This is a genomic window from Serratia sp. MF1(2023) (assembly GCF_030954545.1).
In the GTDB taxonomy this organism is placed as follows: Bacteria; Pseudomonadota; Gammaproteobacteria; order Enterobacterales; family Enterobacteriaceae; genus Serratia; species Serratia sarumanii.
Genome location: NZ_JAVHUX010000020.1, coordinates 1 through 55245, shown reverse-complemented (window position 1 = coordinate 55245; position 55245 = coordinate 1). Strand labels below are relative to the sequence as shown.

Annotated in this window: 68 protein-coding genes and 2 pseudogenes (1 of these 70 only partly in view); 17 read left to right on the top strand and 53 right to left on the bottom strand. The window is 47.8% G+C overall.

The window, feature by feature from the left end; translation table 11 throughout:
• The 4 genes in view from REA38_RS11905 to lhgO are tightly spaced (at most 13 nt apart) and all read left to right on the top strand, a layout consistent with a single transcriptional unit that may run on beyond the window.
• Window positions 1–764, top strand: partial view of a TAXI family TRAP transporter solute-binding subunit gene (locus REA38_RS11905; RefSeq protein ID WP_033638131.1) — the 3' portion only. The gene continues 271 nt to the left of window position 1, outside the view; 764 of the gene's 1035 nt are visible here — the last part of the coding sequence; its start codon lies off the left edge, out of view; it ends in the stop codon at window positions 762–764.
• Window positions 765–777: 13 nt separating this feature from the next.
• Window positions 778–2733, top strand: a complete 1956-nt coding sequence (locus tag REA38_RS11900; protein WP_308885931.1) for a TRAP transporter permease — start codon at window positions 778–780, stop codon at window positions 2731–2733.
• A complete protein-coding gene (locus REA38_RS11895) occupies window positions 2730–3449 on the top strand; it encodes a FadR/GntR family transcriptional regulator (RefSeq protein ID WP_033653838.1) in 720 nt (239 codons plus the stop codon). Before REA38_RS11900 ends, REA38_RS11895 begins: the two co-directional genes overlap by 4 nt.
• Complete coding sequence (lhgO, locus tag REA38_RS11890) at window positions 3449–4639, top strand: L-2-hydroxyglutarate oxidase (RefSeq protein WP_308885980.1); 1191 nt, start codon at window positions 3449–3451, stop codon at window positions 4637–4639. The genes REA38_RS11895 and lhgO overlap by 1 nt, the downstream gene beginning before the upstream one ends.
• A 29-nt stretch (window positions 4640–4668) precedes the next feature.
• Here lhgO and REA38_RS11885 read toward each other — a convergent pair whose 3' ends face one another.
• From REA38_RS11885 to REA38_RS11865, 5 genes are all read right to left on the bottom strand, one after another.
• Window positions 4669–5433 (bottom strand): SDR family oxidoreductase, encoded by a 765-nt coding sequence (locus REA38_RS11885; protein WP_047568012.1) that lies wholly within the window; start codon window positions 5431–5433, stop codon window positions 4669–4671.
• Between the two features lie 139 nt (window positions 5434–5572).
• Window positions 5573–6493 carry a sugar ABC transporter substrate-binding protein gene (locus tag REA38_RS11880; RefSeq protein ID WP_033653836.1) on the bottom strand — a complete coding sequence of 307 codons (921 nt, stop codon included), beginning with the start codon at window positions 6491–6493 and terminating at the stop codon, window positions 5573–5575.
• Window positions 6494–6557: 64 nt separating this feature from the next.
• Window positions 6558–7598, bottom strand: coding sequence for an ABC transporter permease (locus REA38_RS11875; protein ID WP_025160279.1), 1041 nt, complete (start codon window positions 7596–7598; stop codon window positions 6558–6560).
• Window positions 7599–7613: 15 nt separating this feature from the next.
• Window positions 7614–9098, bottom strand: a complete 1485-nt coding sequence (locus tag REA38_RS11870; protein WP_103772735.1) for a sugar ABC transporter ATP-binding protein — start codon at window positions 9096–9098, stop codon at window positions 7614–7616.
• 75 nt (window positions 9099–9173) lie between these two features.
• Window positions 9174–10103, bottom strand: coding sequence for a sugar ABC transporter substrate-binding protein (locus REA38_RS11865; RefSeq protein ID WP_033638124.1), 930 nt, complete (start codon window positions 10101–10103; stop codon window positions 9174–9176).
• Window positions 10104–10587: 484 nt separating this feature from the next.
• Between REA38_RS11865 and REA38_RS11860 the strand changes: the two genes are divergently transcribed.
• The 3 genes from REA38_RS11860 (at window position 10588) to dcuR (ending at window position 13881) form a co-directional block, all read left to right on the top strand.
• Window positions 10588–11430 (top strand): aldolase, encoded by an 843-nt coding sequence (locus REA38_RS11860; protein WP_308885930.1) that lies wholly within the window; start codon window positions 10588–10590, stop codon window positions 11428–11430.
• Window positions 11431–11555: 125 nt separating this feature from the next.
• The gene (locus REA38_RS11855) at window positions 11556–13169 is read left to right on the top strand and encodes a sensor histidine kinase (protein WP_049235096.1); all 1614 of its coding nucleotides are present in this window, start codon (window positions 11556–11558) and stop codon (window positions 13167–13169) included.
• Window positions 13162–13881 (top strand): two-component system response regulator DcuR, encoded by a 720-nt coding sequence (gene dcuR / locus REA38_RS11850; RefSeq protein WP_033638121.1) that lies wholly within the window; start codon window positions 13162–13164, stop codon window positions 13879–13881. The genes REA38_RS11855 and dcuR overlap by 8 nt, the downstream gene beginning before the upstream one ends.
• Before the next feature lie 37 nt (window positions 13882–13918).
• Here dcuR and REA38_RS11845 read toward each other — a convergent pair whose 3' ends face one another.
• The 5 genes from REA38_RS11845 to REA38_RS11825 form a co-directional block, all read right to left on the bottom strand.
• A complete protein-coding gene (locus REA38_RS11845; RefSeq protein WP_060387588.1) occupies window positions 13919–14254 on the bottom strand; it encodes a hypothetical protein in 336 nt (111 codons plus the stop codon).
• Window positions 14255–14297: 43 nt separating this feature from the next.
• Window positions 14298–14603, bottom strand: coding sequence for a hypothetical protein (locus tag REA38_RS11840; RefSeq protein ID WP_308885929.1), 306 nt, complete (start codon window positions 14601–14603; stop codon window positions 14298–14300).
• Between the two features lie 171 nt (window positions 14604–14774).
• Complete coding sequence (locus REA38_RS11835) at window positions 14775–14993, bottom strand: hypothetical protein (protein ID WP_033646423.1); 219 nt, start codon at window positions 14991–14993, stop codon at window positions 14775–14777.
• A gap of 227 nt (window positions 14994–15220) precedes the next feature.
• Window positions 15221–16420 carry an enoyl-ACP reductase FabV gene (gene fabV / locus REA38_RS11830; protein ID WP_033638117.1) on the bottom strand — a complete coding sequence of 400 codons (1200 nt, stop codon included), beginning with the start codon at window positions 16418–16420 and terminating at the stop codon, window positions 15221–15223.
• Between the two features lie 183 nt (window positions 16421–16603).
• Entirely contained in the window at window positions 16604–16954 is a 351-nt protein-coding gene (locus tag REA38_RS11825) for a DUF4377 domain-containing protein (RefSeq protein WP_060438790.1), read from the bottom strand.
• 292 nt (window positions 16955–17246) lie between these two features.
• On the opposite strand from REA38_RS11825, the gene REA38_RS11820 reads away from it, so the two are divergent.
• Together REA38_RS11820 and REA38_RS11815 are read left to right on the top strand one after the other, a co-directional pair.
• Complete coding sequence (locus REA38_RS11820; RefSeq protein WP_308885928.1) at window positions 17247–17426, top strand: hypothetical protein; 180 nt, start codon at window positions 17247–17249, stop codon at window positions 17424–17426.
• A gap of 43 nt (window positions 17427–17469) precedes the next feature.
• Window positions 17470–17688, top strand: coding sequence for a hypothetical protein (locus REA38_RS11815; RefSeq protein WP_101426799.1), 219 nt, complete (start codon window positions 17470–17472; stop codon window positions 17686–17688).
• On the opposite strand, the gene REA38_RS11810 is transcribed toward REA38_RS11815, so the two are convergent.
• The 5 genes from REA38_RS11810 to ftnA form a co-directional block, all read right to left on the bottom strand.
• Window positions 17685–18089 carry a hypothetical protein gene (locus tag REA38_RS11810; protein ID WP_308885927.1) on the bottom strand — a complete coding sequence of 135 codons (405 nt, stop codon included), beginning with the start codon at window positions 18087–18089 and terminating at the stop codon, window positions 17685–17687. The two genes, REA38_RS11815 and REA38_RS11810, sit on opposite strands and share 4 nt — an antisense overlap.
• A 479-nt stretch (window positions 18090–18568) precedes the next feature.
• Window positions 18569–18910 carry a YebY family protein gene (locus tag REA38_RS11805; protein ID WP_025302452.1) on the bottom strand — a complete coding sequence of 114 codons (342 nt, stop codon included), beginning with the start codon at window positions 18908–18910 and terminating at the stop codon, window positions 18569–18571.
• Window positions 18911–18979: 69 nt separating this feature from the next.
• Window positions 18980–19861, bottom strand: coding sequence for a copper homeostasis membrane protein CopD (gene copD / locus REA38_RS11800; protein ID WP_049196534.1), 882 nt, complete (start codon window positions 19859–19861; stop codon window positions 18980–18982).
• A 2-nt stretch (window positions 19862–19863) separates the two neighbouring features.
• Window positions 19864–20280 (bottom strand): CopC domain-containing protein YobA, encoded by a 417-nt coding sequence (yobA, locus tag REA38_RS11795; protein WP_046686875.1) that lies wholly within the window; start codon window positions 20278–20280, stop codon window positions 19864–19866.
• A 292-nt stretch (window positions 20281–20572) separates the two neighbouring features.
• The gene (ftnA, locus tag REA38_RS11790) at window positions 20573–21091 is read right to left on the bottom strand and encodes a non-heme ferritin (RefSeq protein ID WP_025302449.1); all 519 of its coding nucleotides are present in this window, start codon (window positions 21089–21091) and stop codon (window positions 20573–20575) included.
• 345 nt (window positions 21092–21436) lie between these two features.
• Between ftnA and REA38_RS11785 the strand changes: the two genes are divergently transcribed.
• On the top strand, window positions 21437–21667 hold the full coding sequence (locus REA38_RS11785) for a DNA polymerase III subunit theta (RefSeq protein WP_033642715.1): 231 nt from the start codon (window positions 21437–21439) through the stop codon (window positions 21665–21667).
• Window positions 21668–21698: 31 nt separating this feature from the next.
• Here the strand turns inward: REA38_RS11785 and pip are convergent, their stop codons facing one another.
• Together pip and dksA are read right to left on the bottom strand one after the other, a co-directional pair.
• Complete coding sequence (gene pip / locus REA38_RS11780; protein ID WP_033646426.1) at window positions 21699–22652, bottom strand: prolyl aminopeptidase; 954 nt, start codon at window positions 22650–22652, stop codon at window positions 21699–21701.
• Between the two features lie 192 nt (window positions 22653–22844).
• Window positions 22845–23270, bottom strand: a complete 426-nt coding sequence (gene dksA, locus REA38_RS11775; RefSeq protein ID WP_033653830.1) for an RNA polymerase-binding protein DksA — start codon at window positions 23268–23270, stop codon at window positions 22845–22847.
• 369 nt (window positions 23271–23639) lie between these two features.
• Here dksA and REA38_RS11770 point away from each other — a divergent pair, with 369 nt between their 5' ends.
• From REA38_RS11770 to REA38_RS11760, 3 genes and pseudogenes are all read left to right on the top strand, one after another.
• The gene (locus tag REA38_RS11770) at window positions 23640–24386 is read left to right on the top strand and encodes a carbon-nitrogen hydrolase family protein (RefSeq protein ID WP_161764299.1); all 747 of its coding nucleotides are present in this window, start codon (window positions 23640–23642) and stop codon (window positions 24384–24386) included.
• 26 nt (window positions 24387–24412) lie between these two features.
• Window positions 24413–24526: pseudogene (locus REA38_RS11765) on the top strand (exodeoxyribonuclease X); the annotation flags it as partial.
• 156 nt (window positions 24527–24682) lie between these two features.
• The gene (locus tag REA38_RS11760) at window positions 24683–25774 is read left to right on the top strand and encodes a site-specific integrase (RefSeq protein WP_308885926.1); all 1092 of its coding nucleotides are present in this window, start codon (window positions 24683–24685) and stop codon (window positions 25772–25774) included.
• Window positions 25775–25791: 17 nt separating this feature from the next.
• Here the strand turns inward: REA38_RS11760 and REA38_RS11755 are convergent, their stop codons facing one another.
• From REA38_RS11755 to REA38_RS11595, 33 genes are all read right to left on the bottom strand, one after another.
• Window positions 25792–26289: a lysis system i-spanin subunit Rz gene (locus REA38_RS11755; protein WP_308885925.1), complete on the bottom strand. Its 498-nt coding sequence runs from the start codon at window positions 26287–26289 to the stop codon at window positions 25792–25794.
• The gene (locus tag REA38_RS11750) at window positions 26274–26810 is read right to left on the bottom strand and encodes a lysozyme (protein ID WP_308885924.1); all 537 of its coding nucleotides are present in this window, start codon (window positions 26808–26810) and stop codon (window positions 26274–26276) included. Before REA38_RS11750 ends, REA38_RS11755 begins: the two co-directional genes overlap by 16 nt.
• Window positions 26803–27051 carry an HP1 family phage holin gene (locus tag REA38_RS11745; RefSeq protein ID WP_308885923.1) on the bottom strand — a complete coding sequence of 83 codons (249 nt, stop codon included), beginning with the start codon at window positions 27049–27051 and terminating at the stop codon, window positions 26803–26805. The genes REA38_RS11750 and REA38_RS11745 overlap by 8 nt, the downstream gene beginning before the upstream one ends.
• A gap of 151 nt (window positions 27052–27202) precedes the next feature.
• The gene (locus REA38_RS11740; RefSeq protein WP_308885922.1) at window positions 27203–29848 is read right to left on the bottom strand and encodes a hypothetical protein; all 2646 of its coding nucleotides are present in this window, start codon (window positions 29846–29848) and stop codon (window positions 27203–27205) included.
• Window positions 29826–30410: a phage tail protein I gene (locus tag REA38_RS11735; protein ID WP_308885921.1), complete on the bottom strand. Its 585-nt coding sequence runs from the start codon at window positions 30408–30410 to the stop codon at window positions 29826–29828. The genes REA38_RS11740 and REA38_RS11735 overlap by 23 nt, the downstream gene beginning before the upstream one ends.
• 2 nt (window positions 30411–30412) lie before the next feature.
• Window positions 30413–31558: a baseplate J/gp47 family protein gene (locus tag REA38_RS11730; protein WP_308885920.1), complete on the bottom strand. Its 1146-nt coding sequence runs from the start codon at window positions 31556–31558 to the stop codon at window positions 30413–30415.
• The gene (locus REA38_RS11725) at window positions 31555–31884 is read right to left on the bottom strand and encodes a GPW/gp25 family protein (protein WP_308885919.1); all 330 of its coding nucleotides are present in this window, start codon (window positions 31882–31884) and stop codon (window positions 31555–31557) included. The genes REA38_RS11730 and REA38_RS11725 overlap by 4 nt, the downstream gene beginning before the upstream one ends.
• A gap of 17 nt (window positions 31885–31901) precedes the next feature.
• Window positions 31902–32492: a phage tail protein gene (locus tag REA38_RS11720; protein WP_308885918.1), complete on the bottom strand. Its 591-nt coding sequence runs from the start codon at window positions 32490–32492 to the stop codon at window positions 31902–31904.
• An 11-nt stretch (window positions 32493–32503) separates the two neighbouring features.
• Window positions 32504–33079: a phage baseplate assembly protein V gene (locus REA38_RS11715; protein WP_308885917.1), complete on the bottom strand. Its 576-nt coding sequence runs from the start codon at window positions 33077–33079 to the stop codon at window positions 32504–32506.
• Window position 33080: 1 nt separating this feature from the next.
• The gene (locus tag REA38_RS11710) at window positions 33081–34223 is read right to left on the bottom strand and encodes a contractile injection system protein, VgrG/Pvc8 family (RefSeq protein WP_308885916.1); all 1143 of its coding nucleotides are present in this window, start codon (window positions 34221–34223) and stop codon (window positions 33081–33083) included.
• Window positions 34224–34433 (bottom strand): tail protein X, encoded by a 210-nt coding sequence (locus REA38_RS11705; protein WP_308885915.1) that lies wholly within the window; start codon window positions 34431–34433, stop codon window positions 34224–34226.
• The gene (locus REA38_RS11700) at window positions 34433–36643 is read right to left on the bottom strand and encodes a hypothetical protein (protein ID WP_308885914.1); all 2211 of its coding nucleotides are present in this window, start codon (window positions 36641–36643) and stop codon (window positions 34433–34435) included. The genes REA38_RS11705 and REA38_RS11700 overlap by 1 nt, the downstream gene beginning before the upstream one ends.
• Before the next feature lie 18 nt (window positions 36644–36661).
• Entirely contained in the window at window positions 36662–36793 is a 132-nt protein-coding gene (locus tag REA38_RS11695; RefSeq protein ID WP_308885913.1) for a hypothetical protein, read from the bottom strand.
• A 29-nt stretch (window positions 36794–36822) separates the two neighbouring features.
• On the bottom strand, window positions 36823–37143 hold the full coding sequence (locus REA38_RS11690; RefSeq protein ID WP_308885912.1) for a phage tail assembly protein: 321 nt from the start codon (window positions 37141–37143) through the stop codon (window positions 36823–36825).
• A 23-nt stretch (window positions 37144–37166) separates the two neighbouring features.
• The gene (locus tag REA38_RS11685) at window positions 37167–37688 is read right to left on the bottom strand and encodes a phage major tail tube protein (protein WP_308885911.1); all 522 of its coding nucleotides are present in this window, start codon (window positions 37686–37688) and stop codon (window positions 37167–37169) included.
• 12 nt (window positions 37689–37700) lie between these two features.
• The gene (locus tag REA38_RS11680; protein WP_308885909.1) at window positions 37701–39143 is read right to left on the bottom strand and encodes a phage tail sheath family protein; all 1443 of its coding nucleotides are present in this window, start codon (window positions 39141–39143) and stop codon (window positions 37701–37703) included.
• 3 nt (window positions 39144–39146) lie between these two features.
• Window positions 39147–39398, bottom strand: coding sequence for a hypothetical protein (locus tag REA38_RS11675; protein WP_308885908.1), 252 nt, complete (start codon window positions 39396–39398; stop codon window positions 39147–39149).
• On the bottom strand, window positions 39395–39994 hold the full coding sequence (locus REA38_RS11670) for a hypothetical protein (RefSeq protein WP_308885906.1): 600 nt from the start codon (window positions 39992–39994) through the stop codon (window positions 39395–39397). Before REA38_RS11670 ends, REA38_RS11675 begins: the two co-directional genes overlap by 4 nt.
• Window positions 39994–40584 carry a phage tail protein gene (locus REA38_RS11665; RefSeq protein WP_308885905.1) on the bottom strand — a complete coding sequence of 197 codons (591 nt, stop codon included), beginning with the start codon at window positions 40582–40584 and terminating at the stop codon, window positions 39994–39996. Before REA38_RS11665 ends, REA38_RS11670 begins: the two co-directional genes overlap by 1 nt.
• Window positions 40585–40590: 6 nt before the next feature.
• Complete coding sequence (locus REA38_RS11660) at window positions 40591–40902, bottom strand: hypothetical protein (RefSeq protein WP_308885904.1); 312 nt, start codon at window positions 40900–40902, stop codon at window positions 40591–40593.
• A gap of 2 nt (window positions 40903–40904) precedes the next feature.
• A complete protein-coding gene (locus REA38_RS11655) occupies window positions 40905–41336 on the bottom strand; it encodes a hypothetical protein (protein WP_308885903.1) in 432 nt (143 codons plus the stop codon).
• Between the two features lie 17 nt (window positions 41337–41353).
• Complete coding sequence (locus REA38_RS11650) at window positions 41354–42409, bottom strand: major capsid protein (RefSeq protein WP_308885902.1); 1056 nt, start codon at window positions 42407–42409, stop codon at window positions 41354–41356.
• Window positions 42410–42422: 13 nt separating this feature from the next.
• Window positions 42423–42788 (bottom strand): head decoration protein, encoded by a 366-nt coding sequence (locus REA38_RS11645; RefSeq protein ID WP_308885901.1) that lies wholly within the window; start codon window positions 42786–42788, stop codon window positions 42423–42425.
• Window positions 42785–44293 (bottom strand): S49 family peptidase, encoded by a 1509-nt coding sequence (locus REA38_RS11640; protein WP_308885900.1) that lies wholly within the window; start codon window positions 44291–44293, stop codon window positions 42785–42787. Before REA38_RS11640 ends, REA38_RS11645 begins: the two co-directional genes overlap by 4 nt.
• A 1-nt stretch (window position 44294) precedes the next feature.
• Entirely contained in the window at window positions 44295–45887 is a 1593-nt protein-coding gene (locus REA38_RS11635; protein WP_308885899.1) for a phage portal protein, read from the bottom strand.
• Between the two features lie 9 nt (window positions 45888–45896).
• Window positions 45897–46160, bottom strand: coding sequence for a hypothetical protein (locus tag REA38_RS11630; protein WP_308885898.1), 264 nt, complete (start codon window positions 46158–46160; stop codon window positions 45897–45899).
• Between the two features lie 17 nt (window positions 46161–46177).
• A complete protein-coding gene (locus REA38_RS11625) occupies window positions 46178–48010 on the bottom strand; it encodes a phage terminase large subunit family protein (RefSeq protein WP_308885897.1) in 1833 nt (610 codons plus the stop codon).
• Window position 48011: 1 nt separating this feature from the next.
• Window positions 48012–48644, bottom strand: a complete 633-nt coding sequence (locus REA38_RS11620; protein ID WP_308885896.1) for a hypothetical protein — start codon at window positions 48642–48644, stop codon at window positions 48012–48014.
• 998 nt (window positions 48645–49642) lie between these two features.
• Window positions 49643–49861, bottom strand: coding sequence for a hypothetical protein (locus REA38_RS11615; RefSeq protein WP_308885895.1), 219 nt, complete (start codon window positions 49859–49861; stop codon window positions 49643–49645).
• Between the two features lie 18 nt (window positions 49862–49879).
• The gene (locus tag REA38_RS11610) at window positions 49880–50257 is read right to left on the bottom strand and encodes a hypothetical protein (protein ID WP_308885894.1); all 378 of its coding nucleotides are present in this window, start codon (window positions 50255–50257) and stop codon (window positions 49880–49882) included.
• 28 nt (window positions 50258–50285) lie between these two features.
• Window positions 50286–50510, bottom strand: a complete 225-nt coding sequence (locus REA38_RS11605) for a hypothetical protein (protein ID WP_308885893.1) — start codon at window positions 50508–50510, stop codon at window positions 50286–50288.
• Window positions 50511–50512: 2 nt separating this feature from the next.
• A complete protein-coding gene (locus REA38_RS11600) occupies window positions 50513–50866 on the bottom strand; it encodes a hypothetical protein (protein WP_308885892.1) in 354 nt (117 codons plus the stop codon).
• 56 nt (window positions 50867–50922) lie between these two features.
• On the bottom strand, window positions 50923–51069 hold the full coding sequence (locus REA38_RS11595; protein ID WP_308885891.1) for a hypothetical protein: 147 nt from the start codon (window positions 51067–51069) through the stop codon (window positions 50923–50925).
• 239 nt (window positions 51070–51308) lie between these two features.
• Between REA38_RS11595 and REA38_RS11590 the strand changes: the two genes are divergently transcribed.
• From REA38_RS11590 to REA38_RS11575, 4 genes are all read left to right on the top strand, one after another.
• A complete protein-coding gene (locus tag REA38_RS11590) occupies window positions 51309–52289 on the top strand; it encodes a hypothetical protein (RefSeq protein ID WP_308885890.1) in 981 nt (326 codons plus the stop codon).
• Window positions 52290–52408: 119 nt separating this feature from the next.
• Window positions 52409–52897, top strand: coding sequence for a hypothetical protein (locus REA38_RS11585; protein ID WP_308885889.1), 489 nt, complete (start codon window positions 52409–52411; stop codon window positions 52895–52897).
• Complete coding sequence (locus REA38_RS11580) at window positions 52890–53123, top strand: hypothetical protein (protein WP_308885888.1); 234 nt, start codon at window positions 52890–52892, stop codon at window positions 53121–53123. The genes REA38_RS11585 and REA38_RS11580 overlap by 8 nt, the downstream gene beginning before the upstream one ends.
• Window positions 53124–53227: 104 nt before the next feature.
• On the top strand, window positions 53228–53455 hold the full coding sequence (locus REA38_RS11575; RefSeq protein WP_308885887.1) for a hypothetical protein: 228 nt from the start codon (window positions 53228–53230) through the stop codon (window positions 53453–53455).
• A gap of 41 nt (window positions 53456–53496) precedes the next feature.
• On the opposite strand, the gene REA38_RS11570 is transcribed toward REA38_RS11575, so the two are convergent.
• The 3 genes and pseudogenes from REA38_RS11570 to REA38_RS11560 all read right to left on the bottom strand — a co-directional run.
• Window positions 53497–53718 (bottom strand): hypothetical protein, encoded by a 222-nt coding sequence (locus REA38_RS11570; RefSeq protein ID WP_308885886.1) that lies wholly within the window; start codon window positions 53716–53718, stop codon window positions 53497–53499.
• A 417-nt stretch (window positions 53719–54135) separates the two neighbouring features.
• Complete coding sequence (locus REA38_RS11565) at window positions 54136–54588, bottom strand: DUF4236 domain-containing protein (RefSeq protein WP_308885885.1); 453 nt, start codon at window positions 54586–54588, stop codon at window positions 54136–54138.
• A 385-nt stretch (window positions 54589–54973) separates the two neighbouring features.
• A pseudogene (locus REA38_RS11560) lies at window positions 54974–55245 on the bottom strand (hypothetical protein); the annotation flags it as partial.

The following is a 55245-nucleotide window of genomic DNA, read 5'->3' as shown; positions in this document are numbered from 1 at the left end:
CGATTTTGCAGAGCCTGATCGCCGTCGAAGCCTATCAGGGCGTGCGCAACTTCGACGGCCGCGCCTACGGCGATCTGCGCTCCATCTCCATGCTGTGGCCCAACGTCGAACACTTCGTGATGCTGGAAAGCCGGGTGAAAGACGGCACGCTGAACGATATCGCCGGCACGCGCTTTTCCGTCGGGCCGCAGGCCAGCGGCACCGAACAGTCGACGATGATCATCCTGCAAGGCGTCAACCTGACCAAAAAGTCGCTGTCGGCGGAATACCTCGGCTACGGCGACACGGTTTCCGCGATGCGCGACGGGCGCCTGGACGGCGGCGCCCTGCCCGCCGGGGTGCCGGCCGCCGCCGTCACCGACATGTATGCCAGCGGCGTGCCGGCACGCATCCTGGAAGTCACCGACGAACAGCTGGCCAGCATCAACGCCATCGCCAACTCCTGGTTCCGCTTCGACATCAAGGCAGAGACCTACCCGCGCCAGCCCAAGGCGGTCGCCACCATCGCGCAGCCCAATATTCTGGTGGCCCTCAGCCGGCTCGATGAAAAGCTGGTGTACGACCTGACCAAAACGATGTTCGAGAACCTGCCGGAAGTGCACCAGGTGCACAGCTCGGCCAAATACATCTCGCTGGAGAATGCGCTGAAAGGCGTTTCCGTGCCGCTGCACCTCGGCGCCTATCGCTACTACCGCGAAGCCGGCGTCGAGATACCCGATTATCTGATCCCGCCGGAAGCCGCCGCGCTGGCCGCCAACCCCTAACCCAGGAGGACGTATGAGCACTCACCCTTCTTCACCGCAGCCCGCCGTCGATCTGGACAAGGAAGCCGGCGCCGGCAACCGCCCGCTGAGCGGCGTCTATTTGCAGCTGGCGACCGTCCTGGCGATCGCCATTTCCGCCTATGCCATCTACGCCAACGCGCTGTCCAACACGCAGGAGTTCTACCGCAACACCACGTTCCTGAGCGGCATTCTGATCCTGGGCTTTATCCTGTTCCCTTTCTCGGCCCGGCACGCCACCCGCAGTTTCAACCGCTGGGACTATCTGTTCATCATCCTGACGCTGGTCAGCTACGGCTATTTCTACGTTAACTACGTCGATCTGCACGTGGTGCGCAAGAGCATCCCCAACGCCACCGACTATGTGATGGCGGCGATCGGTATCGGCGTGCTGTTCGAAGCCGCGCGGCGCACCACCGGCTATTTCATCCCCGGCCTGGCGAGCTTCGCCATCCTCTATGCGCTGTTCGGGCAGTACTTCATGGGCATTTTCGGCCACGGGGGCTTCTCGGTGGAACGCCTGCTGTATCGGCTGTTCATGACCAGCGAGGGGATTTTCGGCATCACCCTGTCCACCGCCTCCACCGCCATCGTGGTGTTTATTCTGTTCGGTGCCTTTCTCAGCGTCAGCGGCGCAACCGCGCTGTTCAACGATCTGGCGCTGGCCGCCGCCGGACGCCGCCGCGGCGGCCCGGCCCAGGTGGCGGTGATCTCGTCGGCACTGACCGGCTCATTGAGCGGCAGCGCGGTGGCCAACGTCGCCACCACCGGCACCTTCACCATTCCGCTGATGAAAAGCATCGGGCTGTCGTCCCGCTTCGCCGGCGCCGTGGAAGCCACCGCCTCCACCGGCGGCATGATCATGCCCCCCATCATGGGCGCGGCGGCGTTTATCATGGCCGGCTTCCTCGGCATCTCATACACCACCATCGTCATCGCCGCCATCGTGCCGGCGCTGCTCTATTACGCCGCGCTGATCATGGCTATCGACCTGGAGGCCAAGAAACAGGGCCTGAAGGGCATCAACAAGGAGAACATCCCTCAGGTGCGCGCGGTGCTGAAGGCGCGCGGGCTGCTGCTGCTGCCGCTCGTCATCGTCATCGGCACGCTGCTGCTGGGCAAAACGCCGATCTATGCCGGCTTCCTCGGCATCATTTCTATCATCGTCGCCAGCTGGCTCACCCCCGACAGTTCGGTGCGCATGACGCCGAAAAAAATCGCGCTGGCCTTGAACGACGCGGCGCGCGGCTCGATCCAGGTCACCATCGCCTGCGCCGCCATCGGCGTGATCATCTGCGTGGTGACCATGACCGGCATCGGCTCCACGCTGGCGTTCAACATCGTCGCCATGACCGACAACACCCTGTGGATGATCCTGCTGGTGGTGATGCTGGTGTGCATCGTGCTCAGCATGGGGCTACCCTCGACCGCGCTCTACATCGTGGTGGCGGTGACCGTGTCGCCGATCCTGATCAAAGCCGGCGTGCTGCCGCTGGCGGCGCATTTCTTCGTGTTCTGGTTCGGCGCGTTGTCCAACATCACGCCGCCGGTGGCGCTGGCCAGCTACACCGCCGCCAGCATCGCCCGCGCCGATCCGATGCAAACCTCGTGGGACGCGGTGCGCCTGGCGCTGCCGGGCTTTATCATCCCGTTCATTCTGGTCTACAACCCGATGCTGTTGATGCAGGGCGACGATCTCAACCCGCTGTCGGTGCTGCATATGGTGATCAGCGCGCTGGTGGGGATCTACGCCCTGTCGATCGCCAGCGCCAATTTCTGGCTGATGAAGACCCACTGGCTGGAGCGGGTGCTGTTTACCGCGGCGGCGATTTTACTGATCAAACCGGGCCTGATGACCGATCTGGGCGGCGCGGCCCTGATCGCCGCCGCCGCCGCCATGCACCTACTGCGCTATAAACAGCGCGCCGCGCTGCCGGGAGGCGCGTCATGATCCGCAAGGTCACGCGCCAGAAAGCCTCTCATCAGGTGCTGGCGCAGCTGAAAGCCGGCATCAACGACGGCACCTTTCCGGTCGGCGAGAAGCTGCCGTCGGAAAACGTGTTGGCGGACGCGTTCGGCGTCAGCCGGGTGCCGGTGCGCGAGGCGCTCGGCGTGCTGGAGGTCAGCGGCATCATCTCCTCACGCCAGGGCGGCGGCCACCGGGTGGAACAGCATTCGCTGCTGAGCAAATACGAACCGCTGGTGATGGAGGTAGCCGACCGCTGCGAGGTGGAAGCGCTGCTGGAAATGCGCGAAGTCATGGAACAGCAGGCGGCGCGCATGGCCGCCGAGCGCCGCACCGAACAGGAGTTGCAGGCGATCGAACAGGCGCACCTCGCCTTTCGTGACTGTACGCTCAACGACGGCCAGATCGGCTATCGGCAGGACTACCTGTTCCACCGCGCCATCATGCAGGCTTCGCATAACCCGTTTTTCGTGCAGATCCTCGATAACATGCACGAGCTGTATCTGGGGGTGCTGGTGTACTCGCTCAGCAAAAACCTAGGGCGGCAGGCCGAGCGCCAGCGGGTGATCGACGAACATGAGCGGGTATTTATCGCCATTCGCGACGGCGATGCGGCGGCGGCCACCGCCGCCATGCAAAGCCATCTGAACAACGTACGCGGCAAATTACGCCGCCTGGAAAACGAGGAGCAAGAGCCGTGATGTACGACGCGATCGTTATCGGTGCCGGCCTGGTGGGGCTCGGCGTGGTGAATGCGCTGCAGGAAGCGGATCCGCAGCGGCGCATTCTGATCCTGGAAAAAGAGCGCGGCCCGGCGGCGCACCAAAGCGGCCACAACAGCAACGTGGTGCATTCCGGCATCTACTACACGCCCGGCAGCCTGAAAGCGCAGTTGGCAAAACAGGGCAACCGCAGCATGTTCGCCTTCTGCCGCGAACACGACCTGTATCACGACCAATGCGGCAAGGTGATTGTCGCCACCCAGCTAAACGAACTGGATCAGCTGGAGAACATCTATCAGCGCGGCCTGCAAAACGGCCTGCAGGTCACCCGGCTGTCGCAGGCGCAGCTGCGGGAGCGCGAACCGCACGTCAATGGCCTTGAAGCGCTGCTGGTGCCCGATGCCGGTATCGTCAACTACGCGGAGGTGGCCGCCAAGCTGGCGGAGATCATCGTGCGGCGCGGCGGCGAGATCGCCTACGGCCATCAGGTTGAGGCCATCCGCGAACACGCCGGCGGCGTCACCGTCACCGCCGCCGGCGATACCTTCGAGGGAAAACTGCTGATCAACTGCGCGGGGCTGTTCAGCGATCGCATCGCCAAACTGGCCGGTTACGAAACCGGCATGAAGATCGTGCCGTTCCGCGGTGAATACTATGTGTTGGACGACGCGAAAAACCACCTGGTCAACCATCTGATCTACCCGGTGCCCAACCCGGATTTCCCTTTCCTCGGCGTGCATTTTACCCGTATGTATAACGGCAAGCGCGACGTCGGCCCCAATGCGGTGCTGGCCTTCAAACGCGAAGGCTACCGCAAATGCGACTTCAGCCTGCGCGATCTGAGCGAGGTGCTCGGCTATCGCGGCTTTTGGAAAATCGCCGGCAACTACCTCGGCGAAGGGCTGGCGGAAATGCGCCGTTCGCTGTCGCGCCGCCGCTTTGCCGAGAACGCCCGTCGGCTGATCCCGGCGCTGCAGGAGCAGGATATTCGCCCCGGCCCGGCCGGCGTGCGCGCCCAGGCGCTGACCGCCGACGGCAAGCTGGTGGACGACTTCCACTTCGTGCAGGGCCAACGCTCGCTGCACGTATGCAATGCCCCCTCTCCGGCAGCGACCGCCTCGCTGGAGATCGGCCGCGAGATCGTGCGCCGCCACCTGTCCGCTTTCTGACGCCCACTGAGGCCACGGCGCCCGTGGCCTCAGCCGCGCTGGATGGACACCCCGCCATCCACCAGCATCGCGGTGCCGGTGACGAATGAAGCTGCGTCAGACGCCAGATACAGCGCCGCCTGCGCGATCTCCTCCGGCACCGCCAGCCGCTTCAGCGCGTGCAGTTCGGCCACCTGCGCCAATGCCTCCGGGGTATGGCTCATCTGCCGACCCATCGCCGTATCGGTGCCGCCCGGCAGCAGCGCGTTCACCCGAATGCCGCGCCCGCCGAATTCCACCGCCAGCGCCTGCGTCAGGCCGATCAGCCCCGACTTGCCGGCCGCATAGGCCGCCGTGCCGGGAAACGCCGCGGTGTGGCCGACGAAGGTGGAGGTGAAAATCACCGAGCCCGCGCCGCGCGCCAGCATGGCGGGGATTTGATATTTGGCGCCGTAGTAGGCGCTGGACAGGTTGGTTTCCAACACCTCGCGCCACTCTGAGGCACTCAACGCCAGCGACGGCCCCAGCGGCCCCAAGGTGCCGGCGTTGTTGAAGGCGATATCCAGCCCGCCGAATTCGTCGACCGCCGTCGCCGTCAGCCGTTCGGCGAAGGCTTCGTCACGCACGTCGCCCGCCACCGCAAGCGCCCGGCCGCCCTCGCGCCGAATGTCCTCCACCAGCTCCGCCAACAGCGGCTCGCGCCGCGCGCCCAACACCAGCGCAGCCCCCTGGCGGGCGAACAGCAGCGCCGCCGCTTTGCCGATCCCCGAACTGGCGCCGCCGATCACCGCCACCTTGCCGTTTAATGCGTTCATCGCTCATCCTCACACGGTTTATAGATCCTCAGTGTGAAGCAAGATCCGGCGCCGCGCTGGCCGCAAGCGGACATGTAACTGACGCCAATAAAAAAGGCGCTGCAAGCAGCGCCCCGGCAACGCGAATCTGACGGTTAACTCACGGCCTGGCCGCATACTTCTGCATCGTGGCCGGCGTCACCAGCTCGAACGGGATCCAGTAATACGGTTCGAGCTTTTCACCGTTGATCATGCGCTGCGCCACATCGACCGAGGCTTTGCCCTGGCCGACCGCGTCCTGGAACACCGTGACCTGCATCTTGCCGGAGGCTAGCGCCTTGAGGCCGTCCGGCGTGGCGTCGATGCCGCCGATCAGCACTTTCCTGTCCGCCTTGCCCGCCTGCTGCAGCGCCATGATTGCGCCGATCGCCATCTCGTCGTTGTTGGCGGCGACGATGTCGATCGCTTCGCCGTTGGTCAGCCAGTTCATCATCAGATCCATGCCTTCACTGCGTGAATAGTTGGCGCTCTGCTTCTGCACCACCTTCATTTTCGGGTACTTGCTCACCACCTGCTCCACGTCTTTGGTGCGCTGCAGCGCGCCGGCGTCGGTCAGGTTGCCGATCATCACCGCCACGTTGCCCTGATAGCCGGCCAGCCGCGCCAGCTCTTCCATCTGCAGCGTGCCGGATTCCCGCTCGTCGGAGCCGACGAACACCACGCCCTGCGGCAGTTTGGCATCGCCCGGCGTGCGGTTCACGTACACCAGCGGCACGCCGGCGGCCTGCACCATTTTGGTCATCACCGGCGTGCTGGCCGAGTTGACCGGATCGACGATAATCGCGTCCACCCCGGCGCTGATAAAGCTCTGCACCTGATCGGTCTGGCGGCCGACGTCGCCGCGCGCGTCCTCGAACTGCACGGTGATGCCGCGCGCCTTGGCCTCCTTGTCGATCGCCTGGCGGATGATGGTGAGGAAATTCTGGTCGAAATAGGCCATCGACACGCCGATGGTTTGCGCCCATGCCGGGGTAGACGCGCACAGCGCCACCGCCAGCCACAGCCCTTTCAGGTAGTTCATGATGTGCCCCCCAAGTAAAAAAAAGCCGCCGGCCAACCCTGGCGCCGGCGGCAATTCACGGCAATCAGTGTTTTTTGCGGTTGCGCCGCATGTCGATCGACACGGCGGCGACGATAATCACGCCCTTGATGATGTCCTGAATGTAAGAGTCGACGCCGATAAAGGTGAAGCCGCTTTTGATAAGGCCCAGGATCACCGCGCCGATCAGCGTGCCGGTGATGCGCCCGACGCCGCCCATCAGGCTGCTGCCGCCGATCACCGCCGCGGCGATGGCGTCCAGCTCATACGACATCCCCATGCTCGACTGGCCGCTGCTGACGCGCGCCGCCAGCACCACGCCCGCCAACCCCGCCAGGCCGCCGGCGATGGTGTAAACCGTCACCAGGTACTTGTTGACGTTGATGCCGGAGACCCGCGCCGAGGTCATGTTGCCGCCGATGGCGTAGATGTATTTGCCGTAGCGGGTGTGCTTGAGCGCGATATGGAAGATCACCGCAATCACCAGGAAGATGATCACCGGCATCGCGCCCTGGCCGATCGACGTGAAGCCGTCCGACAGGAAGCTGACCGGGTTGCCCTTGGTGTAGTACTGCGCCAGGCCGCGCGCCGACACCATCATCCCCAGCGTGGCGATGAACGGCGGAATGCCGGTGCGGGTGATCAGGAAGCCGTTGATAAAGCCGCAGACGATGCCCACCCCGATCCCCGCGCCGATCGGGATCGCCGCCGGCAGATCGAGCAGCCCCGGATACATCGGCGAGATGCTGTCCGAGGTCTGCGCCAGGCTGGCCGCCACCACCGCGGTCAGCGCAATCAGCGAGCCGGAGGAGAGATCGATGCCGGTGGTGATGATCACCTGGGTGACGCCCACCGCAATGATGCCGATGATCGCCACCTGCAGCACGATCAGCAGCAGGCGGTTCGGATTCAGCAGGAACGACTGATCGCGCATGTACCAGCCGAGGATTTCGAAGATCAGCGCGATGCCGATCATCACGATGAAGATGCCGGTATCCTTCGGCATTTTGCCGCTCAGCCCGGAGAACAGCGTTCCCTTGCCCGTTGAATCGGCGGAGAGCGGCTTCTCAATCTTTACGTTACTCATGATGTTCACCCTTCGTTATTCTGAGGCCAGCGCCAGGATCTTCTCCTGGTCCGCGTCGTCTTTGTCCAAAATGCCGGTGATGCGGCCGCCGTGCATCACCATTACCCGGTCGCTCATGCCGAGGATCTCCGGCAGCTCGGAGGAGACCAGAATGATGGCGACGCCGCGGTTGGCCAGCTCGCTGATCAGGCGGTAGATTTCCGCTTTCGCCCCCACGTCGATGCCGCGCGTCGGTTCGTCGAGGATCAGGATTTTCGGCTGCGCCAGCAGCCAGCGCGCGATCAGCACCTTCTGCTGGTTGCCGCCGCTGAGGTTATTGATGATCTGATCCATGGTCGGCGTTTTGATGTTGAGCTTTTTAATCTGATCCATGCAGTCTTTGGCCATCTGCACATGGCTGACGAAACCGTTCTTGCCGATGTATTCCGACAGGTTGACGATGCTCATGTTCTCGACCACCGACAGCACCAGAAACAGGCCGGATTTCTTGCGGTCTTCGGTGAGGAACGCCAGCCCGCTCTCGATCGCCTTCGCCGGGGAATCCACCTTCACCGTCTGGCCTTCGATAAAGATCTCGCCGCCGTCCGCCGGGTGCATGCCGAACAGGCTTTCCATCACTTCGCTGCGCCCGGCGCCCACCAGCCCGGCGACGCCGAGGATCTCGCCGCGCTTGACGCTGAACGACACGTCATGGAACCAGCCGCTGCGGCGCAGCCCCGCCACCCGCAGCACTTCCTCGCCGATATTGTTGTTGAATTTGGGGAACATCTGCGTCAGTTCGCGCCCCACCATCATGGTGATCAGCGACTGTTTGGTCAGGTTTTCGGTTTTGTCGCAGGCGATGAAGGTGCCGTCGCGGAAAATGCTCACTTCGTCGGTAATGGCGAAGATCTCGTCCATCTTGTGGCTGATATAGATGATGCCTTTGCCCTGCTCGCGCAGCTCGCGGATGATGGCGAACAGGTGCACCACTTCGCCTTCGGTCAGCGCCGAGGTCGGTTCGTCCATGATCAGCACGTCGGCGTTGTAGGACACCGCCTTGGCGATCTCCACCATCTGCTGATTGGCGATGCTCAGCTCGCCCACCAGCGTGTCCGGCTGCAGTTTGATGTTCAGCCGCGCCAGCAGCTCGCGGGTTTGTTCGTTCAGCTGTTCGTGGTTGACGAACCCCAGCCGCGCCGGCTCACGCCCCAGCCAGATGTTTTCCGCCACCGTCATGTAAGGCACCAGGTTCAGCTCCTGGTGGATCATGGAAATGCCCGAATGCAGCGCCTGCAGCGTGTCGCTGAAGGTGACCGGCCGGCCTTTGATTTTTATCGAGCCTTCGTCCGGGTGGTAGATGCCGATCAGGCATTTCATCAGCGTCGATTTGCCCGCGCCGTTTTCCCCCATCAGCGCGTGCACGCTGCCGGGTTTGATTTTAATCGAGACCTTATCCAGCGCTTTGACGCCGGGGAACTGCTTGCTGATGCCTTCGGCCTCAAGAACATAAGGGTACATACCGCTTACCTCCGCACTGACCCACGTTTTCCGCCGCACGCGCCCCACACCGGCGCCCGCGGCGGGCTTCAAGGCTTATTTCTTGTTTTTATCGGCGAATTGCTGGTAATTGGCCTGGGTGATCAGTTGGTAAGGGATCAGCACGTTGCTCTCCACTTTCTCGCCTTTCACCAGTTGAACGGCGGTCTGCACCGCGCCTTCGCCCTGGCCTTTGGCGTCCTGGAACACGCTCAGCGCCAGATCGCCCTTCTTGATGAACTCCAGCGCGTCCGGCGTGCCGTCAACGCCGGCCACCAGCACGCCGGATTTCTTGGCTTGCTTCAGCGCCAAAATAGCGCCGATGGCCATTTCGTCGTTGTTGGAGGCGATGGCGTCGATCTGCTGGCCGGACAAAATCCAGTCGGTGGTGACGTCTACCGCCTCTTTGCGGAAGAACTTGGCGGTTTGCTTATCGATAATCTTGATGCCGGGGTAGTTGGCCGCCACTTCTTCCACCCCGCGGGTGCGGTCGCGCGTGGCTTCGCTCGACAGCTCGCCCATCAGGATCATCACGTTGCCCTTGCCGTTCATCAGCTTGGCCAGTTCCTCCATCTGCAGCTTGCCGGCCAGCTTGGAGTCGGAGCCGACGTAGGCCATGCCGGCCGGCAGCGCCACTTCCGGCTTGCGGTTGACGAACACCAGCGGGATCTTGGCCTTCTCGGCCAGCTTGATCATCGGCTTGACGCCCTGGGTATCCACCGGGTTGAGGATGATGGCGTCGACGCCCTGGCTGACGAAGTTTTCGATTTGTTGAATTTGCTGCGCGATGTCGCCCTTGGCGTCTTCGAACTGGCCGCTGACGTTGCCGTCGGCCTTCATTTTGTTTTGCATCGACTGGCGCAGAATGGTGAGGAAGTTGTCATCGAAGTAAGCCATGGAAACGCCGATCTTGATGTCTTTCGCCAGCACGCTGGCCGGCAGCATGCACATCAGTACCGAGGCGGCGATCAGTTTCTTCAGCTTCATGTTCGTTACCCTTTAATCGTTAGAATGAAGAGGTCTGTTGGTTGACAGATAATGAAAAATATTTTTTACATTCAAACAACAATACGGTCGGTGTTATCCCTTTGATACGGCGAATTTACCGTGTTATCGCCGTATCAAGGCCGTTGTAAAAATGGTGATCGATGTATAAAAATAGATTAAAAACAACCAATTGAAATAAACCCCTGGCACAACAAACGGCGTCCTTACCGCTTTTTTAAATGTTTATTTCATAATTTAGATTATTGAAACTTTTTAACTCAAACAAGCGAAACATGCATTTTGGAATGGCTTATTAACAAAAACATGACACGGATCTAACAAATGAAGTGCAAGCCGCTGGCGAGCGTTCCCCTTTCGTGCGCCGGCAAAAACTGCGAGCGGCCGCGCAGTTTGCGGTTTCCGCGTTTCCCGACCATCCTTACTCGGCAATAATGGACATATCCCTATCTCAGGAGGACCTGACATGCAGCTCAGCAGCAAGGTGCGGATGAACCGCCTGTTCAACAACGGCAAGTGCCTGGACGTGGCGATCGATCACGGCATCGCCAACGAACCGGATTTCTTGATCGGCCTGGAAGATATCGAACGGGTGATGGGCAACCTGATCGCCGCGCGCCCCGACGCCATTCAGGTCAACTACGGCCAGGCGGATCTGCTGCAGCGCGCGCCGCAGCGCGAAAAACCGGCGCTGGTGATGCGCACCGACGTCGGCAACGCCTATAACGCCGCCCGCCACCGCGAGATGTGGGCAGTGCTGCACAATCCGGAGGCGCCAATCCTGGCGGCGCTGCAAATGGACGCCGCCGCGGTGGTGGTCAATCTGTATATGATCCCGGATGAGCCCGGCATTTTCCGCCAGTGCGTGGAGAACATCGGCCGCCTGCGCCACGCCTGCAATCGCTACGCCATGCCGCTGATGATCGAACCGCTGGTGATGGCGCCGGCCGGCCAGGGCGCCGCCTACGGCTCGCTCGGCGACGTGGAGAAGATCGTGCCGCTGGTGCGGTTGGCGCGCGAACTGGGTGCCGACATCATCAAGGCCGACCCGACCGATCGGGTGGACGATTTCCACCGCGTGGTGGAAGCGGCGCGCTGCCCGACGCTGGTGCGCGGCGGCGGCAAGGGGGAGCTGGGGCCGGTGCTGGAGAAATCCGCCGCGCTGATGGCCCAGGGTGCCTCCGGCATGGTTTACGGCCGCAACGTCTATCAACACAGCAATCCGTCGCAGGTGGTGCGCGCGTTGATGGCAATCATCCATCAGGGCGCCAGCGGCCAACAGGCGCTGGAGATCTACCGCCAGCAGTGACCCGCTTTTGTAACTAAAATAAGCCCCCCGCTCCCCGGCAGCATGCTATAACCTGCTGCCGGTAACTGCAGCTTGCCTCATTCCTCGCTAGAATACGCCGTGATATCGCCATTCGGAGAACCGCCATGCCAAAACAACGGGTGCCGCTCAAGCTGAGCACCTCCATCACGCTTATGGTGTCCGCCATCATCGCTTCGGTGCTGCTGGTGGTGTTCGCGCTGTTTTTCGTGCAGATGAGCCGCGAGGGGCAAGATCAGCTGCAGCAGAAAGCCATCGCCGTCGCCAATACGCTGGCGCTCTCCAGCACCGTGGTCGACGGCCTGCAGCAGCGTGACCAAAGCGGCGCCATTCAGCGCTTCGCCGAGCAGGTGCGCCATCAAAACGAGCTGCTGTTCGTGGTGGTGGTGGATATGCAGGGCATCCGCTATTCGCACCCCAAACCCTGGCTGATCGGCAAGCATTTTATCGGCGACGATCTGGCGCCCGCGCTGCAAGGCCACGTCAACAGTGCCATCAACCGCGGCACGCTGGCCCCGGCGCTGCGGGTGTTCGTGCCGGTGTATGACGCGCAGAAACAGCAAATCGGCGTGGTGGCGCTCGGCATCGCGCTGGACACCGTGCAGCGGGTGGTAGCGGAGAGCCGCTGGATCATCTATTGGACCATCGCCTTCGCCGCCCTGGTCGGCAGCCTGGGCACCTTCTTCCTGGTCTCCGCGCTCAAGCGCATCATGCTGGGTTTCGAGCCTTACGAAATCTCCAACCTGTTCGAACAGCGCAACGCCATGCTGCAGTCGATTAAAGAAGGCGTGATCGCGGTCGATAACGAATCCCGCATCACCATCGTCAACGACGAAGCCAAGCGCCTGCTGCGCCAGAGCGGCCCGGTGGAAAACCTGCTGCTGGAAGCCGCCAGCAAGCACTGGCCGGCGCAGCTGCATCTGGCGGAGGTGCTGGCCAGCGGCCAACCGCTGCGCGATCGGCAGATAGGCTTCAACGGCAGCGAACTGCTGACCAATACCGTGCCGGTGATCGTCAACGGCCAGGTGACCGGCGCCATCGCCACCTTCCGCGACAAGACCGAGGTCAGCCGCCTGCTGCAGCGGCTGAGCGGCATGGCGCACTACGCCGATGCGCTGCGGGTGCAGTCGCACGAATTTATGAACAAGCTGCATGTGATACTCGGCATGCTGCACATGAAGGCCTATCAGCAGTTGGAAAACTACATCATCAACACCGCCAGCAACTATCAGGAAGAGATCGGCGCACTGCTGCGCAAGATCCACTCGCCGGAAGTGGCGGGCTTCTTCATCGGCAAGATCAGCCGCGCCCACGAAGCCGGCATTGAACTGACCATCGAAGAAACCAGCCTGCTGCCGGAAACCGACGATGCGGAAACCACCCACGTGCTGATCAGCGTGCTCGGCAACCTGATCGAAAACGCCATCGACGCCATCGACGGCGTTGAGGGCCACGAGATCGGCCTGAGCTTCCATCATCACGACGATCAATTACACTGTATCGTCAGCGACGATGGCCCCGGCATCGATCCGGCGATCGGCGCGCGCATCTTCGAACACGGATTTTCCACCAAGGGAACCGGACGTGGCATCGGCCTGGCGCTGATCCGCAGCCATCTGGAGAAACTGGGCGGCAGCATCGATTTCGAGTCCGAACCGGGCGAACTGACTCAATTTTTCGTGCACCTTCCCTATCAGGCCAAGAGCAGAACTCATGATTAACGTACTGATTGTCGACGACGACCCGATGGTGGCGGAGCTGAACAAATACTACCTGAGCCAGGTCGGCGGTTTTCACTGCCAGGCGACGGTCGCCACTCTGAGCCAGGCGCGCGCGCTGCTGGCCGATGCCGGCGTCAGCATCGATTTGGTGCTGTTGGATATCTACATGCAGCAGGAGAACGGGCTGGATCTGCTGCCCGGCCTGCGCGAACTGGGCGAGAAGACCGACGTGATCATCATCTCCTCCGCCAGCGACGTGAACACGGTGCAAAAAGCGCTGCACTACGGGGTGGTGGATTATCTGATCAAGCCGTTCCAGTTCAGCCGCTTCAAGGAGGCGCTGAGCCACTACCGGCAGCAGTCGCAGCTGTTGGCGCAGCGCGAGTTTTCGCAGGCCGACGTCGACAGCCTGCTGCGCCGCCAGCCCGGCGGCCAGGAGAGCAAAAAGCTGCCGAAGGGGCTGACCAGCATCACCCTGAGCACGGTCTGCGAGTGGATCGAACAGCAGCACGATAACGAGTTTTCCACCGACAATCTGGCCAACGCCATCGGCATTTCGCGGGTCTCCTGCCGCAAGTACCTCATCTATCTGGCGGAGAGCGGCATTCTCGGCACCCGTATTCTGTACGGCGCCACCGGCCGCCCGGTCTATCTGTATCAGCTGAAACCGGACGCGATCGCCATGCTGAAAGAGCATTGCCGCCCGGCCTAAACGACGCCGGGCGCTGATGGCGCCCGGACGATAAATGTTAGAAGCTGTGCGTGTAACACTTCGCCTCGCGGTGAGGATCTTTCGAGTGTCTCCGCAGGCAGCGCTGCTTTTTCTGCTGCTGCTCCAGGTTCCGCTGCTGCCGCTCGGCGGTCTCTGCCGCCTCGCGCTGCTGTTCGCGCGCAATCGCCTGCTCGTTGGCCAGCGTCAGGTTATCGACATTCCACACCTTGTGGCGCAATGCGTCGCGCTTTTTCTGGTACTCCTCGGTGACCTTACTGTCCTTCGGCGGCGCCGCATGGTATTCCAAATCCACCCGCGCCTGCGCGAAGCAGCAGCTACACAAGGCCGCACCGGCCAACACTATCCTTTTCATCAATGACTCCTTTTACATCGCTTGACTCTGCGCGCACGCCGGTTCAACAACCGTTTGGCGATGCCGGCGGTTTTTCCTCGGAATGCGGCGCTCGCTGCCCACCGGTGACGGGCGCTTTGCCGGGCTCGATACCGCACTCCGCCAAGCGCGCCAGCTCCTCCGCATCGCGCTCTGTCGGCGTCGCTTCCTCACTCATTTCCTGCCGCAAATCCTGCGCCAACGCTTTCGGGCGCTTTTGAAACAGCACCGGCGACACGCCTTCGCACGGCCTGTCGTAACGCGCCGCGCCGGCGCTTTGGCTTAACGGCAGCAACAGCAAGAGAAAGATCGCGGCCATCTCCTTCGCCATGGGCAACTCCTTTGATTACGCCGAAATAAACCGGCGGTTCCCTATAAGGAAAACGAATTGTCTGTTAACGCAATGAATGGTTGGGCCACGGCAGAATAACGCAGGAAAGGTAAACCCTCCGACAATATCGGCAGAATGCGCGCATTAATTTGGCTGAATATATTTAGCGGCTTAACGATCGAATATTTTCGCCCCATCAAAGGTGCCGCCAATGCCGACGTTTCCTTCATGTAATACCGAGGAGGCGGACTCACCCGCCATGATGCGTTGCCGCTGCTCCCGCGTGGCAGGCTGCGGCTGAGACCAGTCTGGGGACGTCGACGTCGGCTGAATCGCGCTGCAGCCGCTCAACAAAAACAACGATACCGTGGCACAATAACGCCATGTCATAATTTCCTCCTTAAAGGAAATAAAATACCCGCAGCCGGCGGCAAGGGTAAATAAAAAAATGACTTTCTTTAGTTTAATAACCGCCGTTATTTCACCATCCGACTGCCGATGTTAATCACCCGGTTCGTCTGTTAACCCAAAATAAACATTTTCGCTTAGCCACCCGATAATTCGCAGGCAATAAAAAAGGCCGGGCTAACCCGACCTTGTTTGACCGCTCGACGCGCTTAGACCAGCTCGATCACGTCGAAGTTGGCTTCGCCGCTCAGATCGGCGTCGTAGTCAACGCCCTGCAGACCAAAGCCGAACAGGCGCAGGAATTCCGCCTTGTAGCCCTGGTAATCGGTCAGTTCGTTGATGTTGTTGTCGTTCAGCTGCTGCCAGATGGCACGGCAGGTTTCCTGCACTTCGTCGCGCAGTTCCCAGTCATCCAGACGCAGGCGGTGTTTTTCGTCGGTGTCCGGCGCCGCGCCGCTGTACAGCTTGGTGGCGAACAGACGCTGGATCTGCTCGATGCAGCCTTCGTGAATGCCCTGCTCCTTCATGATTTTGAACACGATGGAGATATACAGCGGCATCACCGGAATGGCAGAGGAAGCCTGAGTCACCACCGACTTGAGCACCGCAACGTAAGCCGCGCCGCCTTTGGCCTGCAGCTTCTGGTTGATGGCGTGCGCCGCGCGATCCAGATCTTCTTTCGCCTTGCCCAGCGTGCCGTGCCAGTAGATTGGCCAGGTCAGATCGGTGCCGATGTAGGAGTAAGCGACAGACTGCGCGTTATCCGCCAGCACGCCCGCTTCGTCCAGCGCGTCCATCCACAGTTGCCAGTCCTGGCCGCCCATCACCTTCACGGTGTCGGCGATTTCTTGCTCGTTGGCCGGCTCGACCACGGCTTCAACCAGCACGTCTTTGTTGGTGTCCAGCGCGACGGATTTGTACGGTTCGCCGATCGGCTTCAGTGCGGAACGCACCACTTCGCCGGTTTCCGGCATCTTACGCACCGGCGAAGCCAGCGAGTAAACCACCAGGTCAACCTGACCCAGGTCTTTTTTGATCAGATCGATCACGGTCTGACGGCACTCGTTGGAGAATGCGTCGCCGTTGATGCTTTTCGCGTACAGGCCTTCTTCTTTAGCTGCCTTGTCGAAACCGGCGGAGTTGTACCAACCGGCGGAACCGGTTTTGCCTTCGCTGCCAGGCTTCTCGAAAAATACGCCGATGGTGGCCGCACCGCTGCCGAAAGCGGCATTGATGCGCGAGGCCAGACCGTAACCGGTGGATGCACCAATGACCAGCACCTTTTTAGGCCCGTTTTTCAGTTCGCCGCGCGACTTAACGTAGGCGATTTGCTCACGGACGTTGGCTTCACAGCCTGCCGGGTGAGCGGTGGTGCAGATAAAACCACGAATTTTAGGTTTGATAATCATAGTAATTTTTTCTTGGTAGCTAAAAACCGAAGGACAATATACCTGATTTTCTCAATATACTTAAGAAAGTGCGAAAACAAGCGCAGTGAACAGACCAGTCGGCAAGCCCACCGCCGAGGCATGTCATGATGGTAAAGGGATAATCATGGCAGGCCGGATTGCGATTACCCGGCCTGTCGAGGGTCACGCCTTGTTCTTTTCCAACTGCTCAATCAGCGTGTAACGCAGCGATGAGGCATCGGCCGGCACGTTCTCTACCGGAGTAACGCGCACTTTCAGCCGATACTGATAGCCCGGTTCGAAGGTGAAACCTTCGATGCCGGTATAGAACAACTCCCACGGCTGCTGCGCGGAGCGGCGCACCTGCATGCACTTCATCGGGGCGACGCCCACGCAGTCCACCAGCGCGCTGTTCACCAGCAACACTTCCGTTTGGCCGTCTTTCTCGTTTGCGGGCTGATTCATCGAGGTTCCCTCCTGGCTGCAGCCGGCCAGTGCGGCCAACGCAACAAATAACAACGCTTTAATTTTCAATGTACTGCACCAATAGTCATGTAGGTCGGGCGATCCTAACAAATTGGCTGGGTGAATTGAACCTTGCTGCGCGCCGGTGGCGGCGCCATTCATCGTAAAGAACGTCTTGTTAAGCGAAATGACTCACGCAGGAATATCAATCTCCGGCACGCTTATCAGCCTGGTAAATACCTGCAAATAAATCCCCTGTTCTTATCCGAACCGGTAATTATCCCCGCTGTTTTTTCTGTTAAAAACAGTTGGCTTGCGCAAGCTTTACGCTATTTAACCGTATCGATAAAGAGGGAGTTTTATGCAAGAGATCGAGGCTAAATACTTCCACCTGATCGCCGGTGCCGGTAACTTTTCCGACAACCGCGTCAGCAACGGCCGCGTCAACAACAACGGTGGCAACAAGAACAACAGCAACAGCAATAAAGGCAGCAATACCTGCTCACACTCAGCTGTTTTAACTAATCAGAGCTCCGGCTGAGTCTCTCCGCTCGGTCGGTACTTTCAGTATTTCGGTGATAACGATGTTTAAACTGTTCCGTACCTTATGCCTGCTACTCGGCTTTTGGATCGCCACCCTGCTGCTCAACGGCGCCGGGGTTTCTTTTACTCACGGCTACGCCGCGCCGAAAAACCTGTCGCATTTCGTCGTCTCGCTGGTGGTGGTCGGCGCCATCCTGCTGTGGACCCATAAATTGCTGCGGTTCTTTTTTGCCGAGAAATTTGAGAAGAAGCCGCGTTAAGTCGTGTTCTCACTTTGGTCGTCGCCCGCAATGGTAAAACCGGCATCGCGAATTGCCGCCTTCACCTGCCTGGCGTCCATCACCGCCGTTTTCACATAGCCAAAGAAGGCTACCCGTGCGCCGGGCAAACGGATTGGCGTCGCCAGTTGGGCACTGAGCTCACGATTGCGCTGCGCCATCAGCTCGGCGCGCGCCTGCCAAAACGCGGCGGGATCGGTTGGGGTTTCAGTCGCGGTTTCGAACAGCGACGCCAATTCGCTCAGCGCCTCCCACTCCGCCAACAGGGCGGCAACCACTTCAGGATTAGCCACCTGCCCCCAGTCAGAGGGTAAAGCGCCCTCACGCCACGCCTCAAGATAGGCGGGCAACACCCTCTTCAACTGGCTCAACCGATCGTTCAACACAGGTTTCCTTTTATAACGCTTAATGCCTTGATATTCCCCATAATGCCACTCTCATTTAACCGGTGATGGGAGCAATGACCGGAGCTTATCAGCGCCATAAATGACGTAATGACTTTTGGTGCGGCTAAATTAGCGATATGTGCGGATGGGGAGTGAGGAGCTGAGGTGTTACGACTGGAAAGAGAAACCGAAGTTTTATTGGCGCTTTAAGTGGAATTCCCTTATAAATCAATCACACAAAAAAAGACCGAATACGATTCCTATATTCGGTCTAGGGAAATGGCTCTTGGGAGAGAGCCGTGCGCTAAAAGTTGGCATTTAATGCAGGGCTTGTTCAGCCGTGCACTTTAAGAGTAGCCTACCGCGCCAGTTTTGCCAGCCGCCCGGCGGCCGCGTGATAGTTTCGTGACGAAATAACTATGCGGCAAATGCGCATCAATCCGCGCACGTTGGGCAAGGCGTTGGCAAACAAGCGGTTAGTCAGCGCACAGCTTCTCGGCGCGTTCGATAAACGGCGCCAGGCTCATTTTTTTCCCCGGTTCGGCAGGGTCGTCCAGCAGGAGCACCTCCAGCGGCTGCGCACGCTGATGGCCCTTTTTCACCTGCTGCTCCGCTGCGTCGTTGAGCGGGTATTGCATTAGGGTGCTGTTGTTGAGCACGAACAGCGCACCGCCGCTGCGGCACTGCAGCGTCACTTCTTCCTTGGTGAACGCCCACTGTTTGCCGTACTCCAGTTTGGTGATGTTCACCAGTTTGTCTGCCGCCAGCGCGCCGGTCGCGGTTGCCAGCAGCGTAATGCCGAGTAATACCGATTTCATGTGTTGGCCTTAAGGTTGCTATTCACGTCGATTTTCCCGCAGCTTGCCCGGTTGCGGCAAGCTGAAATGTCAAACCGGCGCATAGGTTGCAAATAAACTGACCAGCAGCAGCACCGCCCCCCCCAACCCGACTTCGAGCCAGCAGGCCAGCACCACGCCGCGCTGCGCTAGCGCCGGCACGCGGCTCATTGCCGGCACGATGGCGTAGCGATTGGCCAGCGCCACCATCACCATCAGCGCCACCAGCGCGGTTTTAATCAGCAGCAGGCGCTGATAAGGCGAGCTTAGGTTGAGCGGCCAACCGCCGAGAATGATCAGGCTGTTGACGATACCGGTGACGATCACCGCCGCCACCGCCAGGTGCCCCCAGCGCGAGAAACGGATCAGCGTGGTGATGGCGTCGCTGCGCCACTGCGGCGGCTGCAGGTAGCGCAGGCAAACCAGCAGCGGCGCCAGGCTGCCGAACCAGTAGCCGGCGGCCAGCAGGTGTACCGCATGGTTGGCGCGGTGCAGCGCGCCCAGCGCGCCTTCGTGCATCGCCGCGTGGCCGATAAACGCCAGGCTCACCAGCAGCAGTACCGAGCACAGCGCCAACGCCTGCGCACGCGGCCGTTCCGGCAGCAGCAGGCTCAGGATCGCCAACAGCGACAGGCCCAGATGCCAGCGCCACACTTCGCCGAAGGTGGTGCCGAGCACCGCCCACCAGACCTCCAGCCGCCAGGCGTCTTCCCAACCGTCGCCCATTTGCCCGGCCTGAATGGCCAGCAGCGCCACGGCGGAAAGCCCGGCAATCCAGGTGCCGGCAAGCAGCAGCGGGCGCACATCGCGGGAGAGGATCGGGGAGAGGCGCTGCGGTGACAATAAGGCGGTGAACAGACTGATGCCGAACATCAGCATCACCGCCGCAAAGTGCACCAAGCGACACAGAACGAACAGGGTCGCCAGACTCACGATCAGTTTACGGTGAAGCTGTACTGGCCTTTGGTTTTATGCCCGTCGACCGACACCACATGCCAGCTGACGTTGTATTTGCCCGCGCTCAGCTCGCCTTCGATCGGCACATTGACCTGGGTGTTGTTGTTCGGATCGAGCTGCAGTTTGCCGGTTTTCACCACGGCGTTGTCTGGGCCGGTGATTTTCACGCCGCTGAAGTTCGGCTCGATGCCTTCGGAGAAGCTGAGGGTCAGCGCCTTCGGCGCCGGGCTGACGCTGGCGTCGGCCTTCGGCGTTTCCACTTTCAGGTGGGCGTGCGCCAGCGCTTGCTGCGAAGACAGGCCGACGAACAGGACGAAAACGGTGGAAAGCAGGCGACAGGAGGAACGAATTTTACCGATCACAGTGGTATCCCTTAACAGTATAAAGAGGGTCATAAGGGTTAAGGCCACAGCCAAGGCGATGTATCAGCGGCCCCAACCCACCGCAAATGATTGCGCCACGGGTAAACAGAAAAACGGGTTGTATCGGCTAACCCGCTGTTTTGACTCTACCATCCCTGTAGCGTATCGCGGTAAATCATAACGACCGCGCTGCGGCAAGTCGAGCGCATCACTGGCATTTTGCGATCCGGCAGCACGTATCGCCGCATAGCCGCGATAAACGCAGGGTAAAAAAAACCGCGCGTCAGGCTCGCCCGCGCGCGGTTTTTCGATATTCTGGTGCGAATTAAGCCTGGCCGTTGCCGCCCTGGCCCATCGCGCCCATTTTCTTCAGATCTTTGTCGATGAAGAACAGGCCTTTGCCGCTGGTGCCCACCAGCGCCAGCTTATCCAGCACGGATTTGAACAGTTTCTCTTCTTCGTGCTGCTCCGCCACGTACCACTGCAGGAAGTTGAAGGTGGAATAATCGTGTGCGGTCATGGCGGCGTGCGCCAGTTCGTTGATCTGACGGGTGATCAGCTGTTCGTGTTCGTAGGTCTGCTGGAACACGTCCGCCAACGATTCGAACGCCACCGGCGGCGCGGCGATGCTGCCCAGCAGCGGCAAAGAGCCGGTGTCGCTCAGGTAGTCGAACAGGCGTTGCATATGCTGCATCTCTTCCTGAGAGTGCTCTTTAAGAAATGCGGCGGCGCCTTCAAAGCCTTTATCGCTGCACCATGCGCTCATTTGCAGGTACAGGTTCGCGGAGTAAAACTCCAGATTCAGTTGCTCATTCAGCTTTTGAGTCATTTCTTGCGTCAGCATAATGATTCCTTTTATTTTGCAGGTCATGAATTTAATTTCCGCGCATTATGCCCTGCTGCCGTAAAAATAAAAACACCTTATTTACACCCGATCAATATTAATTATTTATTTACTTAAAATCAAATACATAAAAACACATAGAGATTTACGCTAATTATTATGATAATTATTCCCATCTTTTATTTTAATCAAAAAGCGAATCATTCTTATTTAAAAGAATAAATAGATTGCATTACTTTTTGGAAAATATCGTCCGCCGCGGCGGTGCTACGGGCTTGCCAAGCGTCGCCGGGTGGATTACCTTCTGCGCAGGTTCAATACGGCAAAGTAAGTAAGGAGCATAGCGTGGGTTATAATCTGGCCGAGCTGTCCAAAGAAGAGATGGACAGGGTGAACGTGGATCTCGCCGCCTCTGGCGTGGCGTACAAAGAGCGCTACAACATGCCGGTGATCCCGGAAGTGGTGGAGCGCGAGCAGCCGGAACCGCTGCGCGACTATTTTCGCGAGCGTGTGGCGCACTACCGCGCGGAATCCCACAAGTTTTCGCGCCTGCCGTACGAGCCGAAGGCCAAATAACAAAACCCGCCGTTACGGCGGGTTTTTTGTGTCACTTGCCGGCGAACCGGTCGGTGGCGATCATCAGCTGGTGCAAGATGCCCGGCTCGTCATACGAATGCCCCGCCCCTTCCACGATATGCAATTCCGCTTCCGGCCAGGCCTTGGCCAGATCCCAGGCGTTCTGCACCTGGCAGGCCATATCATAGCGGCCGTGGACGATCACTGCCGGGATATGGCGGATCAGCGGCACGTTGCGCAGCAGCTGGTCATCGCTCTCCAGGAAGCCCAGATGGGTGAAATAGTGGTTTTCAATCCGGGCGAACGCCAGCGCGAAATCATCCTCGCCGAACGAAGCGGATTCGCGGCTCGGCAACAGCGTGACCGTCTCCCCTTCCCACACGCTCCACAGCTTGGCCGCTTCAAGTTGCACCTGCGGATCGGCCGAGGTCAGCCGCTGCCGGTAGGCGGCGATCACATCTTTACGCTCTTCATCCGACAGAATGGACAGCACGCGCTCCCATTTGTCCGGGAAGAAGCGTGACGCGCCGTCCTGGTAATACCAATGCAGCTCCTGCTTGCGCAGGGTGAAGATGCCGCGCAGCACCATTTCACTGACGCGCTCCGGGTGGGTCTGCGCATAGGCGAGCGCCAGCGTCGACCCCCAGGAACCGCCAAACACCAGCCATTGATCGACGCCGGCCATTTCGCGCAGCCGCTCGATATCGGCCACCAAATGCCAGGTGGTGTTGTTGTCCAGGCTGGCGTGCGGACGGGAGCGGCCACAGCCGCGCTGATCGAACAGCAGCACCTTGTAGCGTTCGGGATCGAACAACTGGCGATGATGCGGAGAAATGCCGCCGCCCGGCCCACCGTGAATGAAGACCGCCGGCTTACCGTTCGGGTTGCCGCTCAGCTCCCAGTAGATCCGGTGGCCATCCCCAGTGTCCAGCCAACCGCTGTCGTATGCCGCTAACGGCGGGTACAAACCTCGTAATTGTTCCATGGCGCTTTCCGTCTCTCTGTGAGTCATGCTTTCATCAAAGCGGAACCCGCCCGGCAGGTCAACGGTAAAACCCGAAAACTCGAACGCGCGCCGAGAACTCGGCGCGCGTTTGCTCAAAATCACAACGACCTGCCTGCAAAATGCCCACAGGCCCTATCGGTTGAGGGGCGCATTCGCCCCCCGGGAACTCAGTTAGCCACCTTTGCGCATATGCGGCTCGCGCATCTCCTGTGCGGTTTTCGCCTCGATGCTCAGTTCCGCCGTCGGGCGCAGCAGCAGGCGCGCCAGCCCGATAGGTTCGCCGGTTTCCCGGCAGTAGCCGTACTCGCCGTTCTGCAACCTTGCCAGCGCCGCATCGATTTTCGGCAGCAGGCGGCTTTCGCGATCCAACTGGCGGAACAGCAGGCGCAGATCCTCTTCGCGCGCCGCCTTGTCGGCTTCATCGCCCGTCGCTTCGCCGCCGTCGATCTCTTTTTTCAGCTCATCGATGTGCAGCAGCAGCTTTTGCCGCTCATCTTGCAGCAGCTGGCGGAAAAACGCCCGTTGAACCGAGTTCATATAATCAGAATCCGGCATGGCCAGCAGTTGCTGCGCATCCGGTAACGTCATGACTGTCATTGCGCTCTCCCAACACCAAAAGTGTAACATTATAACATAATATTTATTTTTAGCACCCGGTCATCCAAAAACAAAATTTCATGCACAAACAGCCAGTTAACCTAAACCTGCACTTTGCCGCTTGCATCCTCTTGGCTTTAGGCGGTTAATGGCTGAGCAAGCCACCCAATCATAGGTAACGAGAGGCCATCATGAGTAAGGGAATGGATAGCAAAAAGAATGCGAAGAAGAAGCCGTTGAAAACCCCAGCTGAGAAACGTGCGGAGAAACGCGCCAAAAAAGCGCATCCGTCTGGTGAGTAAGCGCCCTTCCATCCGTCATTAAACCCGCCAAGGCGGGTTTTTTATTGCCTCACAGGAGAGATGGCCGATGTCCTGCCTCACCCTTGCCGCCGCCCAATACCCCGCTGCGGCGGCCAATATCGCCTGCAACCTTGAACGTCACCTTGAATTCGTTGCGCAGGCAGCAGATCAGCAGGTACAACTGTTGGTGTTTCCCGAACTGTCGCTAAGCGGCTATGAGTTGACCGATGCTGCCGAACTGGCGCTCACGTTGGGCGATCCCCGTCTGCAACCACTCAGTGCGGCGGCACAATCGCGGCAGATGACAATCATCGTCGGCGCGCCTTTGCGCAGTGGCACGGCATTGCATATCGCCGCCTTAATCTTTCGCCCCAACGGCGCATTGAGTAGCTATACCAAACAGCATCTGCACGGCGCGGAACAGCAATACTTCTCGCCCGGTGAGGGCGGCTCGTTGCTGGAACTCCATCACCACAACATCGCACTGGCTATCTGTGCCGATACTTCGGAGCCCGGCCACGCAAGCGCCGCCGCGCTGGCGGGTGCGCACATTTATGCCGCTGGCGTGTTGGTATCTGAAGCCGGCTACGCGAAAGACAGCGCCGCGCTGGCAGGCTATGCCCGACGTTATGGCATGGTCACGCTGATGGCCAACCATGCGGCACCGACCGGTGGCTGGATCCCGGCAGGCCGCAGCGCCATCTGGGATAACACGGGAGAGCTCCTGGTTGCCGCGCCGGATGACGCTCCTGGGCTGATCATCGCCGACAAGACTTCCGACGGTTGGCACGGCCGCCTGCGCCGGTTAAGCTGAGGCCTGACGGCAACGCGGAGGAAAGCATGACGTTACGCGTAATAGATACCGAGACCTGTGGGCTGGACGGCGGCGTGGTGGAAGTGGCCTCCCTCGATCTGCTCGACGGTCAATTGACCAACCCGATGAGCGACCCGGTAATCGGGTTGTATATAATTACAGTAAACCCATGTAAACCCAGCTACCACGCCGCATGAACAATTGTTAAAAACCAATAATTTGATGCATTCTTGCCCATTATTATGTATGTTTCAATTCCCAGCACCCCTAACAGCACCCCCTGGAGATGTTCAAGCATGGCATACTACAGTATAGAGACAAGATTGAGGGCTGACGGTACACCCCGTTATCGTTGCACTGTTGGTGTAAAAAAGAATGGAAAATATGTGTATCGCGAGAATAGAACATTCAGCAAACACGCACACGCAAAAAAATGGGGCGTTAGCCGTGTTGTTGAAATTGATACAAACGGCATACCAAATGCCGGTGAAGCATCAAAAATTACTGTAGCCGAATTGATACAAAAATATTTAACAGATCCAAATGCTGGGGGGAAATCAGGAAAGGATAAGATTGATATTCTTACCAGGCTAATAAAAAGTGATCTGGCTGCACATAAATTATCTGAATTAAAATCAAATCATGTTGTTGATCATTGTCGGTATCGCATTTCAACAGGGATTAGTCCGGCAACTGTTTCACATGATATCAGCTATCTGAATACCGTTTTAGAATCAGCAAATCCTATTTATGGGATTGATTACACGGATAACCCTATTAAAATTGCACGTCCATTATTGAAACAGATGGAATTGATAGGGAAATCACAAAGGAGAAGCCGCCGCCCGGCCTCCGAAGAAATAGCATTAATAACAAAAGAATTAAAAAGAAAAGAAAGCAGTATTAGATCAACAATACCATATATTGAAATTTTTAATTTTTCGATACTTACATGTATGAGAATTGGAGAAATTTGCCGAATTCTTTGGTGTGATGTAGATGAAAAACAAAAATCGGTAATTGTTCGTGATCGCAAAGATCCTCGCAAAAAGAAAGGGAATCATATGCATGTTCCTTTACTTGGTGAGGCATGGAATATTTTAAATAGACAACCGAAAGTATCGGATCGGATTTTCCCGTATAATTCAAGGACAATAAGTGTGACTTTTTCAAAAATGCGCACAAAACTAGAAATTGACGATCTTAGATATCATGATATGAGAAGGGAAGGAGCAAGCCGACTTTTTGAGGCTGGATTTAGTATTGAAGAAGTTGCCCAGGTTACAGGGCATCGTAATTTAAATTTGCTTTGGCAAGTATATACAGAACTTTACCCAAAATCATTGCATGAAAAGTTTGAGACTTTGCAAAACAAAAATAATAAATAAAAAAGGGGCGAAAGCCCCTATAACTGTTTTTGTCTTTCTGATGATAAAACATCTTGACATGCCGTTAATTGCTTTACTACTTCGTCTGCTTCTCCTCCGATATTGAGAAGAAATTCACTATCCTTTGTTGAAAATTCGGCTTCCGTGGTTTCATTATTTCCGCTGAAACTTCTGGCATTCTCACCTGATGGGCAGATACTGGAGGTTTTGATACGCGCTGACAACCTGAGATTGCCAGCCCGCAAATCATTAACAAGACGATTTGTTTCATTCTTCCCTTCTTCCCTTCCATTCATATAGGCCAAATCGGCCCCAGAAGCCGCCATAGCTAGCTTATTCTCTAAATCATATATCCTAGCCTGGCTTGATAGCTCGGCCTCTCTATGGGCCTTAGAGGCCGCTAATTTGGCCTTGTTGTGTTCATTGTTTGCTGAGGCTTCGCCTGATGCTTTACCAGTATTATAAGTAATGGCGATAATTGATATTAAGATAAAAAACTTTAAAAAGTTAAGCATAACGCCCTTTCCTCTTGGCGGCGTTTAACCAACCCTTCTAATTTAATTCCATTAGCATAAATCCATTTTGGCAACCAATTACATGCCTCAGTGAATTTTTCATCAATTAGATTTTTATACATTGTTGAACTAAGAAATTTTGAACAACCAACATTGAAAACAAAACTCCCAACCCCATCAAAAACACCTTGGGGAAGTTCTTTCCCGATCTTACGTTCTACATTACGTTCAATGCAGTTTTGCGCCTCCATCTGATCCAAAGCAAACCAGATGGCAATTTGTTCATTGCTCGCTTCTTGTAATCCTGATTTTACCCCTGATCCAGTATGCCCAATCCCTTGCGTTATAACTCCCGCGGGGCATAGATAAGGATCGCGGCGACAACCTTCAGCATTGCCCATAACTTCCATTGCTTTTTGAGAGAATCTTAAAGGGTTTCCATTATTGCTTGTCATGCTACTAGCCATAGTAAGAACCATTGCAATAATAGCCATTACAGAACAAGTTATTTTTTTATTCATTTATTCCCCTATTTCTTTGTTGTTTTTTTAGTTCATAATCAATTTGAAACATTTTTCTATCCCATTCTTGCCGCTCTATTTTTCTTTCCTCATCCTTTTTTCTATAATACCTATTAGTGAAATAAGTTCCCAAGCCTGTTGCTATACCAACTAAAACAGCATATTCATTAAGTGATAAAAGACCAAGCAAACTCATAATTGAAGACCATATATAAGAAACCCATGTGGCAATTCTTTCCATTCTTCATACCTGATGATTAGAAATTAATTTAATATATAGTACATTCATTTAATATGGGTGTAAATTAATTATGATATCATTAAAAATTATATGAATTTTAATTGAATAAATATTATTATAAAAAAAGCCCCATAAGGGGCTTTCTGTTTTTTTAAGAAACTCGCATCCAAGCACGAACATGAACATATGCGTTAGTAATATCTAATGGATCATTTCTGACAAATTCATTTCCATTTGAATCAGTAAATGTACCTACGGTTAAATTTCGCTGATGTTCTCCTTGATTGTCCGTACCTGTATAAGTATGACCCCAAGCAGCCCCAGGCCCATTCATTCCGCCCTGGTGAGAGTGATCAGGTAAATTATGCGCTCCAATATATACAGAGTTATTACCGCCAATACCAAGTGCATCATAACCAAGGCTAAGAACGCGCCCATCATAACCTGTACCGTTCAAATCCTGCCAGTCAGTTCCGGGCCAGGTGTTTCTTGGATCAGTATCATTCCCAAATAATTGAATATTCCCTATTGGGAATGGGCAATTACCAGGACTATAAACCCTGCCGCTTTGATCCCAAATAGCCCCATTCGATGATATATCAGCATCGGCATGAATCGCCGCATTTGCTGTGATATAATTATCAGCATGTATAGAACCATGCGCTGTAATATTTATTTGTGCCTCAATATCAGTATTGGTATAAACAGAACCATTAAATGCCGTTCCGGCGGCAGCTGAAATAGTTAGTGATCCAGCCCCATCACTACCGCCACCACCAGCAGCAATTATCCGAACATCATAATCAAGTGTTTGCCCGCTTGAATGAAAATCAATGTAAGGGCTTGAAGGTGTTGCTACGCGCCCAATTTCCAATCCAGCATTATACCCAACAATATGTAATTTATTACCATTTATGGATAAATCGCCATTATTAGATAAATCTAATGCAGTACCAATATCAGTACCGATATCAGCACGAAATGATAATGCATCAGCATTATTATAAATTAACCCTCTATTTGTGCCATCATTCTGTAAAAGTCTCATTACAGCAGTATTATCAGATGAACGGCCCTTAACTCTTAATTCAGTGGCTACTGTTACTTGCCCTGTTGTTTCTCCACCAGAAATTGGTAAAGCACCAATTTCTGAAGGGGTTGGTTTATTGTTTGTTGTATAAATACCAATCCAGCTACTGGTTTGTGTTGCATCGTCATTTCTAATTGAACGATACGAAAAAATGCTAGGATATCCAGATTGAATAGCAAATTGAACATTTCTAGTTGGGGCAACTGTAAATGAAATTAATGAACCATCGTTTGACGGATACCCTGTTTGGCTTGTACCTGAATAAGATTCAATTTTAAATCCATTTGCTCTATTAACCCCTTCGCTTGCGTTTGGGGCGGCTACAAGAGGAAAGACAATATTATTTACGCCAACTTCACCATTTATAGTGCCGCCGCTAATTGGCAATGCTCCAACTTCTGCCGCTGTTGGTGGGCTGCTCTCCGTATAAACTTTATACCAATCTAGTGTTGCGGAGTTTCCCAATCTAAGTGAACGGAAAAATAATTTAGCATTTCCATATTCACTTGATTCACCAAAAAATTGAATCTTTCTTGTATCGCTAAGCCCGGCACTAATTAACAGACCAAGTGATGCAGGATATCCAATGGAGTTAGTATCCGTATATCTAATATCAAATGCTGGCTCTCTTGAAATGTCATCAGAAGAATTGTCGGCCCGAACCTCAGGGAATTTAATTTTATTTAATCCGACAGTTCCGTTTACTGTACCACCAGTTAATGAAAGCGCCCCTACATCTTCCGCGCTCGGTGGAATAACATTAGAATACATTTGAACAATTTCAGCATCCATTACAGATACTGGTTCAGAATCAATTTCTGATATTGAATCATTTATAGTTACAGACTCCGGGGCTGATACATAAATCATCCATCGCGAAGAAAAAGACACTGTTTTAATATAAACATCAAATGTATTTGCCGCACTTTCAATAATATATAAATCAGTAACACCTATTTCTTTTTGTCGGTGCTTAAATACACTGCCGCCAATTCTCCCATTTAATCCCTGGGCAATTTGTCCGTTACCAGTTCTTAAAACGATAACATCATATGCGTTTTGTTTTGTAGTTCCATTAAATCCACTACCACCAGAGATGGTAATATTTGCTGTATACCCTCCCTGGAAAAAATTTGTTAATGTGGCTATTTTAAAATATCTTTCCCCGGTAGCATTATTTAATAATTTGGAATTATTTTTTGATTCAGCTGTTCCCATTCCAAGATTTGAACGCGCAGCAGCAGCAGTAGCGCCACCAGTGCCGCCTGAAGCAATTGGTAATGCAGAACCTAAGCTAAGAGATTGAGTATAAAAAGCCCCATTTGCTGAAAGATGTGCCACTACACCAGTAGTAACGGCACCATCAACGCGGAAATTAAGCCTGTTATTATCATCTTTATAAATTACTGGCCCGTTTGTTCCATCTCTAGAAATAAATCTCAAAGTTGATATATTAACACCTACAGCAGCTTGAATATCAAATTCACCAACAACTTTAGATTGCCCATTAATTGTTACGCCGCCTGTTAATTCACCGCCAGTTAAAGGAAGTTTTTTTCCTACTTCGCTTTTTAAATAAACCGTTCGGGAAGCTAATTGTGTTGCCTGGCGGTTTGATATTCCATCAGGCCCACCCAATACAGGATCAGTTGTTTCTAATTGATAAATCCCATCAATCCAACCTTCATTTTCTGGTAAATTGCTCACCCGCATAACTCCCGTGGTTATAGTTCCCATTATAAAATGCTTGTCCATTATAACGAATGGGAACAGCTTCATATGTTAATTCATGTAAATGACAACGCGCAGGAGCGAAATTTTTTAATGCTCTAGATAGTGTATCGCCCTGTTCATTTGTAATTGCTGATTTTAATTTCACATCATATTCAGCCCATTCGTTTTCCGTTCCTTCAATTAGCTCAACCTCACCAAATCCAAGAAGTCTAATTATTTCACGAATGGATGCGGGAGTTCCTTTCCTGCGATGTAATTCTAACGCGCCTCTAATTACTGCACGTTTTGCAATTAATGATTCAGCAAGCGCCCAGGCTGGTTCCTCAAGCAATGCTAATTGCCAAGCAAGGGTATTTAATAGATTTTCATCCATATTATCTATTCGTGCCCATAATAGCACAAAGTCAATGGATGTATGAAGAAAAGAAAATCTTTCATCCAATGCTTTTGCCGCTGCAATTATTTTTTTATCTTTATTGATGCTATTAGGTAATAAATCAACAAATGAAATTGAATTTAATTCAATACCAGGCATGTTTATCGCTCCTCCTGGCCAGCATAAATAATCCTATTTGGATTTTCTGAAAATTGAGCTACTTGATCTTCTTCAAGGTTTGTATGTGTTAAGCCAGTAATTTCAACTCGCCAGGCTCCGGCCGCTCTAAGTTTCTGTATCAAAACATCTGGATTAATGGATCTCCCTTGGGTTGAAGATTGCCATTCCTCATATGATTTAATGGCTTTTGCAATCCCTTCTTGTATGGTTGATTGATAACTTGATTGAGATTTTAAAATCCACCATCTAACAGTGTAATCAAAATTAACCCCCCTAGCAGGAGTAACTATTACAGTATCACATAAAGGGCGACGTTCTTCAGCAGTTAATGTATTGCCAACTGCTGTTATTTCTATTCCTCCATCATCAGGGATAATCCCGCCAGAAAGCAAAACACCAACCTGAACAGTTCCAGCAACTGGAGAAAAAACTGATACATCGGTAATATCAGCATGTGCGGTTAAAGCCCAATATCTATAAGCTAAAATTGGCCCAGCGGAGCTAAAACTACCAGGGGCAATAGCAATTCTTTCTCTATATGGTTCATCTGCTTCAGTTTCAGCACCACCAGAGCTTTTCGTAGTATTAGTAACAAAAATTACATATGCCAATGGATCAACAAGATTAATTAATTGCCCAATTACTTGCCCATTACCGGAAATTCCAGCAGTTAAACAAGTTGCAGAAACGATAACTGTTAAGGTATTGGCTTCAATAATCGCATCTGAATCCGTAGCAAAATAAACAGATCCATCACTAGTAACGCGAGTCCCGGCAGGAATTGTAAAAGAAAATGATAGTGTTTCTTGTAATGTGAATTGCAATTCCGTTTTTGCATAGGTTTCTTCTGTTCTATATGCCCCTACCAATGATCCAATGTGATCCAGAAATGATTTTGAGGCATATCTGAGTAAATTCATTTTACCTGTATTATTTAATTTCGCTTCAAGTTGAGAAATAACAGAAGCCAATGTTGATAAAAACAATCTAACCGGATCGGCAGGATATAAAACAGAATTAGTCAATCCTTCATAAATGGTAATTATGTTTTGCTCTGTAGCTTCAGTGTCAACATCAATAAAATTAACATCAGGAAGTAAAGAAAATAATTCATCCAAATCACTCATAACAAAACCCCATCTTTAATTTTTATTTTAACTTTTGTTCTCACTTTCCCATCGCTAGCTTCTGAGTTTGTTGATTCAAAATCAATGCTAACTACTATAACGCGAGGTTCCTTTTTTTCAATTTCAGATATGACTTGATTTCTATATTTTGAAATTGCAGCGGGCAAAGGAGAATCAACAATAGAACTATCAACGCCGAAATTACGATCTAAAAAAACTGTTCCTTTGGTTGTTGATAAAATTGTTTGAACATTTTGATAGATTTCAATTAATCCAGTTGCACCTATTTCTATTTCCGTTAATGGATCGCTTGTAATTACAATCATTATTTACGCCTAATTAATTATGATTTTACCGGTGTTAATGTTCTTGTTTTTGTTGCCTCAAAAGATCCGGGTAATTTATCAGGCCCGCCCTTACCTGTTTCACTTCTTCTAATTGAATCTTCCGTCATTATTTGTTGCGCTTGAGTTGGAACAGTTGCCACATATTCAACAAGATGAATATCTAAAGCTATTAACATCACAGTACCAGCGGAGGTTATATGATTCCATTCTTCACTAATAGTTCTAATTGTAAATTGACCTAATGATGATGTTCCAATAACTAATTGTTGTGGCTCCCCGGATGACATTATTGAACGTAAATTATTAGCTTCAGAACGTGGAGAAACACCAAGACCTGAATTTAAGACAATCCTCAAATCTATTTCATCTAATGCTTCACCAGTCATTTCACTGGCTGGCTTTCTCCCGGCAACTTCATGATCGGCAAAATTAATCGCACTAGTTCGGCTAAGAGCTTCAAAAGTTTTAACTTTATATGGGTTAACTTGAAATACAATATCCCCAATGCTACCTAATGTTGATAAATTACCCAATGCCATTCCGGCCAGGCTTGAAGCACTTATGCCAAGAATATCAGAAATAGCCATAATATACCTTATTATTTATTTGGTGCTAATGTACTTCCTGAACCCGTTTGAACCCCGCCATGAGTATGACTAGAAAATTCTATTCCATCTATTGAAGCGCCAGCTTTCATATCTACCTTTCCAGAAAAATCAGATGTTCCAGAAATAGATAAATTACCTGTTATAGACACATTCCCATTTATTGTTATTTCTGGAGCTGTAGCTACAATTGATTCAGCGGCTTCAATTATTGCTGACGTTATCCCGATTGCTTTTAATTCACCTGATTCACGATCTAATGATATCTCAGCGCCATTTTCAGTTATCCAATGAATAACCTTGCTTTGGCTGTTATCTGGAGATTGTATTTTATTATTATAATAACTTCCAATAACAAACCCGACTTCATCACCATTAGGTAAAAATAAACATACTACATTTTCCCCAATATCTGGAAGCCCGCCAGCATCTTTATCCCTTCCAGTTCTTCTAAAAAGCATATGCAAATCATATGACACAACATCATCAAGATCTGAAAATTGAACTCTTACGGTTTTATCTTTTACATTATGAGATACAACAAGACCAATTTTTATTAGATCATCCATATCAATACCTCATAGCCCCACGCATTGAAATGTTTGTTTTTAATCCACTTGATTTGCTCCATTCATGAGAAACCTCTTCAATTACCCATCTAGCCGTGTCAAAACGCCCAAATCCATTAACAGCAATTATCATGCCCGCTCTCAACATTGGATTTCCCATTAGTGAAATACTTCCTGTTAATTCCCTTCTATTTTGATTTCTAAGCATTGATTTAGCTAATTTTTCGGCTTCTGCCAATGATTCTACCCTTCTATTTATTTTTAATATTTTTCCAGTCAGTGGAGCAGAAATATTTTCTGTTTTTTTTGTTGTTGAAGTTGCGGGTATTACCATTCTAGTATTTTGATCTATTTTTTGTGCTGTGCTAGTTGTTGAGCTTGTTCCCTCTAGTGTTCCTGAGTCACCTTCTGTTGCAAATTGATAAGTTAATAAATTCCCACTCTTTGAATCAAGATATTTTACATGGCAAGCGGTATATATATCAGCGCTTGAAGCCCTGAAGTTTCTGCTAATTAAACCATCATATTTATCAGTTATTGTTAATGACACATCTTTTTGATCAAACAAACTATCTTGATATACTATCAATTTACCATGAGATAATTTTACCTGTAATCCTGCATATTCTGCAACTTTCAAAATAAAAGATAAATCAGATTGTTTTTTTTGATCGAATCTTGTGAATATTGGATTATAATCACTTTCAAAAAAAACCTTAAATCCATGTTTTGCCGCTAATTGTTCTATGATAACGGATAGCCGCATATTTTCCCATGCCCGGCTATTAGCTTCACCTCTAATGCTTGATGTTATGCCTACAGATAATGATCCGATAGTAAAAATTGAAGGAGGGCCAGAATCTGATATATCATCAATTTCAAATTGACCGCAATCTATTTCAAATGAATCCCCAGGATAAAACCAATTCTCAACAATTAATTTTGCTGTTAGTTTTGCCCCTCGATCTGGAAACCAACCATTAGACCAAAGCTTTGAGGCATTTTCAAATGTAATGTTTAATTCATCGGATTCACCATGTTTTGATCTTTCAACAAAAGAAAAACTTGTTATTTGCTGAGATACATCCTCAGTAATATCAACACCATCATAAGTTACCTTTAATTTTGTTTTTCTAATTGGCATTTAACTAGTTACCCAAGGTGGAGTTGGTAAATTAGATTCTAATGCTGGGGTTTCAGGAACGGTTAATGTTATCCCAGCAGGAAAGAAAATTAAATTTAAATAATCAGGATTTGCAGATTGCAATATATGTGCTAACTTTTCACTTCCATAAATATCTAATGCCAATACATCCCATGTATCACCCTGTTCAGTTATATATTCCCATTGCATTAAAATACCCCTTTTCTTTTTTGTTGATAAATCCATTCATCCATAAGTCTACTGAAATTATTCATTTCATTTCTCACAGCATCAGATACTTGATCCGATATGGATTTTCCATTATTTTCAGAAGTCACATTAATGTTTACATTAGGAGAAAACGCAGGCATTGTGATATTTACTTCACTATTTCCATCCGAAGAAGAAACTAATTTTTTAAAATCATCATTAATATTTAATCCGCCATTACTCATATTTGTAATTTGCGATGATGTTATATTTTTTATGTTATTGTTTGTGCTTGAGTTTTTGTTATTGGCAATATTTTTTATTACATTGTTTGCATTTGAGGATTGATCATAATTTATGTTTTTGACTGCATTATTGATATTTGATACTTTTGATGAATTTATTTCCCTGGTTACATTTGTGATGTTTGAAGAATTATAAACATTTGAACCTTCATCACCATTATTTGAAATGCTAGTACCCAATGCCCCAGCGGCTTCTTGAAGCAATTCCCGGCCTCTAGCTGGTTTGGTAAGAGGTATTACCATTTCAGGCCCATCTTCACCGATTATAGCGGTTTGAGGGTGAGTGATTAAACCACCATTTGCATATGCTGGAAGATTTGGTAAATCAATGTTATCTGAAGATTTCCCAGTAACCCAATCAGGAAGCCAGCCAGTAACGGATTCGACAATATCACTTTTTATTCTATTCCAATGATTTAATAACCCATTCCCAAAAGATGATATCATTTTTTTACCACTATCAGCCAAATCAATACCTGTTAAATATTTTATCATTTCATTGATTTTTGTTGATACCCATCCAAGCGGATCAAATTTGGAAAATAACTTAATCAATCCATTAATAAAACCATCATCAAAATTAGAAACTATTGAATAGATCGCTTCAGAAAAATAATTTTTCACATTCTCCCAGGTAGACATTAATACCTTAATCGTCTTATTCCATGCATTACTTATAGAATCAGACAACCATTCCCATGTAGAAGAAATTCCTTTAGTTACTGAATCCCAATTCTTATATAAAAAATATCCAGCAGCCACTAAAGCCGCAATTCCAGCCACAATAATTCCAATTGGATTTGCTAATAATGCGGCTGTAAATTTAAACACGGCTGAACTTGCAATAGCTAAAGCCTTTCCTACTCCATAAATTGATTTTGAAAAGGCCCACACCCCAGCAGTAAATTGGAGAATTTTTATTCCTGCGATAGAATAACCAAGATATTTTATTGCCGAATCCCAGCCCCCAATTGATTGCGCGACACCATCAATATAACCCCATGCATTGCTAATATGATTTATTAAAACAGGTAAATAAACGATCAAGTCATTTATTGAATTGCTTATTTTATTTATGGCTTCTGATATTTTTATATTTATTAATTCTCTATTTGAGTTGATCCAATCTCCAAACCTGGAAATTAAAGGTGATAAGACGGGGATTAATTGACGGGAAATTGATGCGGAAACACCTTCTCCAGCTTTTTTTAATTTTGATAATCCTGCGCTGAGTTCTTTTGCTGCCTTTCTATCTGTTTCAGAAAATACAATTCCAAGTCTTTCACCTTCTTTAATAATATCATTGATTCCTGAACTTCCTTTTTCAAGCAATGGAACCATATCAGCGCCAGCTTGACCAAATAAAGCCATCGCCAAATCTGCCTTATATATTCCTTCTGGCATTTTTTTAAATCTATCTGATAGTTCAATCAAAATTTGATCCGTAGATTTTAATTTTCCAGAACTATTTTTTATTGAAACCCCTGCTCTTTCAAATGCCAACTGAGCCGATTTGGTTCCTTGCACCGCCGAACCAATGGTTTTATTTAATTTTCCAGTTAAAGATTCAAAATTTTCTTGAGAAATTCCCGCTGATTTTGCTGCATATGATAAATTACCAAATGCCTGTGCTGAAATTCCAAGCCTTTTTGATGCTTTATCAATTGAATTTTGAGCGGCAGCGCTACTTTTTGCCAGCGCCCAAAATCCAGCAATACCACCAGCAAAAGCACCACCAGTTAATAAAGCTGTTAATTTTCCCAGCGGCTTTGTTATGCCGCTAATATTTTTATTTACGTTTTTAGCTGCTTTCCCAATTCCAGAAATTGAAGCGGCGGCTTTGTTGGCTGCGCCAGGAAGACTACCATCTAATTTACCTTTAAGTTGCCAAACTAAATTCATCATTCTAGACGCGGCCAAATTTTAACCCTCTTCTTTTTTTATTTTTGTTGCAACAATATTTGATGCCTTTACCCAATAATCTAATTTATTTAATGGCATTTCCATAAAATAAGACAAACTAGTATAGGTAAAGCGTGATAGCATTATAGCCATCACGCGAACTTCCATAGCATCAATATAATTTAATTTAGCAAAAAACCCTGCACCATCAAAGTAATTGTAGCGGCGTCTTTAATGCTGAGGCTTCTCAAATCATTGATATTGATTTTTGACGCCCTGGCTGCAATGGCGAGAAGATACGTTTTATTTACTTCATGCGGGCCGGTGATGTTGATCCCACTAGCAATAACTTCAGCTTCTGCACCTTCCATATCATTGCCAGTTAAACCGCCAAAATCCAATGTTAGAGAATTAATTTCTTTGCCATCAATAAGCAAAGGTTTTTTAAGAATTACTTCCTCAATGTCTGCAATTTTAGTTTCATCTTTTTTCTGTGCGTTCATGTTAATTCCTAAATAAAAATAAATTATTCACCAGCAGCTTCACGCGCTGCCGCCATAAGATCAACACCACCAACAGAATAAATCATGTTGTACTTGTCAATCTCGTAAAGTTCTTCACCTGCATATGTTTCTTTCAGATAAGTAACTTCATATTCTAAAGTTCTATCTTGGGTTGAACCAACAGCAAATGAACCCGGCGTTAGATTTTTGGGAATGGCGCGAGTAATAAATTTATGTTGCGCCACGCTATATGACCCAGTGTCTGGGTCTGTTACCTGGATAGCCGCCCATAATTCAATATGGTGCATTTGGTGATTCATCAGATCCTTAAAATCCCGCGTTACTGTGCGGAAATTAAGAGTCATAGCCATTGCTTGAAAAAGCCCCATTACTGGAATATCTACCGCGCCAGCAATTCCCGCTCCAGTAACTTCAGTTGTTAATGCTGATACGGTTGGGAGATCGGCAGAAGCTGTACCTGCCAATTTTACACCATCCAAATAAACATTATATAGGATTGTTGCTTCGTTATGTTTATTAGCCATTATTATTACCTATTAACCAAACAATGATGAGAGATAATCAGGATCATATTCCAATTGGAAGTGAATTTGTTCAGCGGGTGCGGCAGTTCCGAGGAATACATGGAATGTAATTTTACCATCCATTAAATCCGTTGTGCTATTTTCCGCTTCATTAAATTCAATTCTACCCCCCAGGATATAACCCGCCGAGGTCATACTATTTAATGAAATTTGCTCGCTATTCAAAATGGTTTGAATTAATCGGCGGTTTGTGGCTGCATCGATTTTTTGCCACCATGTCAAAATCAAATTATTACCATACCACCCAAACATTCTTCGGTTTGTAATAAATGTATCTTTTACGTCGGTAACATCAGGATAGCAAGCCATCCGGTTGCCCCACAACTTCCAGCCGCCGACAAAATTAATTGCTGTCGCAATGCCATTCGAATTTAGATAATTTGCCTGATCCAAATCAAGCCAGATCTCACCATCACCAACTGTTGCGCTTGTCATTTGTAGGGATTTGTTTGATGGGCTAACATATGGAACATCATCATTAGCTGTATCCGTACTGGCAATCAATCCGGCAGCTTGTGTAGCCATACGCATCACGCGATCATCAAAAACGATTCTAGGCCAGCACAAATATAGATCTTCTTGAACCAAATTATTTTTATTTTTATAATCAGGAACATCACTATATTGTGTTAGGTTTTCAATCGGCAAATCAGCCAATGCAATGCCACGGAATACAGTATTAATACTACCGGCTTTTGTTGCCATAATCGCCGCCACACTTGGATATTGACTAAACCCAGGAGCAATGATAATTGATGGAACGAGACGAAATTGAGGGAATACACGATCAATTAATTGTAATCCAGTAGTTAATCCTGTCTCAAGATCAACCCCGCCGATAGCATCAGTTGATTCAACATTTTCAGGGTTTGCATAAGTATAGCTTACCGTAATAATCCCGCTTTGTGGAAGCATACCATCATTAGCGATTAGCAATTGTCCGGCCGCGCTGGACAATGAAAAATCTACACCAATTTCAGCTTCTTCAGTTTGAAATTGAACACTGTCAATTTGAATTACATCAGTAAATTCAAGCTGAGCAACGCCAGCAACAATAGTAACTTGTTCATCCAAAACGGCTGTTTTATGCTTTTCAGGATCAAACAAATTAATAAAGATTACCGGGGATGATGTGAATAATACGAAATGACTATAAGCCGCTTCAGATAATCCCCATTGTTCAAAGTCGTCCGTTTGCTGCACTCCAAGAGCCGCCACGGCCTCAGAATAGTTATAGCATAGTGCAAGGCTACCTACTTTCGCGGAGCCGTCCTGGCCGCTTAGGCGATGAATTGGGGCGCATCCCACGGCAACCATAATAGCGGCATCGCTTTGGGTTGGGGAAATTAATGAAGTTGGAATTTGAGAGGATTTAACCCCATGAAAAAAAGCCATAGTTTAACCCTTTTTATTTTTCAATGATTCAGCATAAACACGAGCATAACAATTTGAAATATGCGTATCACCTTTATTTAGATCCAGCCTGGCTTTTGCCACTCCATCTACAGAAACAAACAAAGATGAAAAATAGGAATCACTTTCAATTTTTTTAGTGATTTGTTCTGGTAATTTACCTTTGAAGATAGTTCCATGCGTCAACATGATACTAGAATTTGAAATATTTGGCCCCATATAAACCAATTGTTTCATTTTTTTACCTCTACAATTATTTGTGGTGGGAATGTTTCTAATATTGGTTTTTCTGGAACAATAACAGTTCTTTCAAAAGGAGCTTCTATTACCATTTGAAAAAACGGCCCTTGTTCTTGCATTCCTGCTTCATATGCTCCGTGGGCGCGTGTAGCTCCAATTGCCCATTTTAACTCCCCTGTTCGTTTAAATCTGTTATCAGCCCAAAAGCGCTTTGATGCCAAAATCATTAATAAACGATCATTTAAATTCATTACATCCTGTACACCATGCTCATATAATTCACGGCTTTCACGGCTATAAATCCCACATACTATAGCAACATTTATTTCATAATCCGCTTGCTTTTCTCCATCTAAAGAACCATCCAGCGGGCGAATTAAAATAAATGGAAAATCAGATTCTATTTCATTTTGCATATTACTATTGCGCGGTGGTAATTGCCCAATAGATATTTTCGGGTTGGAATATTTTTCTATTAAATCTTCTGATTCTGACATTCTACCATTTACTAAGTTAGATTGTCGCAAAGTCCAGTTAGATAATCCACTATTAAATTCATTTTTTATATCATCTAATAATAAAAAGGAATCCATTATTTCAATCCTTGTTTTTTAAGAAACCTATCAGCTTGCTGATCAAATCGTTTATTAAATCTTTCTTCTGCTTTTTTCATTACTTCATTTTCTATTTCTTCTCTATGGGCAATTTGTGGCATTGATGGGCCAAACATTTCTATGATTGGCTCTCTACCTTTTTTATTTTTTTTGCTTATTTGCCTTTGAAACATACCAATATGATTGCTTGGCATTTTCCCAATAAAAGCATGTTTGAATTGTATTTTGCTTTTACCAACCCTAATCCTAACGCCGCCCTTCGTTCTTCCTGTCATTGGTGAAGAAGGTTTAGGAGCAAATTGATATAATGGAATTGTTTTACCGGATATGACAACAGACGCCCCAAGAGCATCTTGTTTTTTATTTGCTTGGTATAATCTGAAAGATTTAAAAACTATTGGTCGCTTTAATCCACTTTCTTTAACAATTAATCTGGTTCCATCTGTTCTCATCCCGGTTATTGTTCGGTTTAATGCATCTATTTGTACTTTATCTGCATTTTCTCCTAACTTATTTAATATTTTATCTGAAACCCCCAATTTTTTAGCATCTATTTTTAATTTTATCATGCTATTTTATCCCGAGTTTCTTTCTAATGTTACAATCAAAAATCCTGGGGGGTTTCTAACATCACGAACTAACCACCTTTCACCATCAATGAAAACTTGTTCATATGGTAATGGATTTCTATCTAAATCGTTATCACCAAAAACTAACCGTCGCATTTCTAAATCTGAACCAATGGCGTATTGTGTTTCGACAATAGCCGTGGCATCTTCTGCCACGGCTAAATCATTGCCGTTCCACTTAATAATTTTGCCAAATTCATCTTGATTAAGAAATACATCGGAAATATCACGGCGCACTTGATCAAGGAATCGGCTCATTATTAATCCTGTTCGCGCAGGCGTTTTACACGCGCGGTTAATGCTTTATTGCTAATGCTAGATGGGAAATCAATACCGGCAGCAGTCAATTCAGCTTCCAATTCTTCCCGTGTCATGCTTTCAGGATCGGCAGGCTCAAGGAATTCATCAAGATTAACTTCTTCTTCCTCTTCTTCCTCTTCCTCTTCCTCTTCTTCTTTTTTATTTTTCCCATCTACATTATCCAAATCTTTTCCTTTTTCATTTTCCAGATTTGGATTTTTATTATTTAATTCTTCTTCATGCGCTTCACTTTCTTCTTCATAACCAGGGACGCTAATCGCTACCCCCAGCCGTTTCAAGCGTTCGGCTTGTTTTTTGGTTAATGATAATTCTGTACCGGCTTTATATTTAATTCCATCATGCCGAACAGGATGAATCAATAAAACATCCATTTTAGCCCCCGTTAAATTTAATCAGACAATACGCGAGCTACAGTAAAAGCATCGACCTGATAAGGATTAGGCATTGGTGCGGATTCCAATTGCAGCCAACGCGCCGAACCATTATTTTCAGTCCATGACAAAGGGAAACGGGGCATAGAACCCAATGCATACATGTTTTGAATCAAACCATATTGCATTAAACACCCTGCTCGGGTTGAACCCAAGAAAATAGCATCATCAGGGATCAATGGTTCCTCTTCACCTGTCAATGGGTTTAGCCATAATTCATCATATGTATAAAGATCAATGTTTGAAGGGGCAAGACGACCATGCCAGGTAACACCATCTTCTTCTTCTGCAATAGCTCCAGATTGAACCGGCCCCATTGCCCCCATAAAGAAGTTTCGGATATCAAGACGTTCTTTTACTTTTTCATTATCAAGAACAGCCCAGGAAACATTTTTACCCATGATTGCAATATCAGGTTTCAAACCACAACGGGCAACCGTAGCCCTTGACCAATTATCAAGATCACGCATAGGATCGCCGCCTGAATCCCAAGTATCAGAACCGGAAAGAGTAATCAAATGACGATCTTGTTCATAACCAAAATCAACTTCAAAATCTAATCCTTCACCAAGAACATGAACTTTACCATTAAATAAAGCTTGCGCAGCCATTACTTCTTCACGCCGAGTTAGACGATCATCAAGTTCACTTAGATCTTCCCCAAGGATTCGCGCGGCTCGCTGTTGTGGTGTCAATGGCGTACTATAATCTTCACCGAATGCCCGCGAAACAGTATCTCCTGGGCGCATTGGGATTAGTTCTTTAGTATAAGCTGGGTGAACAGTATTAGTTGTAAATCCAGCCCGCTCGACAACTTTACCATTATGAAGAGGGTGAACGATTGCGGCTACAGTTCGTTTACCTTTTCGGATATCTAAATCAACCGTTTTTGTATCATGCGTTTTGATATTTTTGAAAAAAGTTTTCATTAAAAATCGGCGTGGTGATGCTGCCTGGTGCAAAGCCGCTACAAGCATACGAGGTTGATACAGATCAACTTTATTGTCAGCCATATTTTTTTATTCCTTATTCTGGCAATTGTGAAACAGGGAGGAAGAACAAACCAACACCACGCGCAGTAGATGCATGAGTTTCCCAGGTATCCGATCCGCCAAATGTAAGCGCAGTTCGATTAAATTCTCCAGTGGCATAACCTACACCAACAGCAGTTGATTCAGTGGCATCAACTTCATCAGCCAGTACAGAATCGGGTATTGACAATGAACCTTCTGCGCCACTATCAACTAATGTTGATTCGCCTGCTGAATTCAAGGCCAATACAGAACCCGCCGGATAAATGCGGCCAGCAGCCAAAGTTACACTTTTGGTGCTGCGATACATTTCACCGGCAAAAATATTTACAAATTTAAATTGCCCGATCTGAGTTGTCATACTTTTTTAACTCCAGTTTTATTGGATGCGCCAAATTTAACATGTTCCAATAGTGCTTTTTCTGCCAATGCTTGATTGGATGCAGAACCGCCAGCGCCACCACTCAAAGGAGGTGAATTAAATTGCGCATCATGGCGATAATCATTTAATCGCTGTTCATTTCGTTTTTTTTCTGCTCTTAGAATAGAACGGGATGTTGCACCAATAGTTTTAGGGCTTGAATATTTTGCTGCCTGAATGATTGATTCACGTCCAGCGGCTTCTAACCCTTCGATACTTTCAATTCTACGGCGTTCACGGCGAGCACCACGGCGCAAAATCGCTTTATATAAATTTGGTTGAGATTTTGCCAATTGATTTACACGACGATGAATAGCGGTTGTTTCTCGATCTTCATCCTCTTCCGCATCTTCTTCTTCTTCTTCATCTTCAATTGGTTCAAAATCTTCTTCTTCATCCAGGGCTTCATTATTATTTTCTTCTTCCTGGCGGCGCTCCTCTTCCTCTTCCTGGCGCAAACGCTCTTCTTCAAGTTCTTCCGGCGTCAATTCTTCAGTTGGATCTAATTCTTGCGCTGATTTTGATGCATTTCGGCGCAAATTATTTTTTTTACTTCCAAAACGTTTAAAACCTGCCATTGTTGGATCTCCTGTTTTATTAATGGCTACATTATTTTCTGATTCAGATAATAATGCTACAACATCGCGTAAATTATTTAATTCATCAGCTAATCCTACATCAATTGCAGAATCAGCTAAAAGAGTTCCACCTTGACCAAAATCAGATAAAACCTTTTCAGTAGATACACCACGGAATAATGCAATATCGCTGATAAAAATATCTGCTAATCCATCAAGTTCTTTTTGAAGAGTAGCACGACCTTCATCACTATTTAATGACTGGCGTTTGTTTGGTGTTTGTGATGAAACAACCTCATATTCTACCAAACCGGCTTTTTCTTTTGCTGCTGTATCATCAGTCCAGGCCGCTACAATACCAAGGCAACCCAATGAAGAAACACGATCGGTAAAAATATATGATGTTGCTGAAGCCAACCAATATGCAGCACTTGCGGCACTGCCAGAAACATATGAAACAATAGGCTTTATATCGCGTGATTTATAAATATGATGCGCTAATTCATGAGTCCCTGTCACCTGACCGCCAGGGCTATCAAATCTAAAAACAATCCCCTGTATTGCTGGATCTTCTAATGCTTCATCTAATGCTAATGTTAACGTTTCACAGCTTGTAGCGCCACTAATTTCAGTAAAAATATCAGCCCTTGCGAAAATAGGGCCAGTAACATCAATAATGGCAACGCCTGGTGTTTCTTCTGGAGATAAACCACTAGATTTATATTCTTCTGATAATTCTAAGGCTTGCGCAGGATTACTATATTGACGTTGCGCAATAGAAAATAAAGTTTCAAGCGCTTCAGGTCGAATTGCCCAATGTTGATTTTTCATTGATGCTAACACCCTGGCGCATGGTTTTTTATTCATTTTATTCCTCTTCCTCAGGGTTTGAATTAGTTACCACACCTGGCTGAAAAACTTCAGATCCAAATGTTAAACCATATTTTTTACACAATTCTTTTTCTTGATGTTGAGAAATTACAATTTGTTCAAAATCTTGACCATTCAATTCAGCAGCAGCCATAGAGCGCGTAGTAAATCCACTTTCAACAGCCTTATTTGCCGCTTCAATTTCTTTTGTTGGATCTAATTGCCCTTGGGTTGGCCCTACCCAATTTGCCCGGCTATAAGCAGCTCTGATAGACATTGAATCCATAAAACCAGGCGCGTTAATTCTTCCTGTTAAAACCGCCTCAGTTAAAAACTCTTCATATACCGGACGGCATAACGTTGTGATTAACCAATTCCTTCTAACTTTCCATGATTTCCAAGCTTCTAAAATTGCTGCTCGACTTGCGCTATAACTATTAGTGAATTGCTTCATTAATATTTCATGCGGTATTTCTAAAGCCATTCCGATTTGTTTCATTGTGGCAACAAAAAAAGGATCGAACTGTGCAGAAGGTCGCGTAGCTGCTAATACTGTTGCTTTTTCACCTGGAGCACCTTCTATCCACGTTCCAGACTCCAAATCAGGTCTTGATGATTCTGAAGAATTTAAATTTTCTTCATCGTCATATGTGGCGGCGGCATCAGATGGATCAATATCAGTTTTTTCAATAAAAACAGCCATCATAGCGTTAATCACAGCAGCAGTTAATTCAGCTTGTGAATACTTTGAAATTTGCTGTAATGGCTCTATTACGGGTGCTAAAACAGGCTCTCCGCGAGCTTGATCAATATACTCATGCTCCATAATGTGGAGGATATTTAATCTACCTGTTTTTTCTCCATAATATGGAATTCTTTCCCATGTTGGATTTTCAAAACTTAATTGATCTCCTGGGTGTGGAGTTCTAATGTGAATTGCAACAGGGATTCGATCTTCATTATATTCAATTCCACCAGCGATTTCAAAGGTATCCTCTCTATCATTTGGATTACATACCCTCGCAGCATCAATTAAACGTAATTTTAAATTATATTCCGTTCCTGATCGCTTTACCCACGGCATTAAAACAAAAACATCACCGCTCAATTGTTGGCTGCTATTCGCTAATCTTTGTATTTGTGCAAACGTCATTTTGCGAGAAAAATCACAACTTAATGGATGTTCGGCCCATAATTCAAATTGTCTCTCCGCATTATCAGCCCATTCTCTAGCATCTTCAGATGACAATCCCAAGGCGACGGCATCAGGAGTTGAACGCATTACTAATCCTGATCCTATTACGTTTGCTGCTATTGTTTTAATTGCGCCACGCGCAGCAGGAGCATTACGATATAAATCATGCGATCTGGCGCGCAAAACTTCTACGTTTGGAAGCAATGAACTATTTGATGTTAAATCATTACTATTCCAGTTTTGCATTACTCCATTGTTTTTAACGCCATTATATGATCCACCACCTAATAAAACACCCCGAACCTGATTATTCATTGCCAATCTTGTCCGAGCTTCTGAACGTTTTAACGCCCATGATGGAGAAACAGCACCAATTAATTTATCAATAAATGCCATGTTTTTGCCTTACGAATTATTATTATTAAAATTAACTGTTGTCATTTTTCTAAGCGGGCCTTTTAAACCGATTAATTCTTTTTGAAGCTGTGAACGCCATAAACGCAGATCATTTAAATTTGCTCTAGTTAATGATTGCCCGGCAATGTTATATGATTGAGCGCTCATAATGTTTTCAATTGCGGTATCAACCTGAAGGATCATTGCTCGCAATCTAAGCTTGGGGGTTAGACTGGCTGTTTCTAATTTTAATTTATTTTTTACTTCTTCCATATTTTCACCTATAAAAATTATTTTTTTGCCGGAGGATTCCAAGATGGTTGAGGTAATTTATTCTCGCTCTCCACTTTTTTAGGAACTTCTGGCCTCTTTGGCTTTGGAATTTTTGCTAATTGTTCCCACTTTGGATTTAAAATTCTTATTGCTGCCGTTCCATAAACTCTGATATCAAAAGGTTCATTTGGTTTGTCTTTTGGTTTTTCCCATCGCAAAACAGTTTTTCCATTTACACGGCGCTTTACTAATTTTTCATTTGTTAGACCAGAATAATACAATGGATCATAACCGCTGCTTTCATCTTTTGGATAATGGCAAAAACCAGCGCCTGGTTTTTGTATTTTTAAACGATGATAAACTAAAGATTTACCTTTACCAACACCTAACACAAATAAAGCGGCTTTTTCTTTATTATTTCTTGTTGGTTTTGATAATAATGGACGATCAGCAACAGATCCACCCTTAATAGAGAACACTCTTAATTTTTCACGCGCCTTTGTATATTTATAAACAGTATCTGTAAATTTACCCCCTGAATCAACTAATGTTATAGCAATTCGCATTTCACGGCCATCTTCTCTTCTATATATTTGCCGCCTAATTAAATCTAATTGTTCCCACGGCGTAGGGTTTGAAACGTCACGCCCTACTAGCTGTGACATGTCACCATATATGACGCCGTATTTTATACCCCAGGATTCCTCATCAACTCCCCACCCACATACCTCATATTCTATGCGGTCATGCTGGGTATCTGCTGCTAATGTCAACATCAATACATCATTTGGAACTTCACCGTTATAATATTCCTTTCTTTTCTCAAAATATTCAGCGGCTAAAGCTTCTCCTGTTTCTTCCCACGGCAAGCCCAATATTGTATTGGTGAAAACCTTCATTTCTTCCGGCTTACCTTCAGCGGCTTCAAACGCTCTTACTACATCAGCCCACGGCATCCAGCCAGCAGGGGAATATAAAGAAGATAAATGAAATCCAGCCCGCCAATGCTTTGGATTTTCAGCAATCCATACACCATTTGATAGCATTGTTCTTTTATGATGTTCTTCCATTAGGCATCCACAATGGATGCATACCATAGCCGCGCTGTCAGGCTCACCAGGCGTCCAAGTCATGCTTTCAAACTCTAAGGCTTGCCTTTCATCACAATGCGGGCAAGGCACCATATAGCGCCGTTTATCGCTATTCTCCCATAGATCCCAAACCCTAGAAATTTCTAAAAGTGTGGGTGTTGAAGAATAATAAATTTTTGCATTTGGGAAGGTGGCTGTACGGCGCAAAGCCAACCCAATAGGATCACCTTCATCACCGGCGGAAATGGGATAACGATCTACTTCATCAAAATAAATAGCACTAATAGGCATAGAGGCCAATGACGCAGGACTATTAGCACCGCTTAAAATTAACGTTCCATTTACAAAATCTTTTTGTAATAACGTATTACCATTATTTTTTTGTAATTTATTATCTAATTTTTTGCACTGCAATAATGATGGGCCTATACGTTGCTTGCTCCACCTCATAGCAGTTAATTCAGTTGGTTGTAATGCCAATAAAGGCCCTGGCTGTTGATCAATTAGATACATAAGCCAATTTGTCCCGGCTTCTGATGCTCCAATTTGAGAACCTTTAGCAAATACTATTTCTCTAGTTGGGCATGATGCCGATAATTCATCCATGATTCCTTTTAAATATGGTGTTCGCGATGTGCGCCAAGGCCCAGGCTCACTACTTCCAGACTGAGGCAGTATTCTAAAAGAATCAGCCCACTCACTAACAGATAGTGTGGAAAGTCTTGAAATACCTTCAATAGAAAGATCAGCAGAAAACAAATTAACGTTCCTCCGGGTCTTCTAATGCTCGCCATTTTTCTAGCACTTCATCAATTAAATTATTCATTTCATCAATTAAATATTGTTTTATTTCATGTTGGTTTGTCATTGCCACCAAATCGGAAGACCATCTTGAGGGGAAAGTATGCAAGGTTGCACACCAAGAGGCGGAAATCATTTTTAATTGTCTTCCTACGGTTTCCTTTTCTATCAATAATCCCCTTGCTTTTTTTGTTTCAATGTCTGCTAATGCAGCCATGCGAGCTTCACGAACAGAACGGCTGCGGCTTAATTTTTTTTGATCATCCAACTTTGAAAAATCAGATCCAAATAAATCTATTAACCATTCATCAAATTCTGTTCCAACTGGAATTACTTCATCATGAACTGGTTTCGCTATTGAGCTTTCTTCAATGGAAGAATTATCTGAATCTATCTTTCTGCTATTTAATATAGCATTTCTTAAGAACGGCCCGGCTTGCTCTGGATCATAAAGCTTGCTGCCTTTTTCACTTTCACCAATTGAAATAATATTTCCGCTTTGAACATGTCTAGTTACCGTGGATCGATTCACATCAAACATTCTTGATAATTCTGCTGCGGTTTTTCCGTCTATTTTTTTTGGTCTAGCCATATTTTTTTACCTGCGTGTTGCGCTATATGTTGCGTATGTTTTTTTTGAATATATTTTTGCAATATTTATTCTGCGCAACAATAATATTATTTTGTGAATGATTTAGTTATAACCCAGGAATGACGCGGGTTTCAATATAATATTTGTGTGTTATGTGTTGCATTGATTTGCATTATGCAACAGATCAAAAAATAATCTTTTATATCAGCCAGCCCGCGCCACGCCTGGATTTTATATAGTCCGTGTTGCTGTCATTGTTGCTCTGATATTATTTTCAGAATATATATAAAAAATGGGACTCGCTAGCGCCCCGCAGTTACCCACCCCGCCGGGAGAACCTATGCCGGGGGTATCCCTTTACAATCAATGACTTACATAATAATGTATAAAAAATAACCTTCATTGCTTTTTGTTTGAACAGTTCCAAAACGAACAAAACCGCTTGAGAGCGGTTTATATGAGAATGATTTGATTCGAAATTATTTTTTATAAATTGATATCGGCGGATTCAAGAAGATGATAAATGTTTATCAAGTTAACATTACGTTTGATGTAATGCTTAGCCTGATATTCATATCTGAAATATTTTTCTACTTTGTTATTTTTAATTGTTGCAAATCTATAGCCGTTAGATATCAGTTTATGAATCTTTTCATTTCTCTTGACAGTACCGCTTTTTCTATACATTGCATTGGCTAACATGGTTAGAAGATTGGACTAAGACACTATCCCTACCTCATCAGACCAGCCATAAGAATTTTTTTATTGTGTGATTGGCATCACTTTAAATAAACAATTGATTTACATGTGTGATTATGAATTTACATATGATTGCCGTCTCTCCGGCTGTCACGTCCATCTTCTGCGCCGTCTGACGTTTCCGGCTGTGAGGGGAGACTCTACCCCGCATTATCGTTTTTGATACATTTCATGCGCTAACCTATAGATTAAGGCTACCTATTCGCTAACATGAAAGAACGGCGACGATCGGCGCTTATTTATTTTTTGAACTTTTCTAACTTTCCCACCAGCTTAGGGAACAACCCGATACCAAAAAAATTAAAACTTTTTATTGTCCCAATCATTGGGAAATATTCGCCAGGCTTTAAATCATTAACACTACAAACAGGAAGATAAGCCTCAATCACTTCATCATAATCAAATAATACTTTTTCTTCGATGAAGCGAGGAAGGATTATATCTAATAATTTATTCATTTCCTTCCCCATTTTTAACTATTCGTGATGAACCATAATCACATGCGGTTGTAGTGGCGATTTATTCCCAAATGATTCTTCCAATTGTTGGAAAAAATAAAGATTTGAATGATTGGCGCAGGTATCTAGAGCACAAGTGCAAATGATCTTTTCTTCACCTTTGATGCCACCAGCGGGAGATTGATTATTTTTTTCAGTTTTATTAATTTCTTCTTGAGGCTTGACCGCTGATAGTTCGGTTTCATCTACCCAACGTTCCTCGGCGCGTCCGTCAGCAGTTTTATAAATCAATAGATACTGATTTGGTGAATAAATAAATTCCGCGCGTCCTTTGATTTTCCCGCACTCACCGGAAACGGTAATAGCAACGTCTTGACCAAAGCTATAAATAAACATTTCATATCCTCAGTTAAATTTATTTTTATTAAACGGACTTTGACAGGGTTGATCTTTTGATTTCATGTTCTTCAAATGTACGCTCCATTGCCTGACCATTGGCAGACAGATAACGAACAAGATAAGTATTATCCCCTCGCAAATGTTGGGTTGCTGCTTCTACACGCCCATGCTCACCGCTAATTTTAACTTCCACCAATGCGCCAGGGAAAAAAATTAGTGTTTTCATTTCAAAATTTTCTTCATCAAACATTTTTATTCATCCTCAAATGCTGTATGCCAAAAATCGGCGGCGTCTTCATCTTCAATTTCTTCTAATCGCTCCACCAGCTTAGACGGCGTTGGGATTCGCTCTGGTTTATCATCAATCCAGATATCAGGAATCCAACCAAGCTTTTCGCAAAAAGAATTTTTTTGTTCGTGATCAGTGAAAATAATTTCAATTCCGAGGGCTTCAGCGATAGCATCAATATTACCACTCTTGTTATCAGGGTGGCGATAAGTCACGATTTTAATCTCATGACCGTTAATTAATGCTCCGCGAACAAACATACTAAACAAATTAACGTCAGCGGTCAATGTGCAATCAAAATCAATTCCAATCTTCATTACTTTCACTCCATAAAAAGCCCTGGCAAACACCAGGGCAGATAGAAAATTAATTTTTATTTCTCTAATTCGCTTTTGGGCTTCAACTCATAAACCCATTCATGAAGTCGGCGATTGTAATATTTAAATGCCACCAGCTCAATCACCCCATCCTTCACTTCACCGAGCAAATGCAATTTTTTACCGTCATTTGTCTTAACCATAAATTTTGCCCTCTCTTTTCTTTTCCTACATGAACCCCCATGCACTTTTTGATCGCTTCGCTTTCGTGGATACCACTTCCCGCAAAACTCACAATAGTAAAGCTTACTCCCACAACATTTGCAGTATTTAAAACTGAACTTGTCCCGGCTATCCATGACTTTTCCTAAGCCATATTTACTAATCATTCATAATAGTTAATTAATTGTAACGCGGTCAACCAATATAGGAATTTTATTATATGGCTCGAATCGACGACGACGAATTAGACGTCGTTACAAAAGATACAATCGTTAAACACAAGCACAAACATAAACACGGTCATAAACATGACTACAAAATGAAATACGATAAAGGGGCGAAATATATGCACGGTAGCGAAGGCGTAAATATCTTTGCAAGCTCTCCTATGGGTACTGGTGCCGGTATGGGTGGTGGCTATGGGCATGACGGTTTTGGCCTTGGTGGTGGTGGTATCCTTGGTGGCCTGCTTATTGGGGCACTCCTCGGACGTGGTGGCTTTGGTTTCGGCGGTGGCTTTGGCGGTGGTTTCGATGGTTTCCGCCATCATGGCGTTGACGGTTGCTGTGAAGCTCGTCGCTGTGCTACGCCTGATGATATCTTGGATATCCAGGCGCTTTCGAAATTAGGCGATATTCAGGCTGCTATCCCCCTGGCTGAAGCGCAAACGCAACTTGCGTTGGCTGGCGTTCAAAACAACATTAACCAGCAGACGTTAGAACAAACTATTGCCCTTACTCAAGGTCAAACCGCAATTCAATTGGCGCAGGCTAATACCATGTTCCAATTGGGCCAGCAGATTTGCGGCGTTAATTTCAACGTTGAAAAAACCGGTTGGGCCGTTTCTCAGACGGTTCAGAATGACGGCGAGAAAACCCGCGCCCTGATCGGTTCCATTGACCGCGAAAACCTGAACCGCCAGATCACTGTACTGGCTAATGAAGTAACTGAACTGCGCCACGAACACCGCCGGCGCGACGGTGAAGATGGTATCCGTATCAGTATGAACAATACCTCTAACCAGCTTCAGGGCCAGATCCAGGCGCAAGCACAAGCACAGGCAATCTTTAATGATCGCTGCTTCCGTGAACTGTGCGAAGTGTCTCAGCTGGCTAAAGCCACTAACGCACAAATCAACATCGGTAGCGGTACATTGACCGGCGCGGCGCAGACTGCCAACCCTATCAACACCCGCCTGTAATCACTCCAGCCCCCTGAAAAGGGGGCTTTTTAGAGTTTTTGCGATGCATTTTTTTAAATCGCAGAATATTCATGGTGTGCGCCCTAGTTGGCCAACCTCATTTTTCAGCAGGAAATTCTATGTTTAACCCTTACTTAAACCAATTATCAACAGCCCCTTATCTTCAGCAGCTTGAAGGGCTGAAACAACAGTTGCAAGGGATTCAGCAGCCATATCAGCAACCGTATCAGCAGCCACAATACCAACAGCCTCAATATCAGCAACCATATCAACAACAGCAGCAGATGCCGCAAGCTCAACAACAAACGCAGATCCCGAATTTTCAATTATTAATTCAACAGGAAATTCAGCGGCAATTAGGGGCTTATCAGCAACAGCAAGGATATCAAGGCGCGTTACCTATGTTAGCTCCACCAGCAGCGCCACCAGTGCCACCAGGGGCCGCTATTTTATCCGCTATCGGTGGGGTTATGACTGAGAATGATCAGCGCTGGCTTAGCGCCAATATCGGCGGCTTGCCTGCGTTCTTTAATACGTCAGATGGTAAGGAGTTAGTCAATCTGGCAATCAGCACTTATAAAAAACATTGTGGGATCAATGATGACTGATTTACCTCCTTTTCCTGGCTCTCCGCCTGATGATTCTGAACATGATATTGATCTGGCTGAATTTGCTGTTGATTTTCCTTGCAAGCCAGAAAGTTCACCTTCAACTTATTCTTTCGCTATGGTTCGTGACGGTCAAACTATCATGATCCCTGTCATTGGCACTTATCGCAGTATGATTACCTTTACTGTGGTAGATGGAGCGATAACAGAGCTAATCTTGAGCTAACTCAAGAAACCAAACGCCTTGCATTTTGCAGGGCTTTTTTTTGTCGTTTTTTTATGTGTGATTTGCTATCTTCAGATCCGAAACAAACACAACAAGGAATAGAAATGAAATTTGATAATAATGAAGCGTTTACGATGACTATTGAGTTCTTGAGACTCAAGGGAGGGAAACCAAATGAAGAAAGGTATTTATTAAATTTTATAAATGCTTATAACTTTTTCAATGAAAATCTTCAGTTTGGGGATTCATCAGAAATAATAGAAAAATTAAAAAATAAAATTAAACCAGGCCCGCAAGAATCATTATATCTAAGTGCAAAATCAATCAAGTAAGTAATCAACAAAAAACCCGCTGAAAGGCGGGTTTATCACTTCTAATGCGTGAATCTTCTACTCTTAACCTTTTCTATCAGAGCGGCTATAGATTTATATGAATCAAAATCTTCTTCACTGCAAATCCAAAAAGTGTCTTGATTAAAAAATTCGGCACTGATCACACATTTATCTTTTACTTCCAGAAGAACAAACCCATTAGAAGGTAAGCCACCAGGAATATCACCCTCAATCAAATCATAAAGTTTTAATTTTTCACTCATAAGACAATCTCTTGGTAGATTGGGCATGGTGAAATGTAGACTAGATCTGATTAAAATCAAGTAAAAAAAAGCCCGCATTTGCGGGCAGGATGATTAGCGGTTGGGTTCCCTGGTGTTGTGACCCTGGCGTCTTTTTTGTCGTTTGAGGATGATAGATTTATTTTTTATTATTCACAGAATGAAGCACCATTATAGCTCGGGTGGGGAACGCCCCCTGGATAGCGTCGGGGACAATACTCACTATAATGATGCTTCAATCTGTGCCTTACATGATGATAGTATTTCAAGATAAAAACAAAAGCAACAGATTATTTTAATTCACCTAAATCTTCACATTTTCATCACAATATTACAAAAATATTACACTCCGCATTGATGCAAAAAAAAGCCCCTTTCGGGGCACTTTTAAGATTTTTATTAGAAAATTATTTTACATAAAAGATAAAGTATAAACCCACTAATGAATAGTCCAATTGATGCGAATAACAACATAAAAAATCCCTGAATTAGCAAAATTATAAATCCTGCAAGTATCAGTAAAAATTCTACCAAACAACAAAGCAAGGTGAATAAATTTCTCTCTCCCTTTATTCTATCTGTTAATTCTTCTAGTTTTGTTGTTAACTCATTCATTTTTTCAGTATATTCGTTTATTTCTTCTGCTTTATCATTTTCTTTTTTAAATCCATGTCTTTTAGAAACAGATAGTCCAGTACCAGGCAATCCGGCGCTAGTAGTTACTCCCTTTCCACCAACTGTAACACCGGCTCCTTTTACTCTTGCTGATGCACTAACGCCATTCTTGCCAAGATTAACATATAGTCCATCCCATATTTTAATTCTTTTCCTAAATCTTAATGCCACTTTCATTCCCTTCAATTCTTATGGGTTAAGTTTTTTTATTTTTCCCCATAACCCTCAATGATACAACCAATCGAACGAAATCATCACAAAATCTCCATACTTTCTACATTATTTTATAGCCACTAATTCAGAGTAAAATACTGCAAATGATCAATAATGCGTTATTTAAGCGATGCATTGCGTAGCTGCCCAACCTCATTTTTCAGCAGAATATTCCTATATGCATGTTTTATGCATTGTTTATGCATTTATGTGAATGAAAAGCCAGGCAGGATTTGAATAAAAACACCAATACATTATGTTTACCCTGTTGGATTGAGGATTTAAAGGATTTTAGCGGTGTTTCTCTCGGCTGAAAAACACCACTTTTTAGAATAAAACTCTGTTAATGCTATTTATCACTCTCCGGCGCTGCTGCCAGCATTGCGGCGCGGCAGGCGTTCCAGCCATTCATAAACCCAGGATCGAACACATCAGCATCAGGATCGCGTTTCATTTCCTCTGGCACTGCTGGCGCTGGCAGGGCGGTGATGATTGGCTCGCCAAACCTGTGTTCGCCTTGTGCCTCTTTGACCAAGTGGTCGTTCACTCTTTCCAAATGGCGCACCTTATCTTCAGCCTCCAGCGCCTGGCGCTTCCAGATAGATAAATCCTCCCGCGCTC

Bases quoted from the DNA above. Each gene is read 5' to 3' on its own strand.
- REA38_RS11835 (WP_033646423.1), bottom strand. From the start codon at position 14,993: ATGACATGGCGTTATTGTGCCACGGTATCGTTGTTTTTGTTGAGCGGC.
- REA38_RS11865 (WP_033638124.1), bottom strand. From the start codon at position 10,103: ATGAAGCTGAAGAAACTGATCGCCGCCTCGGTACTGATGTGCATGCTG.
- ftnA (WP_025302449.1), bottom strand. From the start codon at position 21,091: ATGCTGACGCAAGAAATGACTCAAAAGCTGAATGAGCAACTGAATCTG.
- REA38_RS11870 (WP_103772735.1), bottom strand. From the start codon at position 9,098: ATGTACCCTTATGTTCTTGAGGCCGAAGGCATCAGCAAGCAGTTCCCC.
- REA38_RS11665 (WP_308885905.1), bottom strand. From the start codon at position 40,584: ATGATAAAATTAAAAATAGATGCTAAAAAATTGGGGGTTTCAGATAAA.
- yobA (WP_046686875.1), bottom strand. From the start codon at position 20,280: ATGACCCTCTTTATACTGTTAAGGGATACCACTGTGATCGGTAAAATT.
- REA38_RS11670 (WP_308885906.1), bottom strand. From the start codon at position 39,994: ATGGATTCCTTTTTATTATTAGATGATATAAAAAATGAATTTAATAGT.
- REA38_RS11645 (WP_308885901.1), bottom strand. From the start codon at position 42,788: ATGACAACTCAGATCGGGCAATTTAAATTTGTAAATATTTTTGCCGGT.
- REA38_RS11720 (WP_308885918.1), bottom strand. From the start codon at position 32,492: ATGGCTATTTCTGATATTCTTGGCATAAGTGCTTCAAGCCTGGCCGGA.
- REA38_RS11570 (WP_308885886.1), bottom strand. From the start codon at position 53,718: ATGAGTGAAAAATTAAAACTTTATGATTTGATTGAGGGTGATATTCCT.
- REA38_RS11680 (WP_308885909.1), bottom strand. From the start codon at position 39,143: ATGGCTTTTTTTCATGGGGTTAAATCCTCTCAAATTCCAACTTCATTA.
- REA38_RS11710 (WP_308885916.1), bottom strand. From the start codon at position 34,223: ATGCCAATTAGAAAAACAAAATTAAAGGTAACTTATGATGGTGTTGAT.
- REA38_RS11565 (WP_308885885.1), bottom strand. From the start codon at position 54,588: ATGAAAGTGGCATTAAGATTTAGGAAAAGAATTAAAATATGGGATGGA.
- REA38_RS11705 (WP_308885915.1), bottom strand. From the start codon at position 34,433: ATGCAATGGGAATATATAACTGAACAGGGTGATACATGGGATGTATTG.
- REA38_RS11805 (WP_025302452.1), bottom strand. From the start codon at position 18,910: ATGAAATCGGTATTACTCGGCATTACGCTGCTGGCAACCGCGACCGGC.
- REA38_RS11745 (WP_308885923.1), bottom strand. From the start codon at position 27,051: ATGGAAAGAATTGCCACATGGGTTTCTTATATATGGTCTTCAATTATG.
- REA38_RS11580 (WP_308885888.1), top strand. From the start codon at position 52,890: ATGACTGATTTACCTCCTTTTCCTGGCTCTCCGCCTGATGATTCTGAA.
- REA38_RS11860 (WP_308885930.1), top strand. From the start codon at position 10,588: ATGCAGCTCAGCAGCAAGGTGCGGATGAACCGCCTGTTCAACAACGGC.
- REA38_RS11640 (WP_308885900.1), bottom strand. From the start codon at position 44,293: ATGAATAAAAAACCATGCGCCAGGGTGTTAGCATCAATGAAAAATCAA.
- REA38_RS11760 (WP_308885926.1), top strand. From the start codon at position 24,683: ATGGCATACTACAGTATAGAGACAAGATTGAGGGCTGACGGTACACCC.
- REA38_RS11620 (WP_308885896.1), bottom strand. From the start codon at position 48,644: ATGGCTAGACCAAAAAAAATAGACGGAAAAACCGCAGCAGAATTATCA.
- fabV (WP_033638117.1), bottom strand. From the start codon at position 16,420: ATGATTATCAAACCTAAAATTCGTGGTTTTATCTGCACCACCGCTCAC.
- REA38_RS11730 (WP_308885920.1), bottom strand. From the start codon at position 31,558: ATGAGTGATTTGGATGAATTATTTTCTTTACTTCCTGATGTTAATTTT.
- REA38_RS11690 (WP_308885912.1), bottom strand. From the start codon at position 37,143: ATGAACGCACAGAAAAAAGATGAAACTAAAATTGCAGACATTGAGGAA.
- REA38_RS11600 (WP_308885892.1), bottom strand. From the start codon at position 50,866: ATGAAGATTGGAATTGATTTTGATTGCACATTGACCGCTGACGTTAAT.
- REA38_RS11840 (WP_308885929.1), bottom strand. From the start codon at position 14,603: ATGGCGAAGGAGATGGCCGCGATCTTTCTCTTGCTGTTGCTGCCGTTA.
- REA38_RS11700 (WP_308885914.1), bottom strand. From the start codon at position 36,643: ATGATGAATTTAGTTTGGCAACTTAAAGGTAAATTAGATGGTAGTCTT.
- REA38_RS11610 (WP_308885894.1), bottom strand. From the start codon at position 50,257: ATGTTTATTTATAGCTTTGGTCAAGACGTTGCTATTACCGTTTCCGGT.
- REA38_RS11675 (WP_308885908.1), bottom strand. From the start codon at position 39,398: ATGAAACAATTGGTTTATATGGGGCCAAATATTTCAAATTCTAGTATC.
- dksA (WP_033653830.1), bottom strand. From the start codon at position 23,270: ATGACAGTCATGACGTTACCGGATGCGCAGCAACTGCTGGCCATGCCG.
- REA38_RS11770 (WP_161764299.1), top strand. From the start codon at position 23,640: ATGTCCTGCCTCACCCTTGCCGCCGCCCAATACCCCGCTGCGGCGGCC.
- lhgO (WP_308885980.1), top strand. From the start codon at position 3,449: ATGTACGACGCGATCGTTATCGGTGCCGGCCTGGTGGGGCTCGGCGTG.
- REA38_RS11585 (WP_308885889.1), top strand. From the start codon at position 52,409: ATGTTTAACCCTTACTTAAACCAATTATCAACAGCCCCTTATCTTCAG.
- REA38_RS11715 (WP_308885917.1), bottom strand. From the start codon at position 33,079: ATGGATGATCTAATAAAAATTGGTCTTGTTGTATCTCATAATGTAAAA.
- REA38_RS11605 (WP_308885893.1), bottom strand. From the start codon at position 50,510: ATGTTTGATGAAGAAAATTTTGAAATGAAAACACTAATTTTTTTCCCT.
- REA38_RS11630 (WP_308885898.1), bottom strand. From the start codon at position 46,160: ATGGAAGAAGTAAAAAATAAATTAAAATTAGAAACAGCCAGTCTAACC.
- REA38_RS11590 (WP_308885890.1), top strand. From the start codon at position 51,309: ATGGCTCGAATCGACGACGACGAATTAGACGTCGTTACAAAAGATACA.
- REA38_RS11875 (WP_025160279.1), bottom strand. From the start codon at position 7,598: ATGAGTAACGTAAAGATTGAGAAGCCGCTCTCCGCCGATTCAACGGGC.
- REA38_RS11650 (WP_308885902.1), bottom strand. From the start codon at position 42,409: ATGGCTGACAATAAAGTTGATCTGTATCAACCTCGTATGCTTGTAGCG.
- REA38_RS11635 (WP_308885899.1), bottom strand. From the start codon at position 45,887: ATGGCATTTATTGATAAATTAATTGGTGCTGTTTCTCCATCATGGGCG.
- REA38_RS11615 (WP_308885895.1), bottom strand. From the start codon at position 49,861: ATGAATAAATTATTAGATATAATCCTTCCTCGCTTCATCGAAGAAAAA.
- REA38_RS11735 (WP_308885921.1), bottom strand. From the start codon at position 30,410: ATGCCTGGTATTGAATTAAATTCAATTTCATTTGTTGATTTATTACCT.
- REA38_RS11845 (WP_060387588.1), bottom strand. From the start codon at position 14,254: ATGAAAAGGATAGTGTTGGCCGGTGCGGCCTTGTGTAGCTGCTGCTTC.
- REA38_RS11750 (WP_308885924.1), bottom strand. From the start codon at position 26,810: ATGAATAAAAAAATAACTTGTTCTGTAATGGCTATTATTGCAATGGTT.
- REA38_RS11880 (WP_033653836.1), bottom strand. From the start codon at position 6,493: ATGAACTACCTGAAAGGGCTGTGGCTGGCGGTGGCGCTGTGCGCGTCT.
- REA38_RS11695 (WP_308885913.1), bottom strand. From the start codon at position 36,793: ATGGCTATAATGCTATCACGCTTTACCTATACTAGTTTGTCTTATTTT.
- REA38_RS11755 (WP_308885925.1), bottom strand. From the start codon at position 26,289: ATGCTTAACTTTTTAAAGTTTTTTATCTTAATATCAATTATCGCCATT.
- REA38_RS11655 (WP_308885903.1), bottom strand. From the start codon at position 41,336: ATGGATGTTTTATTGATTCATCCTGTTCGGCATGATGGAATTAAATAT.
- REA38_RS11885 (WP_047568012.1), bottom strand. From the start codon at position 5,433: ATGAACGCATTAAACGGCAAGGTGGCGGTGATCGGCGGCGCCAGTTCG.
- REA38_RS11820 (WP_308885928.1), top strand. From the start codon at position 17,247: ATGCAAGAGATCGAGGCTAAATACTTCCACCTGATCGCCGGTGCCGGT.
- REA38_RS11725 (WP_308885919.1), bottom strand. From the start codon at position 31,884: ATGATTGTAATTACAAGCGATCCATTAACGGAAATAGAAATAGGTGCA.
- REA38_RS11855 (WP_049235096.1), top strand. From the start codon at position 11,556: ATGCCAAAACAACGGGTGCCGCTCAAGCTGAGCACCTCCATCACGCTT.
- REA38_RS11895 (WP_033653838.1), top strand. From the start codon at position 2,730: ATGATCCGCAAGGTCACGCGCCAGAAAGCCTCTCATCAGGTGCTGGCG.
- REA38_RS11685 (WP_308885911.1), bottom strand. From the start codon at position 37,688: ATGGCTAATAAACATAACGAAGCAACAATCCTATATAATGTTTATTTG.
- REA38_RS11660 (WP_308885904.1), bottom strand. From the start codon at position 40,902: ATGAGCCGATTCCTTGATCAAGTGCGCCGTGATATTTCCGATGTATTT.
- dcuR (WP_033638121.1), top strand. From the start codon at position 13,162: ATGATTAACGTACTGATTGTCGACGACGACCCGATGGTGGCGGAGCTG.
- REA38_RS11815 (WP_101426799.1), top strand. From the start codon at position 17,470: ATGTTTAAACTGTTCCGTACCTTATGCCTGCTACTCGGCTTTTGGATC.
- REA38_RS11575 (WP_308885887.1), top strand. From the start codon at position 53,228: ATGAAATTTGATAATAATGAAGCGTTTACGATGACTATTGAGTTCTTG.
- REA38_RS11595 (WP_308885891.1), bottom strand. From the start codon at position 51,069: ATGGTTAAGACAAATGACGGTAAAAAATTGCATTTGCTCGGTGAAGTG.
- pip (WP_033646426.1), bottom strand. From the start codon at position 22,652: ATGGAACAATTACGAGGTTTGTACCCGCCGTTAGCGGCATACGACAGC.
- REA38_RS11900 (WP_308885931.1), top strand. From the start codon at position 778: ATGAGCACTCACCCTTCTTCACCGCAGCCCGCCGTCGATCTGGACAAG.